Annotated in this window: 54 protein-coding genes, 3 tRNA genes and 3 pseudogenes (1 of these 60 running past the window's edge); 30 read left to right on the top strand and 30 right to left on the bottom strand. The window is 64.5% G+C overall.

The window, feature by feature from the left end:
* From FDW83_RS03160 to asd, 11 genes are all read left to right on the top strand, one after another.
* Positions 1-156, top strand: partial view of a response regulator transcription factor gene (locus tag FDW83_RS03160; protein ID WP_138136165.1) — the end only. The gene continues 543 nt to the left of window position 1, outside the view; only the last 156 of its 699 coding nucleotides appear in the window; its start codon lies off the left edge, out of view; the stop codon is at positions 154-156.
* Positions 157-186: 30 nt separating this feature from the next.
* Positions 187-1,158, top strand: a complete 972-nt coding sequence (gene mshD, locus FDW83_RS03155; RefSeq protein WP_138136164.1) for a mycothiol synthase — start codon at positions 187-189, stop codon at positions 1,156-1,158.
* A gap of 129 nt (positions 1,159-1,287) precedes the next feature.
* Positions 1,288-3,537 (top strand): RNA degradosome polyphosphate kinase, encoded by a 2,250-nt coding sequence (locus FDW83_RS03150; RefSeq protein WP_138136163.1) that lies wholly within the window; start codon positions 1,288-1,290, stop codon positions 3,535-3,537.
* An 11-nt stretch (positions 3,538-3,548) separates the two neighbouring features.
* Positions 3,549-4,517, top strand: coding sequence for an NUDIX hydrolase (locus tag FDW83_RS03145; RefSeq protein ID WP_138136455.1), 969 nt, complete (start codon positions 3,549-3,551; stop codon positions 4,515-4,517).
* A 54-nt stretch (positions 4,518-4,571) separates the two neighbouring features.
* Entirely contained in the window at positions 4,572-5,375 is an 804-nt protein-coding gene (locus FDW83_RS03140) for a thymidylate synthase (protein ID WP_138136162.1), read from the top strand.
* Positions 5,372-5,956, top strand: coding sequence for a dihydrofolate reductase (locus FDW83_RS03135; RefSeq protein ID WP_138136161.1), 585 nt, complete (start codon positions 5,372-5,374; stop codon positions 5,954-5,956). Before FDW83_RS03140 ends, FDW83_RS03135 begins: the two co-directional genes overlap by 4 nt.
* A gap of 3 nt (positions 5,957-5,959) precedes the next feature.
* Entirely contained in the window at positions 5,960-6,178 is a 219-nt protein-coding gene (locus FDW83_RS03130) for an NF038396 family protein (protein WP_138136160.1), read from the top strand.
* 116 nt (positions 6,179-6,294) lie between these two features.
* Positions 6,295-7,263, top strand: coding sequence for a WXG100 family type VII secretion target (locus tag FDW83_RS03125; protein WP_240720832.1), 969 nt, complete (start codon positions 6,295-6,297; stop codon positions 7,261-7,263).
* A 20-nt stretch (positions 7,264-7,283) separates the two neighbouring features.
* Positions 7,284-7,946, top strand: coding sequence for a hypothetical protein (locus FDW83_RS03120; protein WP_138136159.1), 663 nt, complete (start codon positions 7,284-7,286; stop codon positions 7,944-7,946).
* Position 7,947: 1 nt separating this feature from the next.
* Positions 7,948-8,379, top strand: coding sequence for a phage holin family protein (locus tag FDW83_RS03115; protein WP_138136158.1), 432 nt, complete (start codon positions 7,948-7,950; stop codon positions 8,377-8,379).
* A 124-nt stretch (positions 8,380-8,503) separates the two neighbouring features.
* A complete protein-coding gene (asd, locus tag FDW83_RS03110; protein ID WP_138136157.1) occupies positions 8,504-9,634 on the top strand; it encodes an aspartate-semialdehyde dehydrogenase in 1,131 nt (376 codons plus the stop codon).
* A 69-nt stretch (positions 9,635-9,703) separates the two neighbouring features.
* On the opposite strand, the gene FDW83_RS03105 is transcribed toward asd, so the two are convergent.
* From FDW83_RS03105 to FDW83_RS03060, 10 genes are all read right to left on the bottom strand, one after another.
* A complete protein-coding gene (locus FDW83_RS03105) occupies positions 9,704-10,816 on the bottom strand; it encodes a winged helix DNA-binding domain-containing protein (RefSeq protein WP_138136156.1) in 1,113 nt (370 codons plus the stop codon).
* 239 nt (positions 10,817-11,055) lie between these two features.
* Positions 11,056-12,123: a UDP-N-acetylmuramate dehydrogenase gene (locus tag FDW83_RS03100; RefSeq protein WP_138136155.1), complete on the bottom strand. Its 1,068-nt coding sequence runs from the start codon at positions 12,121-12,123 to the stop codon at positions 11,056-11,058.
* A gap of 49 nt (positions 12,124-12,172) precedes the next feature.
* Positions 12,173-13,447, bottom strand: coding sequence for a sugar MFS transporter (locus tag FDW83_RS03095; protein ID WP_138136154.1), 1,275 nt, complete (start codon positions 13,445-13,447; stop codon positions 12,173-12,175).
* A gap of 3 nt (positions 13,448-13,450) precedes the next feature.
* A complete protein-coding gene (locus FDW83_RS03090) occupies positions 13,451-13,888 on the bottom strand; it encodes a MaoC family dehydratase (protein WP_138136153.1) in 438 nt (145 codons plus the stop codon).
* A 2-nt stretch (positions 13,889-13,890) separates the two neighbouring features.
* Positions 13,891-14,352 carry a MaoC family dehydratase N-terminal domain-containing protein gene (locus FDW83_RS03085; RefSeq protein ID WP_138136152.1) on the bottom strand — a complete coding sequence of 154 codons (462 nt, stop codon included), beginning with the start codon at positions 14,350-14,352 and terminating at the stop codon, positions 13,891-13,893.
* Between the two features lie 51 nt (positions 14,353-14,403).
* The gene (locus tag FDW83_RS03080) at positions 14,404-14,628 is read right to left on the bottom strand and encodes a DUF3188 domain-containing protein (RefSeq protein WP_138136151.1); all 225 of its coding nucleotides are present in this window, start codon (positions 14,626-14,628) and stop codon (positions 14,404-14,406) included.
* 19 nt (positions 14,629-14,647) lie between these two features.
* Positions 14,648-15,619 carry a DUF2797 domain-containing protein gene (locus FDW83_RS03075; RefSeq protein ID WP_138136150.1) on the bottom strand — a complete coding sequence of 324 codons (972 nt, stop codon included), beginning with the start codon at positions 15,617-15,619 and terminating at the stop codon, positions 14,648-14,650.
* The gene (locus FDW83_RS03070; protein ID WP_138136149.1) at positions 15,619-16,482 is read right to left on the bottom strand and encodes a CoA ester lyase; all 864 of its coding nucleotides are present in this window, start codon (positions 16,480-16,482) and stop codon (positions 15,619-15,621) included. The genes FDW83_RS03075 and FDW83_RS03070 overlap by 1 nt, the downstream gene beginning before the upstream one ends.
* A gap of 165 nt (positions 16,483-16,647) precedes the next feature.
* Entirely contained in the window at positions 16,648-17,589 is a 942-nt protein-coding gene (locus FDW83_RS03065; protein ID WP_138136148.1) for an aldo/keto reductase family oxidoreductase, read from the bottom strand.
* Positions 17,590-17,620: 31 nt separating this feature from the next.
* On the bottom strand, positions 17,621-19,333 hold the full coding sequence (locus FDW83_RS03060; RefSeq protein ID WP_138136147.1) for a glycoside hydrolase family 13 protein: 1,713 nt from the start codon (positions 19,331-19,333) through the stop codon (positions 17,621-17,623).
* A 96-nt stretch (positions 19,334-19,429) separates the two neighbouring features.
* Between FDW83_RS03060 and FDW83_RS03055 the strand changes: the two genes are divergently transcribed.
* Positions 19,430-20,635 carry an ROK family transcriptional regulator gene (locus FDW83_RS03055; RefSeq protein WP_138136146.1) on the top strand — a complete coding sequence of 402 codons (1,206 nt, stop codon included), beginning with the start codon at positions 19,430-19,432 and terminating at the stop codon, positions 20,633-20,635.
* Here the strand turns inward: FDW83_RS03055 and FDW83_RS03050 are convergent.
* From FDW83_RS03050 to FDW83_RS03025, 6 genes are all read right to left on the bottom strand, one after another.
* Positions 20,625-21,284 carry an SDR family oxidoreductase gene (locus FDW83_RS03050; RefSeq protein ID WP_138136145.1) on the bottom strand — a complete coding sequence of 220 codons (660 nt, stop codon included), beginning with the start codon at positions 21,282-21,284 and terminating at the stop codon, positions 20,625-20,627. The two genes, FDW83_RS03055 and FDW83_RS03050, sit on opposite strands and share 11 nt — an antisense overlap.
* 59 nt (positions 21,285-21,343) lie before the next feature.
* Positions 21,344-22,669, bottom strand: a complete 1,326-nt coding sequence (locus tag FDW83_RS03045) for a YjiH family protein (protein ID WP_138136144.1) — start codon at positions 22,667-22,669, stop codon at positions 21,344-21,346.
* 232 nt (positions 22,670-22,901) lie between these two features.
* A tRNA-Met gene (locus FDW83_RS03040) sits at positions 22,902-22,975 on the bottom strand.
* Between the two features lie 60 nt (positions 22,976-23,035).
* Positions 23,036-23,107: transfer RNA gene (locus FDW83_RS03035), tRNA-Thr, on the bottom strand.
* 343 nt (positions 23,108-23,450) lie between these two features.
* Entirely contained in the window at positions 23,451-25,469 is a 2,019-nt protein-coding gene (locus FDW83_RS03030; RefSeq protein ID WP_138136143.1) for a DEAD/DEAH box helicase, read from the bottom strand.
* A gap of 406 nt (positions 25,470-25,875) precedes the next feature.
* Positions 25,876-26,532 carry an MOSC domain-containing protein gene (locus tag FDW83_RS03025; protein WP_138136142.1) on the bottom strand — a complete coding sequence of 219 codons (657 nt, stop codon included), beginning with the start codon at positions 26,530-26,532 and terminating at the stop codon, positions 25,876-25,878.
* Between the two features lie 159 nt (positions 26,533-26,691).
* On the opposite strand from FDW83_RS03025, the gene FDW83_RS03020 reads away from it, so the two are divergent.
* From FDW83_RS03020 to FDW83_RS02990, 7 genes are all read left to right on the top strand, one after another.
* Entirely contained in the window at positions 26,692-27,345 is a 654-nt protein-coding gene (locus tag FDW83_RS03020) for a DUF1190 domain-containing protein (protein ID WP_240720831.1), read from the top strand.
* Between the two features lie 2 nt (positions 27,346-27,347).
* On the top strand, positions 27,348-28,559 hold the full coding sequence (locus tag FDW83_RS03015) for a glutathionylspermidine synthase family protein (RefSeq protein ID WP_138136141.1): 1,212 nt from the start codon (positions 27,348-27,350) through the stop codon (positions 28,557-28,559).
* Entirely contained in the window at positions 28,556-30,082 is a 1,527-nt protein-coding gene (locus FDW83_RS03010) for an APC family permease (protein WP_138136140.1), read from the top strand. The genes FDW83_RS03015 and FDW83_RS03010 overlap by 4 nt, the downstream gene beginning before the upstream one ends.
* 381 nt (positions 30,083-30,463) lie before the next feature.
* Positions 30,464-31,213, top strand: a complete 750-nt coding sequence (locus tag FDW83_RS03005; RefSeq protein ID WP_138136139.1) for a hypothetical protein — start codon at positions 30,464-30,466, stop codon at positions 31,211-31,213.
* Between the two features lie 747 nt (positions 31,214-31,960).
* On the top strand, positions 31,961-35,878 hold the full coding sequence (locus FDW83_RS03000) for a Pls/PosA family non-ribosomal peptide synthetase (protein WP_138136138.1): 3,918 nt from the start codon (positions 31,961-31,963) through the stop codon (positions 35,876-35,878).
* Positions 35,879-35,960: 82 nt separating this feature from the next.
* Complete coding sequence (locus FDW83_RS02995; protein WP_171027429.1) at positions 35,961-37,256, top strand: heparan-alpha-glucosaminide N-acetyltransferase domain-containing protein; 1,296 nt, start codon at positions 35,961-35,963, stop codon at positions 37,254-37,256.
* Positions 37,253-38,134, top strand: coding sequence for a hypothetical protein (locus FDW83_RS02990; protein ID WP_138136136.1), 882 nt, complete (start codon positions 37,253-37,255; stop codon positions 38,132-38,134). Before FDW83_RS02995 ends, FDW83_RS02990 begins: the two co-directional genes overlap by 4 nt.
* Positions 38,135-38,643: 509 nt before the next feature.
* On the opposite strand, the gene FDW83_RS02985 is transcribed toward FDW83_RS02990, so the two are convergent.
* Positions 38,644-38,967 (bottom strand): hypothetical protein, encoded by a 324-nt coding sequence (locus FDW83_RS02985; RefSeq protein ID WP_138136135.1) that lies wholly within the window; start codon positions 38,965-38,967, stop codon positions 38,644-38,646.
* Positions 38,968-39,397: 430 nt separating this feature from the next.
* Positions 39,398-39,556: pseudogene (locus FDW83_RS19055) on the bottom strand (VOC family protein); the annotation flags it as partial.
* Positions 39,557-39,674: 118 nt separating this feature from the next.
* Between FDW83_RS19055 and FDW83_RS02980 the strand changes: the two are divergent.
* Positions 39,675-39,884 (top strand): hypothetical protein, encoded by a 210-nt coding sequence (locus FDW83_RS02980; RefSeq protein ID WP_205754652.1) that lies wholly within the window; start codon positions 39,675-39,677, stop codon positions 39,882-39,884.
* A gap of 83 nt (positions 39,885-39,967) precedes the next feature.
* On the opposite strand, the gene FDW83_RS02975 is transcribed toward FDW83_RS02980, so the two are convergent.
* The 5 genes and pseudogenes from FDW83_RS02975 to FDW83_RS02955 form a co-directional block, all read right to left on the bottom strand.
* A complete protein-coding gene (locus FDW83_RS02975; protein WP_138136452.1) occupies positions 39,968-40,738 on the bottom strand; it encodes an SDR family oxidoreductase in 771 nt (256 codons plus the stop codon).
* A gap of 111 nt (positions 40,739-40,849) precedes the next feature.
* Positions 40,850-41,235 (bottom strand): annotated as a pseudogene (locus FDW83_RS02970) (hypothetical protein); the annotation flags it as partial.
* Between the two features lie 64 nt (positions 41,236-41,299).
* A complete protein-coding gene (locus FDW83_RS02965; RefSeq protein ID WP_138136134.1) occupies positions 41,300-42,457 on the bottom strand; it encodes a cystathionine gamma-synthase in 1,158 nt (385 codons plus the stop codon).
* A gap of 69 nt (positions 42,458-42,526) precedes the next feature.
* A complete protein-coding gene (locus FDW83_RS02960; protein ID WP_138136133.1) occupies positions 42,527-43,912 on the bottom strand; it encodes a cystathionine beta-synthase in 1,386 nt (461 codons plus the stop codon).
* Positions 43,913-44,004: 92 nt separating this feature from the next.
* On the bottom strand, positions 44,005-44,442 hold the full coding sequence (locus tag FDW83_RS02955; protein ID WP_138136132.1) for a VOC family protein: 438 nt from the start codon (positions 44,440-44,442) through the stop codon (positions 44,005-44,007).
* Positions 44,443-44,596: 154 nt separating this feature from the next.
* Between FDW83_RS02955 and FDW83_RS02950 the strand changes: the two genes are divergently transcribed.
* The 5 genes from FDW83_RS02950 (at position 44,597) to FDW83_RS02935 (ending at position 46,872) form a co-directional block, all read left to right on the top strand.
* Positions 44,597-45,595 carry a DNA-3-methyladenine glycosylase gene (locus FDW83_RS02950; RefSeq protein ID WP_138136131.1) on the top strand — a complete coding sequence of 333 codons (999 nt, stop codon included), beginning with the start codon at positions 44,597-44,599 and terminating at the stop codon, positions 45,593-45,595.
* An 86-nt stretch (positions 45,596-45,681) separates the two neighbouring features.
* Positions 45,682-45,852: a hypothetical protein gene (locus FDW83_RS19050; RefSeq protein WP_171027427.1), complete on the top strand. Its 171-nt coding sequence runs from the start codon at positions 45,682-45,684 to the stop codon at positions 45,850-45,852.
* A 135-nt stretch (positions 45,853-45,987) separates the two neighbouring features.
* Complete coding sequence (locus FDW83_RS02945; RefSeq protein WP_138136130.1) at positions 45,988-46,365, top strand: STAS/SEC14 domain-containing protein; 378 nt, start codon at positions 45,988-45,990, stop codon at positions 46,363-46,365.
* 59 nt (positions 46,366-46,424) lie between these two features.
* Positions 46,425-46,634: a hypothetical protein gene (locus FDW83_RS02940; protein ID WP_240720830.1), complete on the top strand. Its 210-nt coding sequence runs from the start codon at positions 46,425-46,427 to the stop codon at positions 46,632-46,634.
* Positions 46,594-46,872 (top strand): putative quinol monooxygenase, encoded by a 279-nt coding sequence (locus FDW83_RS02935; RefSeq protein WP_138136129.1) that lies wholly within the window; start codon positions 46,594-46,596, stop codon positions 46,870-46,872. The genes FDW83_RS02940 and FDW83_RS02935 overlap by 41 nt, the downstream gene beginning before the upstream one ends.
* A gap of 63 nt (positions 46,873-46,935) precedes the next feature.
* Here the strand turns inward: FDW83_RS02935 and trxA are convergent, their stop codons facing one another.
* Complete coding sequence (gene trxA, locus FDW83_RS02930; RefSeq protein WP_138136128.1) at positions 46,936-47,358, bottom strand: thioredoxin; 423 nt, start codon at positions 47,356-47,358, stop codon at positions 46,936-46,938.
* A 151-nt stretch (positions 47,359-47,509) separates the two neighbouring features.
* The gene (locus FDW83_RS02925; protein WP_138136127.1) at positions 47,510-48,064 is read right to left on the bottom strand and encodes a thioesterase family protein; all 555 of its coding nucleotides are present in this window, start codon (positions 48,062-48,064) and stop codon (positions 47,510-47,512) included.
* 49 nt (positions 48,065-48,113) lie between these two features.
* Here FDW83_RS02925 and FDW83_RS02920 point away from each other — a divergent pair.
* Both FDW83_RS02920 and FDW83_RS02915 read left to right on the top strand, forming a co-directional pair.
* Positions 48,114-48,590, top strand: a pseudogene (locus FDW83_RS02920) (potassium channel family protein); the annotation flags it as partial.
* Between the two features lie 374 nt (positions 48,591-48,964).
* Positions 48,965-49,975, top strand: a complete 1,011-nt coding sequence (locus FDW83_RS02915) for a LysM domain-containing protein (protein WP_138136126.1) — start codon at positions 48,965-48,967, stop codon at positions 49,973-49,975.
* An 82-nt stretch (positions 49,976-50,057) separates the two neighbouring features.
* Here the strand turns inward: FDW83_RS02915 and FDW83_RS02910 are convergent, their stop codons facing one another.
* Complete coding sequence (locus tag FDW83_RS02910; RefSeq protein ID WP_138136125.1) at positions 50,058-50,483, bottom strand: CBS domain-containing protein; 426 nt, start codon at positions 50,481-50,483, stop codon at positions 50,058-50,060.
* A gap of 206 nt (positions 50,484-50,689) precedes the next feature.
* Positions 50,690-53,152 (bottom strand): Ig-like domain-containing protein, encoded by a 2,463-nt coding sequence (locus FDW83_RS02905; RefSeq protein WP_240720828.1) that lies wholly within the window; start codon positions 53,150-53,152, stop codon positions 50,690-50,692.
* Between the two features lie 422 nt (positions 53,153-53,574).
* Here FDW83_RS02905 and FDW83_RS02900 point away from each other — a divergent pair, with 422 nt between their 5' ends.
* Positions 53,575-54,186, top strand: a complete 612-nt coding sequence (locus FDW83_RS02900; RefSeq protein WP_138136124.1) for a hypothetical protein — start codon at positions 53,575-53,577, stop codon at positions 54,184-54,186.
* An 85-nt stretch (positions 54,187-54,271) separates the two neighbouring features.
* Here FDW83_RS02900 and FDW83_RS02895 read toward each other — a convergent pair.
* Together FDW83_RS02895 and FDW83_RS02890 are read right to left on the bottom strand one after the other, a co-directional pair.
* Positions 54,272-54,353: transfer RNA gene (locus FDW83_RS02895), tRNA-Tyr, on the bottom strand.
* Positions 54,354-54,518: 165 nt separating this feature from the next.
* Positions 54,519-54,773: a hypothetical protein gene (locus FDW83_RS02890; protein ID WP_138136123.1), complete on the bottom strand. Its 255-nt coding sequence runs from the start codon at positions 54,771-54,773 to the stop codon at positions 54,519-54,521.
* 183 nt (positions 54,774-54,956) lie between these two features.
* Between FDW83_RS02890 and FDW83_RS02885 the strand changes: the two genes are divergently transcribed.
* Positions 54,957-55,448, top strand: coding sequence for a YajQ family cyclic di-GMP-binding protein (locus tag FDW83_RS02885; protein ID WP_138136122.1), 492 nt, complete (start codon positions 54,957-54,959; stop codon positions 55,446-55,448).
* A 117-nt stretch (positions 55,449-55,565) separates the two neighbouring features.
* Here the strand turns inward: FDW83_RS02885 and htpX are convergent, their stop codons facing one another.
* Complete coding sequence (gene htpX / locus FDW83_RS02880; protein ID WP_138136121.1) at positions 55,566-56,435, bottom strand: zinc metalloprotease HtpX; 870 nt, start codon at positions 56,433-56,435, stop codon at positions 55,566-55,568.
* 198 nt (positions 56,436-56,633) lie between these two features.
* Here htpX and FDW83_RS02875 point away from each other — a divergent pair.
* Positions 56,634-57,098: Fur family transcriptional regulator (locus FDW83_RS02875; RefSeq protein ID WP_138136120.1), on the top strand; the 465-nt coding region annotated here is incomplete at its 3' end.

The following is a 57,098-nucleotide window of genomic DNA, read 5'->3' as shown; positions in this document are numbered from 1 at the left end:
GACTACTACGGCGGCACGCGCACCGTTGACGTCCACGTCCGGCGGCTCCGCGCAAAGCTGGGACCGGACCATGAGAACCTGATCAGCACGGTCCGCAACGTCGGGTACCGCCTGACCCTGGTACGGCAGCAGGAAGACGAGCTCACCGAGGCCTGACCGGGGCCGTGACCCGTATAGCCTTGCCCTATGACTCCAGCGCACCCTGAAAAGTGGCCCGTCCTTGTTGTCCGCGGCGGGGTTGACCCGCAACTCCTCCAGGATTGCCGCGGCCTGCTGGCAGCTGCAGAGGAGGCGGACGGCAACCCCTCGATCTCCGAGCAGACACTGGTGACCATGCGCGCCGGGAACTCCGCTGAGCATTCGTTGCTGACCCTGGCGCTGTATGCCCCTGACGAGGACTCCGATCCCGCCACCGGCCAGGACCTGGCGGGATTCGCCGTCGTGGTTGAAGAGCCGGACGGCACCGGCATCCTGGAAATCGCCGTCCACCCCTCCTACCGCAACCAGGGTGTGGCGGACCGGCTGGTGGGTGCCCTGCTGGAGGCCCGCGGGCTGGACGGCCTGAAGGCCTGGTCGCACGGCAACCATGAGGCCGCGGCCGACCTCGCTGCCCGCTACGGGTATGCACCGGTGCGTGAGTTGTGGAAGATGCGCATGACGACGGCAGGCACCGACCTTCCCGACGCCGGCCTTCCGGACGGTGTGTCGCTGCGCGCCTTTGTTCCGGGCCAGGATGAGGATGCCTGGCTGGCGCTCAACAAAGCGGCCTTTGCGCACCACCCGGAGCAGGGCAGCCTCACCCGGGCGGACCTGGAGGCACGGATGGCGGAGGAATGGTTCGACCCTTCCGGCTTCCTCCTTGCCGAGGATGCCGGCGGCCGTTTGCTCGGCTTCCACTGGACCAAGGTGCATCCGCAGCACGGGTCACACCCGGCGATCGGCGAAGTGTACGTGGTGGGGGTAGCGCCCGAGGCACAGGGCATGGGTCTTGGCAAGGCGCTGACCATCGCCGGGATCCGGTACCTGCAGGATCTGGGCCTGCACGCGGTGATGCTCTACACGGACGCGGACAACACTCCCGCCGTCTCCTTGTACCGGCGGCTGGGATTCACCCGCTGGGACATGGACGTGATGTACGGACCGGTGGCGGCCAGTTAGGCCAGTCGGCTTACTTCACGGCCGGAGGACCTGAATCCAAGGCTTTCCGGATACGGATGCTTGTAAGGTTGAAGCAGAACCGCGCGGGCCGGAAGCGCCAGCATCAAGCGCCCAGGTAAAGGAGATGCCATGAACCCGGAACCTTCCGGAACAGCCACGTCCCAGGATGTTGCAGTGCCCGTGCGCGCCCGCTTCGGCTCATCCGAGGTGCCCGCATCCCGGGCCACCCAGGACCGCATCGACATTCCCGAGTTTGCACCCAACCTGCAGCCCGACGGAGACATCCGCCCGGACCGCTTCCTGGACCGCGAACTGAGCTGGCTCGCCTTCAATTCCCGGGTCCTGGAGCTCGCCGAGGATCCGTCCCTGCATCTGCTGGAACGGGTCAACTTCCTGTCCATCTTCGCGTCCAACCTCGACGAGTTCTTCATGGTCCGCGTTGCCGGGCTGAAGCGCCGCATCGCCACCGGCCTCGCCGTGCCCTCCCCGGCCGGGCTGAGCCCGGTGGAGGTCCTGGAACAGATCAGCGAGGAAGCCCACCGGCTCCAGCAGCGGCACGCGCAGGCGTATGCGGAGCAGATCCGCCCCGCACTGGCCTACGAGCACATCCACCTCATGCAGTGGGATGAACTGGACGATGCCGCCCAGCAGCAGCTCAGCGTTATGTTCGCGGAGAAAGTGTTCCCCATCCTGACGCCCCTGGCAGTGGACCCGGCGCACCCGTTCCCCTACATCTCGGGCCTGTCGCTGAACCTCGCCGTGGTGGTGCGGAACCCCATCAGCGACAAGGAGCTGTTCGCCCGCGTCAAGGTGCCGGACCAGCTGCCCCGCCTGATCTCCATCGACGGTCCCCGCGCGGGCGCCGTGCCAGGCCGGGTGGCCCGCTTCATCGCGTTGGAAGATGTCATCGCCGTACACCTGGACAAGCTGTTCCCGGGCATGGAGGTCCTGGAACACCACACCTTCCGGGTCACCCGCAACGAGGACGTGGAGGTCGAGGAGGACGACGCCGAGAACCTCCTGCAGGCACTCGAGAAGGAACTCCTGCGGCGCCGCTTCGGCCCGCCGGTGCGGCTCGAGGTCACCAATGACATCAACCCCAACATCCGGGCGCTCCTGATCCGCGAACTGGGCGTGGAGGAATCGGAGGTCTACTCGGTGCCGGCCCCGCTGGACCTCCGCGGGCTGTCCGTCATCGCCGGCATTGACCGCGCGGACCTGCACTACCCCAAGCACGTCCCGCACACCTCCCGTTTCCTTAACGAGTCCGAGACGTCCAAGGCCGCCAACGTCTTCGCTGCCATGCGCCGCCGCGACATCCTGCTGCACCACCCCTACGACTCGTTCTCGACCTCCGTCCAGGCCTTCCTGGAGCAGGCCGCGGCCGACCCCAAGGTCCAGGCCATCAAGCAGACCCTCTACCGCACCTCCGGCGACTCACCCATCGTTGACGCCCTGATCGACGCCGCGGAGGCCGGCAAGCAGGTGCTGGCCCTGGTGGAAATCAAGGCCCGCTTCGATGAGCAGGCCAACATCTCCTGGGCCCGCAAGCTTGAGCAGGCCGGCGTGCACGTGGTGTACGGCATCGTGGGGCTGAAGACGCACTGCAAACTGTCCCTGGTGGTGCGGCAGGAAGTGGACGGGCTGCGCCGCTACTGCCACATCGGCACGGGCAATTACCATCCCAGGACAGCCCGCTACTATGAGGACCTGGGCCTGCTGACCGCCAACGACCAGGTGGGCGAGGACCTGTCCAAGCTGTTCAACCAGCTGTCCGGGTACGCGCCGAAGTCGACGTTCAAGCGCCTGCTCGTTGCGCCGCGGTCCGTGCGGTCCGGGCTCATTGACCGGATCGAAACCGAAATCCGCAACGCCAGGGCCGGAGTGCCCGGGCGGGTGCAGATCAAGGTCAACTCCATGGTGGACGAGGCCATCATTGATTCCCTGTACCGGGCCTCGCAGGCCGGGGTGAAGGTGGACGTGGTGGTCCGCGGCATCTGCTCGCTCCGCCCCGGCGTTCCGGGACTAAGTGACAACATCACGGTGCGCTCCATCCTGGGCAGGTTCCTGGAGCACTCCCGCGTGTTTGCCTTCGCCAATGGCGGGGATCCCGTGGTATACGTCGGATCTGCGGACATGATGCACCGCAACCTGGACCGCCGCGTTGAGGCGCTGGTGCAGCTTGGCAGCGCTGACGACATCAACTACGTCCTGGACCTGCTCCGGCGCTACCTCGCTCCTGAAACCGCCAGCTGGCACCTGGACAGCGGGGGCAACTGGACCCGGCACCACCTGACCGAGGACGGGAAACCCCTTGAGGACGTCCAGTCATGGCTGCTGGCGTCGCGTCCCCGGCAGCGCAGCCTGAGCCGGCGGTAAGGGCAACAGTTTTGTCGAGCGATGCACTCGTAGCTGACCAGACAGACCATCCGGGGGAACCAGTAGCAGTCACTGCTGCCGGAGCCATTCCCTGGCGCGTCACCAAAGACAGGCTGGAAGTCCTGCTGATCCACCGTCCCCGCTATGACGACTGGTCGTGGCCCAAGGGCAAGATCGACGACGGCGAGACCATACCTGAATGCGCTGTCCGTGAGGTGCGGGAGGAGATCGGGCTGGACGCGGCACTGGGGATTCCGCTGCCGGCCATCCACTACCACGTGGCGTCGGGCCTCAAAGTGGTCCACTACTGGGCCGTCAAGGCCAACGGAACCGGTCTCGTTCCGGACGGCAAAGAGGTGGACGGTCTCATGTGGTGCACCCCGGAGAAGGCGTCCACGCTGCTGTCCAATCCCACCGACGCCAAACCTTTGCAGTACCTGCGCGAAGCGCACGAACGCGGGGAGTTGGACACCTGGCCGCTCGTGGTCCTCCGCCACGCAAAGGCGAAACCGCGCTCGTCCTGGACCAAGGCGGAAGGCGAGCGGCCCCTCGCCGTAACCGGAACCCGCCAGGCGCAGGCCGTGGGGCGTCTGTTGCAGGCCTGGAAGCCGCCGCGGGTGGTGACGAGCCCATGGCTGAGGTGTGTGGCTACCGTTGCACCGTACGTCAAGGCAGTGGGCGCGAAAGTGAAGATGGCCGAAGCCCTGACCGAACACCGGCACGAGCGAAGTCCAAAAAAGACTGCTGCCGTGATCGAGTCGCTCTTCGACAAACGGCGGCCCGTGGTTGTCTGCACCCACCGCCCCGCGCTGCCCACCGTTCTCGGCCAGCTGGCGAAGCACATGCCGGCCGCGCTGGCAAAACTCCTGCCGTCCGAGGAACCGTACCTCTCGCCCGGCGAACTGGTGGTCTGCCATGTGGCACCTGGTGCGAAAAGCAAGGTGGTCGCCGTCGAACAGTTCCGGCCGTTTGACGACTGAAAACTGCTTCCGGGGTTTCCAGCCACATGTCGGAACCCCGATAGACTGGGATGCGTGAGCATCCCAACGCCCTATGAAGACCTCCTGCGCGACGTCATGGCCAACGGCACGCACAAACCGGACCGGACCGGAACCGGAACCACCAGCGTCTTCGGGCGCCAGATGCGCTTCGACCTGGGCAAGAGCTTCCCGCTGATCACCACCAAGCGGGTGCACTTCAAGTCCGTGGCCGTTGAGCTGCTGTGGTTCCTGCGCGGCGAGACCAACATCAAGTGGATGCAGGACCAGGGCGTGACCATCTGGAACGAATGGGCGGACGAGGACGGCGACCTGGGCCCGGTGTACGGTGTCCAGTGGCGCAGCTGGCCCACACCGGACGGCGGCCACATCGACCAGATCGCCGAGCTGGTGGATAGTCTCAGGACCAACCCGGACTCCCGCCGGCACATCGTCTCCGCCTGGAACGTGTCCGAGCTTCACGACATGGCGCTCCCGCCGTGCCACGCCTTTTTCCAGTTCTACGTAGCGGACGGCAAACTGTCCTGCCAGCTGTACCAGCGCTCGGCGGACATGTTCCTGGGCGTGCCGTTCAACATCGCCTCATACGCCCTGCTTACATGCATGCTGGCCCAGCAGGTGGGCCTCGAGCCGGGAGAGTTCGTCTGGACCGGCGGGGATGTGCACATCTACGAGAACCACATGGACCAGGTCCTCAAGCAGCTGGACCGGGAGCCCTACGAGTATCCGCAGCTGAAGATCAGCCGCAAACCAGAATCCATCTTCGACTACACCCTGGAGGACTTCGAAGTGGTCGGCTACCAGCACCACCCCACGATCAAGGCGCCGATTGCCGTATGAGCACCGGAAACTTCACCGACCCGCAGTCATTCACCGAGGAGCTGGCCGCCTCGACCACCGGCGTCGGCCTGGTGTGGGCGCAGACACCCGACGGCGTCATTGGCAAGGACGGCGACATGCCCTGGCACCTTCCCGAGGACCTCAAGCACTTCACGCGCCTGACCACCGGGCACCCGGTCATCATGGGGCGCAGGACCTGGCTCTCCTTCCCGGACAAGTACCGTCCCCTGCCCGGCCGCACCAATATCGTCATCACCCGGCAGAAAAACTGGGCGGACATGCCCGAGGCGGAGGGCGCCGTCGTGGTTCCTTCCCTGGATGATGCGCTGCTGGAGTCGCAGTTCGTGGACGGCGGCGACACCGTATGGATCCTTGGCGGCGGCGAAATCTTCCGCCAGTCCACGGAACTCGCCAACGTAGCTGTGGTCACCACGATCGACATAAAGGCCGACGGCGACACGTTCGCTCCCGTGCTAGGCACCAGTTGGGAGGCCACCGCCTCAGTCCCGCCGGACGGGTGGCTTACGGGCGCCAACGGCACACGCTACAGATTCACCAAGTGGTCAAGGACAGAGGGCTAGGACATGCTGAAAAAGCCGGAAACCCTTTTTGTCCTCGGATACATGCTGCTGCCGTTGCTGGCGCTGCTGTCCGCGATTGTGGGGCTCACCATGATCCTGGGCGGCAACAAGATCGCCGGCGCCGTGGTGCTCGTGGTGGTCACGCAGGTCTTCGCCTTCGGCGCGTTCTTTGCGCTGCGTGCCCGGAAAGCTGCCGTCGTGGAGGAGACCAAGCGCGGCTAGCCGGGCTGCAGGGGTATGGGGAGTCCAGCCCATCGCGGTCCCTGCCCGTCCTGGCCTAGGTTGGATCCGCAGTGGCAGAGGCTGCTTCATGAAGACAAGTATTGGGGGATGCCGGGGTGGCAGGAACATTGTGGGGCGCCGACGTCGCGCAGCTGCGCACGCTCGCACAGCAGTTCAGCAATACTGCGGACCTGCTGCTGCAGCAGTCGGCGCAACTGAGCGGCCAGATCAACAACAGTCCCGCCTGGAAAGGCCAGGATGCCGCCCGTTTCCGTTCCGACTGGAACAGCAGCCACCGGATGCTGCTGCAAAAGACCGCGTCCCGACTGAAGCAGGAATCCAAGCTGCTCCTCACGCACGCCGATGAACAGGACCGGGCAAGCAACGCCGGAGGGACAGGCGGCCCAGGCGGGTCCGGGCCGGGAGGGACACCAGGGAGCACAGGTCCTGGCGGGAATGCCCCGGGGCGGGCAAGCAACAACCCGTGGGGCCCGGACTGGCTCGCAGACCCGGACTCACCCTTCCGCGACGGCTGGGACATCTACGGCCTCACCAAGGCGTTTCCAAACTTCCGTGCAGGCATCTTCGACATCGCCGCAATGCTGCACAAGTCGCGGATCGGCGACTTCCTGGACCCGGTGGCCTGGCGGGCGTTCCAGAACTCCAACGAGTTCAGCAAGTTCTTTAACCTTTCCAACAACCTTTTCGAAGGCAGGTTCCACGAGGTCCTGGACCTTGCCGAAGGGTCAAGGGCATTCCAGTACAGCGACGTCTTCAGTAAGGGACTGGGCGTTGTCGGCGTGGGCCTGGACAGTCTGGACGCCTTCAACAACTTCCAGGAAGGTGACTACGGGGCGGCAGCGTACTCCACCACCAAGGCCCTGCTGGGCGCCGGCTCGTTCCTGCCGCCTCCCGCCGGGACAGTCTGCATGGTGGCCAGCGGCGCCCTTGCCCTGTATGACAACGTGCCCGTCATCCGGGACTCCGTGAACTACGTCGGCGACAAGATTGCGGACGGGGCGGAGGCCGTTGGCGGGGCCATCAGTGACGGTGCCGACGCTGTCGGCGACTTTTTCGGCTTCTGAGGAAATAAGGGGAACAACCAGTGACTGAAACGACTACAGCCGCCCCGCCGGCAGCCCAAAAGAGCTTTCCTGACGCCATCGGTTTTGGCTTCGCGGAACTACTGGTGCTCCTAAACCTGCGGCGCAACTCCGCTGCCGAAGAGTCGGCCAGGGCACTGCGCCTTGAAAGGGAACTCGACGATGCCTCCTTGCTGTCTGCCGGTGCGTCATCCCTTGTGGCCCGCGGCGCCGCCACGGCAGGCCCGGGCGGCGAACTGTCCGTGGAGGGGCCCGTCGCAGCCGTCACCAGTGCACTGACGGAGGCCACCAAAAGGGTACAGATCAACCTCCTGACAGCGGACTCTACGGACAATGTCCTGTCCGTTGAGTCGCCGGATTACACGATCCTGTTGCAGCCCCGCGCCTACCTCAGCTGGTTCGCAATGGCCCAGCGACCCGATACCACGCCGGCAGAAGCCAACTTCTTCATCGTCCGCAAGCATCTCGAGGACAACCCGGCGGGCGGGGCCACCATACGGCTGCTGCAGGACGGCGCCGGCAAGCAACTCCTCATCAAACGCAACGGAACGGACTGGACAGTAGGGTACGGAGCCCTGGATGCGCCCTCTGAACCCATCCAGGAAATTGCGGGCCTCACCAGCGGGCAGGTGCTGGACCACATCCGATCAATCCGACAGGACTAGCGTGCAGAACGGTTTTCCCGGCAGCAACCCGGGTTCCAATTCCGAGGACCAGATCCGTTTCAACCACGACCAGGCGGTGGCGCGCGGGGAAGAACGTGTCCTTTTCCGTACCGTGGACGGTAGGCTCCACAGCTATGCCAGGGATGAACTGGGAGTGGTCACCGCCAGTTCCCACCCGCAGGTGCGGTCTGCGGGCGGCTTTGTGGTGACGGCGGTCTTCTTCGCGGCCCTGGCGGTCTTTTCCGTCTTCCTGGTGGCAGGACCCACCAGCCGCGGTCAGGATCCTATGTGGGGCGCCCTGCTCCTTACCGTGGCAGGCTTGGGCGGCGTGCTCTACGCGGCGCGGATGGCAGGTGTGGCCGCAAAGGCCAAGCGTCTTCGGGCAGAGCGGGGCATCCCGGAGCCCACTGCCCGCCAGTTCGACAGGCCCTGACTGCTGCGCCTGGAACTGCCACCGCGAGGCGCCTCACCAAGGCGCTTCCCGCCGTCGTAATCTGCCTCTCCGGGAGTGACGTAACCGACTGCGCCCTTCCGGTTGCGACGTCTAAAATGGACGAATGACTACAGCAGCTACCCCTTCCGTCGGCCTGGTCGGATGGCGCGGCATGGTCGGCTCCGTCCTCATGCAGCGCATGCAGGACGAGGGCGACTTCGCCAACATCAACCCGGTGTTCTTCTCCACCTCCAACGCGGGAGGTGCCGCGCCGTCGTTCGCTGACGGCGCCGGCAAGCTCGAAAACGCGTTCGACCTCGAGACCCTGGCCAAGCTGCCCATTATTGTCACCGCCCAGGGCGGTGACTACACCAAGCAGGTCCACGGCGAGCTGCGCAGCCGCGGCTGGGACGGCCTCTGGATCGACGCCGCTTCCACGCTCCGCATGAACGATGACTCGATCATCGTGCTGGACCCGATCAACCGGGACGTCATCGACAAGGGCCTGGTCAATGGCACCAAGGACTTCATCGGCGGCAACTGCACGGTCTCCTGCATGCTGATGGGCCTCGGCGGCCTGTTCAAGAACGGCCTGGTGGAGTGGGGCACCTCCATGACCTACCAGGCTGCCTCGGGCGGCGGAGCCCGGCACATGCGTGAACTGCTCAGCCAGTTCGGCACCCTCAACGCCGAGGTCAGCTTGGAACTGGACGATCCCGCGTCGGCCATCCTGGACATCGACCGCAAGGTCCTGGCACACCAGCGCACCGGCATCGACGCCACCCAGTTCGGCGTCCCCCTGGCCGGCTCCCTGATCCCCTGGATCGACGCCGACCTGGGCAACGGCCAGTCCAAGGAAGAATGGAAGGCCGGTGTCGAGACCAACAAGATCCTGGGCACGTCCGAGGAAAACCGCGTCATCATGGACGGCCTCTGCGTCCGCATCGGCGCCATGCGCTCCCACTCCCAGGCCCTGACCTTGAAGCTTCGCGAGGACCTGTCCGTCGCCGAGATCGAGAAGCTCCTGGACGAGGACAACGAGTGGGCCAAGGTGGTTCCGAACACCAAGGAAGCCTCCATGGCCGGGCTCACCCCCGTAGCCGCCTCCGGCACCCTGGACATCCCCGTGGGCCGCATCCGCAAAATGGAGATGGGCCCGCAATACATCAGCGCGTTCACCGTGGGCGACCAGCTCTTGTGGGGCGCCGCCGAGCCGTTGCGCCGCATGCTCAACATCGCCACCGGCAACCTGTAACTCTTCCAGCTGCCTCACGAGCGGCCCTGGCCCAGACGGGTCGGGGCCACCTCTGCTTCCCGGGCACCGTCAGGTCTCCAGGAACTCCAGGTACCGCCGGGCGGAGCGGTGGAAAGCAGCTCGGGCTGCCGGGCCAAGCGCGCGGGTGCTGTCAAAAAGCTCGGGTACGACGGCGGCAGTCCGGCTGGTGCCTTCCCGTCCCCAGGTGCCAATCACCTCCCCCGCGGCAACCACCGTCTTCCTGAAGACCCCGTTGCCGCCCGGAACAATGTTGTTGGCATGCTCGGGCGGCAGCACCAGGCTGCGGTCCGTGTAGCCCAGCAGGAACTCGTCGAAGCCGGGCAGCAGCAGGACAGAGCGGGAACCCGGAACGCCGGCGTCTAACAATGCCGCAGTCTCAGGGGACATCCAGTAGCCGGTACCGTCCAACACCAACTCAACGAGCTGGCTGCGGATCTCCTCCAACGCAACCCTGACCTCGGTCAGCGGAATCTGCGTCCACCACGCGAAGTCGCGAAGAGTGGCCGGTCCGTGGCTGCGGAGGTAGCGGAGCAGGAACTCTGCGATCGCCTCAGCCCTGTCTATGCAGCGTGACACAGGAATCCATTCATCGAAGGCCACCAGCAGCTGCTGGTTTCCGGCCACTGGTCCCTGTAGCAGCCATCCGTGCCGGCACAGTGTCCCCAGGATGTGGATCCCGCGCTGGCCCTCGGTAGGCTGCCCCGCGGCGTCGAACTCCTTGAACAGGTCTGTCCGGCTGACGGGCCCGCCCGCGCTGATACGGCCGAGGGCGATGTCCCGGCATGCCTCCACGTCCGCCCAGGTAATGCCAAGCGCCCGGTGACGGGCCGCGATGCCCTTCGTCAGCCGTTCTGCGGTGAGGTCCAGCATCCAGCGCAGGTCCTCCGGCGCCACCAGGTGCAGGGTTCCCCGCATCGGCCATGACCGGACCACAGAACCGGAATCGAGGGCTGAGCGAATTGCGCTGAGGCCCGAACCCGGGAGCCGGATGCCCACGGCCCAGAGCGCCGCCTGGAAGTCCTGCGCTTGCATCGCCGTCATCCACCGCACCACGTCCGCTACGGACCCCGGGTGCTCCCCCATGGGCAGCAGCTTCTGGGATACAAGCCTCAGCCGGCCCATCAGCCTGCGGTCCGGACGCTTCCCCACCTCTGCAGCCATGCCCTCATCCTACGATCGTGCCGGAACCCCGGCAGCAGGGCAGTTAGGGTGGCACCAGCCAGCCCGAACCCCTGCGGCTCCTCCCCTCCCTCGTGATGAGCCTGGGTGGCGGTTACGCAGTACTCTTTCCGGCGATCGGGATCAGCCTTGGGGGCGTCCGCATCCACCGTGACTGGCGGCGTCAGCCCTCATGGGAGCAGCCGAGCTGCGGCGCCAGGCCGTGCGGGACGTCCCGAAGGTTACAGCTCCAAGCCGATAAGCAGCGGTTCCGGGTGCAGTTCGATGCCAAAGCGGCGTACGACGCCGGCACGCACCTCGCGTGCCACCGCCACCATATCTGCCGCCCGGGCTGAGCCGCGGTTGGTAATGGCGAGGGTGTGCTTGGTGGACAGCGACGCGCGTCCGGCGGATACGCTGTCCTGGTCCAGGCCGAAGCCCCTGCCGAACCCCGCCTGCTCGATCAGCCATGCGGCGGAGAGCTTAACCAGCCCGTCGGCGCCGGCGGGATACCGTGGTGCCGATTCAGGCAACGCTGATGCTGCCTCCGCCGGGACGATGGGGTTGGTGAAGAAGGATCCGGTGGAGTACGTATCCCTGTCCTTCGAGTCCCACACCATGCCCTTGGAGGCCCGCAACCGCAACACCTCACGGCGCACATCGTTAGCGTATGCCCGCTTGCCCGGCTCCACCCTCAAAGCCTTCGCCAGCTCGGCGTAGCGGATGGGCGCGCTCATCCGGCCCAGGGGCAGCTGGAACTCCACGGTCAGCACCACGTAGCGGGGCGAACCGTTGACGGTGGTCTGCTTGAGGATGGAGTCGCGGTAGCCGAACTTCAACTCTGAATTGGTGAAGGTCTTCACCGCGTTCCGCTCGCGGTCCCAGGTGCGCACCGCGGCAATGGTCTGCGCGACGTCGGCACCGTAGGCACCGACGTTCTGGACCGGCGTCGCGCCTGTTGATCCCGGGATCCCGGACAGCGCTTCAAGCCCTGACCAGGCGTGGCGGACGGCGTGCTCCACCAGCTGGTCCCAGTTGTGGCCGGCCTGCACCACCACGGCCACTCCTCCGCAGGAGTCCTCGGCGTTGACCGTGAAGCCCTCGGAGGCGATCTTGATGACCGTTCCGGGGAACCCGTCGTCGGAAATCAGGAGGTTGGAGCCGCCGCTGATGATCAGGACCTGCTCCCCTGCAGCGTCTGCTGAACGGACAGCCTCGATGATCCCGGCCTCTGTGCGCGCCTCGATGAACTTGTCGGCAGGGCCGCCGACGGCGGACGTAGTCAGGGAGGAAAGCAGGGTGGAATTCACCAAACCACAGTACTTGAAGTTACTCGACGGGCGCAGTGACGCAGGGTACCTACGCGGGCTTCCGGGCCACCGGCGAGAGCAGGAAGCTCACAGCCAGCATGACCATGACGGCAAGCAGGGAGTGCAGGATGCCTATATGTTCGGCCAGCAGGCCAAGCAGGGGCGGTCCGCACAGGAACGCGCCATAGCCGATGGTGGACACCACCGACACCCGGGCTGCCGCCTTGGCCGGATCGTCGGCTGCAGCGGACATCCCCACCGGGAATCCCAGCGAGGCGCCCAGGCCCCAAACGGCGAGACCCACAAATGCCAGCCACGGTGCGGGCGCGAAGACGAACAACCCGAGGCCCACCACGGCCAGCGCAGCGCACCAGCGCATCACCGGCACCCTGCCGAAGCGGTCCAGGACCAGGGTTCCGGCGAACCGTCCAATGGTCATGAACGTGACGAACAGGCCGTAACCGGCGGCACCGGCAGCGTCGGTCTGGCCGTGCCCGTCGGCCAGTGCCAACGCTACCCAGTCCCCCGCCGCACCTTCGGCGAGGGCAAGGCCCAGCACCAGCACACCGAGGAGCAGGGTGCGGCGGTCACGCCACGCCTGGGTGATCTTGCGCTTGTTGTCCAGCGGTTCGTCTGGCCGGGTTCCTGTGTCGATGAGCGGGATCGGACCCGTGGTGGGGTCCTCGAAGGTGTCCGGCGTGTAGCTCCGTTCCCGGGCAACCGGCGTGGCGTCGGCGCGGAACCAGGAGGCCGCCGTCGCCACCGAGCCGGCAACCACCAGGCCAGCTGCGGCAAGGTGCAAGGACACCGGCAGGGATGCCGCTGCTGCTGCGGCTCCCAGCCCGGCCCCTGCAACGGTCCCCAGGCTGAAGGCGCCGTGCAGCCGCGGCATGATGTGTCGGCCAACAGCGCGTTCCACGGCCGCGCCCTCCACGTTGGACGCCGTGTTCCAGCTGCCGGTTCCCAGGCCAATGACGGCCAGGCCCGCGGCCGTGGCCACTGGGCTGCCGAGGACCGAGGTGCCGAGACCGGTGAGCAGGAGGCCTGCGCCCACCATGATGCTGCCGGTGCGGATGGTCCGCTTGGAGCCGAGCCGCAGGACGATCAGCCCGGAGGCGGACACGGAGGCGAAGGAGCCCAGCGTCATGCAGAGCAGGAGTACACCAACGTTTCCCGGAGTGAGGTCCAGCGCGTCCCGGATGGCGGGCAGCCGGGAAACCCATGAGGCGAACGCCAGGCCGCTGGCTGCGTAAGCGACAACGACGGCATTGCGCCAGTTTCGGACTTCTGTAGAGGTAGTCGCGGTTCCCGCGCGTAATTCCAAGAGCTAGGAAAGCTTGACGATGGCCTGGGCCTTCATCAGCACCTTCTGCCCGGCCGAGACCACGGTGAGGTCCACCCGGGCGGTGCCGGCGTCGGCGTCGATCTTTCCAACGGCGCCGCTCACCTCGATGGTGGCGCCGGGCTCGCTGGTCCCGGTGGTGTCGGTGACCACCACCGGCTTGGTGAAGCGGGTCTGGAAGTCAACGACGGCGGCGGGGTCGCCTGCCCAGTCGGTGACCAGCTGGACGGCCGAGCCCATGGTGAACATGCCGTGGGCGATGACGCCGGGCAGTTCAACGCCGGTGGCGAAGGCCTCGTTCCAGTGGATGGGGTTGAAGTCGCCGGAGGCCCCGGCGTACTTCACCAGGTCGGTCCTGGTGACTTCGACGGTGCGGCTGCCGATCTCCTGGCCTGCGCTGAGTTCGCTGATCTTGGGGCTCATGGTTATTGTCCCTCTCCGCGGACCAGGATGGATGACGTGGTGGTGGTGACCTGCTCGCGGGCATCGCCGTCGCCGAGGGCGAAGATTTCGGAGCGCGTGGTGATCATGGCCCCGCCGCCCATGGCGCGCACGCCGTCGACGTGCAGTTCGGCTACCAGGCGGTCACCGGCGAAGATTGGCCGGTGGTGGGTGAAGCGCTGGTCCGCGTGGACAACGCGGGAGAAGTCGATGCCGGCTTCCGGATCCTCGATGAGCTGGGCATCTGCGCGCTGGGCGATGATGATCGCGAAGGTGGGCGGGGCCACCAGGTCGCTGTGGCCCAGGGCCTTGGCTTCCTCGACGTCGAAGTGCGCGGGATGGGTGGCCTTGACGGCGCGGGCAAACTCGCGGATTTTTTCGCGGCCAACGTCGTACACCTCAGCGGCAGGGTAGCTTCGGCCCTGCAGATCCGGATTGATAGTCATGGCCTCCAGCCTATCGCCCGGCCGCTGGCACCCGGATAAGGCGGGCAGGAGCTAGCGGCGGAGGTTCTTGCGGATGGCCTGGCCGCGGACAACGATTCCGGCGACATGCAGGACCAGGCCCAACCCGATCAGCGGCAGGGATGCCATGGCCAGTCCCTGGTTGCCGCTGGTATTGCCCACCAGGTTCAGGATGATGCCGACGGCGATCAGTCCCATCGCGCCGAAAACCAGGACTTTGTAACGGGTTGGCGCAGTGGCCCAGAATTCGTTCAGCACCCCGCCAGTTTACCGGGCTTTAGAAGAGGGCTTCCTGCACGGCCGGCACGTCGGAGGAATAGTCTCCGAGGATGATCGTCCTCGCGGACAGTTGCCCGAGGTTGACCACGAACATGGCGTCCGTATTGTCCAGCCCGGCCAAGGCAATCGGGCCGGTCAGCGCGGCGACGTTGAAGCCGTGCCGGCCGGTGTCCAGCGGATGCGGATAGGCGTGGCGGGCGGCGGGGCCGTGCAGCGATTCCGCCTGGGCGGGGCGCAGCCAGGATTCGTCCACTGCGGCGAAACCGTCGACGGCGGTCCGTTCCAGCAGTGCGCGGACCTCGCCCGCGCGGCGGGCATTGATGGCGTCAAGTTCCGCCGCGGGCAGCGGCCGGAGCAGGGCTTCGGCCTTGGCCGCGGACCGGATCTGCTGGGTCAGTCCGGCCTCCGCCGTGACAAGGTCCTCGAGGATCCGGACCACGCGGCCGTCCCGGGCATGGGCAACGTACCGGGCAGCGGCCGCGCCCTGCTCCGCGAGCCGGTTCCACTTGCGGGGGCCGGAGGCGGTTCCCACCTTGGTGCTGCCGCCGGCGAAGGTGGCCACGTACAGCCAGTGTTCCTGCATCAGGTAGTCCCGCAGCCCGGGGGTGACGCGGCCGCCGCGGTGGAAGTCGTGGATCAGCCGGGACTCGTCCAGCATGAAGCAGCGTTCACACTGCTTCCCCCGGGCGGCAGGAGCACCGGCGGAGCAGAGGACATGGTCCCGCCGGGCCGACGAGTGGACCCGGATATGCCCCAGGCAGGACCGCACGGGATCCGCCACCTGGAAGCCGAGCCGTGCACCCCGGTGGAGGGAAAGCTGCCGGAAGAACCCGTCTGGTGACTGGAGGCGCAAAGCCGGGGCGCCGCCGTCGTACTCTGCTTCGGACGCTGGCTGCCCATCCCAAAAGACCCCGTGGACCAGGTAGCGGGTACCGGTCACGGGGCCTTCGGAAGCGGCGGGGGCGGGCATTAGAGCGCCGGCTGCACCCCGAAAGCCACGGCGAGCTTCATGATCTTTTCAGCGCGGCCCAGGCGGGGCAGGTCCGAGCCGTCGCGGATGACGCGGCCGTTGGCTTCGAAGTCGTTCATGAAGTCCGTGGCCCAGGCGACGTCGGACGGCGTGGGGCTGATGACTTCGTTGATGACGGGGGTCTGGTCGATGGCCAGGCAGAGCTTGCCGGTCATGCCCATCATCACGGTGATGCCGGTCTGCTCGCGCAGGATGGGGTGGTTGGTGCCGACCGTGGGGCCGTCGATGGGGCCGGGCAGGTTGCCCACGCGGCTGGCGACCACCAGCTTGGCGCGGGGGTAGGCCATGGCCTCCGGGGTGGCGGCCATGCCGGTGTCGCGGCGGAAGTCGCCGGAGCCGAAGGCGAGGCGGAAGGCGCCCTGGGCCTTGGCGATGTTGTTGGCTTCTTCGATGCCGACGGCTGATTCCACCAGCGGGATGACGGGGGTCTTGCCGTCCATGCGGTGGAAGCTTTCGGTGACCTGGTCGGACGATTCGGTCTTGGCGAGCATGACGCCCAGGAGGCCGGGAGTGCCGCGCAGGCCGGCGAGGTCATCCGCCCAGAAGGGGCTGGTGGCGTCGTTGATGCGGACCCATGCCTTGCCGCCGGCGGTCAGCCAGTCGATGACGTTGTTGCGCGCGTTGTCTTTCTGCGACGGGTCTACGGCGTCTTCGATATCCAGGATGATGGAGTCCGCCCGGGACACTGCCGACTGGTCGAAAAGCTCGGGTTTCATGGCATTGACCAGCAGCCAGGAGCGGGCGATCTCTGCAGGGATGTTGCGTTCCGGCCTAACAGTTTCGGCGGCGATGGTAGACGTCATGCTTTCTACAGTATCCGTCCCGCAAGCGGCACGGCGACGAAAATGGCCTGCTTGTGAGGATCAATACGAACTAAACCCGATGTGACCGGCGCGTCCTTGAATGCAGGTAGCAGCAAGTGCCGTTTTGGGGTCCATAACGTCACTTGCTGCTACCCGGTTGGGAGGTCAGGGGATGTCGCTGCCGCGCGCCGTGACCCAGAGTCGGTACCAGTCCGCGCGGGACATGTCAGCGGCGACTTTTGCCGCATCTGCACAGGCGCGGATGCGGCCCGGGTTGACCGTGCCGATCACCGGGGCGATGCCCGCCGGGTGCCTCATCAGCCACCCGAGCAGGATGGCCTCCCCGGTGGTGCCGTGCTCCCCCGCCAGTTGCGCCACCAGTTCCGCCGTTGCCGACTCCGCTGACCCGGGGGTCTCCGGCTCGGCGCCGGTGTACATGCCGCGGGCCAGGGACCCGTAAGCCTGCAGGGTGATGTTGTTGCGGGTGCAGTATTCCAGTGTGCCGTGCGGGAAGCTGTACTCCAGGTGCCCTGGGTGGTTCACCAGGACCTGGCTCTCCAGCCAGGCGCGCTTGAGCAGGCTCATCTCCAGCTGGTTGGCCACCACCGGCGTTTCCAGCCGGTCCTGCAGCACCTCGATCTGCGCCCCGGACATGTTGGACACGCCCAGCTGCCGGACCTTGCCTTCCGCCATCAGCTGCCCGACGGCGGCAGCCACCTCCGAGGGATCCGCCAGGGGGTCCGGGCGGTGCAGCAGGAGGATGTCCACATAGTCGGTTCCCAGGCGCTGCAGGCTGCCGTTCACCCGTTCCAGGATGGACTCCCGGCTGAGGTCGTAGTGCGTCTGCAGGCCGCGTTCGTTCAGCCTGATGCCGCACTTGGTCTGCAGCCGGATCCGGTCCCGCAGCCCGGGCGTGGCGGCCAGCACCTCGCCGAAGACGGCTTCGGATTTGCCGTTGCGGTAGATATCGGCGTGGTCGAAGAGCGTGATGCCGGCGTTGAGGGCCGCCTGGACGGCGGCAGCGGCCTCGTCCACATGGTTGCTCGCATGCGGCTGGCCGGACCAGCTGCCGCCAAGGCCCATGCAGCCGTAAATCAGTTCCTGCATGAGCGCTTCCGGGCCTCGCCGGATGCCGGCATCAGCGCAGCCACGCGGTGGTGTTGGCCGGCAGCTTGCCATCTTCCAGCGGGACGCTGCTGACCAGCACCTTCCCGGCGGGAAGATCGACGGCGGAGTCCCCGAAGTTGGTCACTGACTGCCAGCCGTTGGGGCGCTTGAAGTGCAGGATGTCCGGGTTTCCGGTGTCCACCCATTCGAGCTCCTCGCCGGTCTGCAGCTCATGGCGGAGCTTCAGCGCGGTGCGGTACAGCTCCAGGGTGGAGCCTTCCGTCCCGTCCTGGGCCTCGACGGCGTACTTGCTGAACCAGTCCGGCTGCGGCAGGTGCGAGCCGCCCTCACCGAATCCGAAGGAGGTGCCTTCCACCTTCCACGGCAGCGGCACGCGGCAGCCGTCGCGGCCGATTTCCACACCCTTGTTGCGGAAGAAGGAAGGATCCTGGCGCTCTGATTCGGGAATGTCCGCCACCTCCTGCAGGCCGAGCTCCTCGCCCTGGTACAGGTAGGCGGAGCCGGGTACGGCGAGCATCAGCAGGGTGGCTGCGCGGGCGCGGCGTTCACCCAGCCCAACGTCCAGCTGGTCGACGGGACCGCCGGCGAGCAGCCAGTCTTTTCCGTCCTGGCCCTTGGCTCCGGCCTTTTCCTTGGCCACCTGGGGCAGGCCGTAGCGGGTGGCGTGCCGGACGACGTCGTGGTTGGAGAACACCCAGGTGGACGACGCACCGGTGGCGGCCGCCTCGGCGAGGTTCCGGGTAATGATTTCCTTGTATTCGGCGGCGTCGAAGTCGGCCTGCAGCAGGTCGAAGTTGAACGCCTGGCCGAGGCCCGTCGGGCTGGCGTAGCGGGCGCGGCGGGTGGCGTGGACCCAGGCTTCCGCGACGGCGGTCCGCGGCGGGTTGTACTCGTTGAAAACCTCGCGCCACTCTGCATAAATCTCGTGGACCTCGTCGCGGTCCCAGAACGGGTGCGTGCCGTCGTCGAACCCGTCCACGCCGGTGTTGGCCGCGCTCAGTTCCAGCTTGGAGAGCAGCGGTTCGGTGAGGTCTTTGGTGAGCGCGTGCGCCACGTCCACGCGGAAACCGTCCACGCCGCGGTCCGACCAGAAGCGCAGGGTCTTGAGGAAGTCCTCGCGGATCTCGCGGTTGGACCAGTTCAGGTCCGGCTGCTCCTTGGCAAAGATGTGCATGTACCACTGGCCGGGGGTGCCGTCCGGTTCGGTAATGCGCTCCCACGCGGGACCGCCGAACACGGAATCCCAGTCCGACGGCGGGTACTCTCCGTTCGGGCCCTTGCCGTCACGGAAGATGTAGCGGTCGCGGGCCGGGGAACCTTTCGGTGAGGCCAGCGCCTCCTGGAACCACTTGTGCCGGTTTGAGGAGTGGTTGGGGACGATGTCGGCAATCAGCTTGATGCCGGCGTCGTGCAGCGCCTTGGCCATTTCGTCAAAGTCCTCAAGCGTGCCCAGCTTGGGGTCGACGTCGCGGTAGTCGTCCACGTCGTAGCCCCCGTCAGCGAGCGCGGACGGATAGAAGGGGCTCAACCATACGGCGTCAATACCAAGCGCCTTCAGGTACGGAACCTTGGCGGTGATGCCTTTCAGATCACCGATGCCGTCACCGTTGGAGTCGGCGAAGCTGCGCGGATAGATCTGGTAGACAGCGGCCTGGCGCCACCAGTTCGGATCGCCTAAGCGGTCGGAGTCGGACAGGGTTGCCAACGTGGCGGTGGTGGACAAGGGGTGGTCCTTTTCTGCTGGTCGCGTATATTTATTTTGGGTCTAAATTTAGTTCCTCAAGCATTATCCGGCCCTCTCGACGGAAAGGTCAACAGCATGCCCGACTGGATTCCGGCGACCCCCCAGCTGCTCCGCCGTGTGAGCGCCGGGGCGGTGCTCGATTTCATGCGGTCCTCCGGTGCGGTGACCGTCACGGAGGTCATGGAGGCGACCGGCCTGACCCGCGCCACGGGGATTGCGGTGTGCGAGGACCTCAAGGACCGGGGCTGGATCCGGGAGTTGGAGAACCAGCGGTTTGTGGGGGGCTACCAGAAAGGCCGCCCTGCCCGCCGGTTCGAGCTGAACGAGCAGGCCGGCGTGGTCCTCGGCATGGACATCGGGTACTCCAAGGTGACCGTGGTCGTGTCGGACCTCCGCGGCAATACCGTGGGAAAGGCCAGCCGGCCCTTCAATGCTGCCGGGCTCGATGCCGGCGGCCGCATCGCGCATATTGACGACGTTGCGCTGGCCGCGCTCAGCAGCGCAAGGGCCGGGCCGCATTCAGTACTGGCCGTTTGCGCCGGAGTGGCAGCACCCGTTGACCGCCACGGGGACGTCCTGGCAACGCAAAAATTCTGGGGCTTGTTCGACATCGACCTGCGCCAGGCGTTTCAGGAGCGGCGGGGCTGGACGGTGCTGCTGGAGAACGACGCCAACCTGGCCGCCCTAGGTGACCGCTGGATGGGTGCAGCAGAAGGGGTGGACGACGTAGTGGTCATCCTGGCGAGCGAGCGCCTGGGCTCCGGCGTGATCGACGGCGGCCGGCTGGTGCACGGCAGCCGCGGCAGTGCCGGCGAGCTGGCCTACCTGGAGCTGGTTGAGGGCGTGGGCGACACGTTCGGCATCGCGTACCTGGCCAGGACGTGGGCAGCGGAAGCCCTGGCCGGTACCGGACCGTCCGTGCTCCGTTCCATCGCCCCGGCACAGGTGGAAGCGGAGGACGTCTTCGCTGCCGCCGACGAGGGGGATGCGGTGGCGCTCGGGATCCTCGACCGGCTGGCCGAGCGGATGGCCAGGGTGATCGGCACGGTGGGCACCATGTGGAATCCGGAACTCGTGGTGATTGGCGGCGGCGTGGCCAAATCGGCCGGTGTGATGCTAGGACCGATCAGTGAACGCCTGGGCAGCTTCACCGCCACACCGCCCCGGGTGGCTGTCTCCCCGTTGGGCGACAGTGTTGTCACCGTCGGCGCGGTACGCGGAGCACTTGACTACGTGGAAAAGCACTCCCTGGACCTGGAACTCCCCGCAGCTACCGGGTGAGGCCGCCCAGCGCCGCGGCAACGGGCAAAGTGCCGTCACGGAATTCGATGGTCCGGCCCGCTGTCTCCGGCAGATCGAGGACCGCCGCCGCCACGATCGCGGTGTTGGCGCGGGAGGTTTCCGCTCCGCCTTCCCGAGGCGGGTCCACCTCGATCCGGCCGCTTCCCGGTTTGTCCGTGAGGGAGCCCGGTCCCAGGATGGTCCAGGCCAGGCTGGTTTCCCGAAGGTACGCGTCCGCGGCCGCTTTGGCTTCAGCGTAGGGGAAGAAGCTGTGGTCCTGCGGTACGCCGTGGTTCCTGGCGGCCCCGAGGTATGACACCATCACGTAGCGGTCCACGCCGGCCTGGGCTGCCGCATCCATGGAACGGATGGCGGCGTCCCGGTCCACCGCATAGGTGCGTGCCGGGTTTCCGCCGCCCGCGCCGGCAGACCAGACCACGGCATCGTGGCCCTTAAGCGCCTCGGCGAGGGCCGCCGTCGTCGAATTCTCCACGTCCAGGACCGACGGCGCTGCGCCCGTCTGCTCAACGTCGGCGGCGTGCTCCGGGTTGCGGATGAACGAGGTGACGCTGTGGCCCTCGTCGGCGAGGAGGGTGGACAGGCGGAGGGCCACTTTGCCGTGGCCGCCGATGATAGCGATTCGGGTCATGGCCCCATTCTGCCTGCACGGACAGCCCATTGCGTGGCGGATAGAGAACTTTGTTGGTGTCAGGCGGGAAACAGCAGGAATGCCATTGGGGTCACGAGTATGAGCGTCAGGACAACCCTCTGGAACCAGATCACCACCAGTTTCCACACCGGGAGAGGAATGTCCGTGGCCATGATGCACGGCACGAGGGCCGAGAAGAATATGATTCCGGAGACGGAGACCACGCCCACAACAAACTTCACGACCGGAACCGACTCCGCTGCAAGCAGGGCCGGCAGGAACATCTCGGCGACACCTACCGCGCTGGCCTTAGCAACGAGCATCGGTTCGGGTAATTGGAGCGCCCAGGTGAAGGGGTAGAAGATGTAGCCCAGCCAGTCGAAAGCCGGCGTGTACGTCGCCAGCACCAAGCCCAGCAGGCCGATGGACAGGATGGACGGCAGGATTGCCATCGCCATCAGTACCCCGTCCCTGACGTTGATCCACACGTTGACGGGAAGGGAAGGAGCCGCTTCCAGGGTTGCGCGGGCTTCACGCCAGGCCACGGCTAAACGACGGCCGGAAATTTCCTCTTCGGGCTGCGGCACGGCTTCCGGATGGTAGTCATCAGGAATGCTGTTCAAGGGCCAGATACGGACCGTGATGGCGGTGACAATGAAAGTGACCAGGAAGGTGATCCAAAAGTAAGCGGTCCATTGGCCCATCAGGTCCAGCGTCTTGGCAACGATCACCATGAAAGTTGCTGAGACGGTGGAGAAACCGGTGGCGATGATTGCCGATTCGCGCGCTGTGTATTTCCCTTCCTTGTAGACGCGGTTGGTTATCAGCAGTCCCAAGGAATAGCTGCCCACAAAGGAGGCCACGGCGTCGATTGCCGAGCGTCCGGGCGTGCGCCAAAGCGGGCGCATAACGCGCTGGACCATGACGCCGATAAATTCAAGCAGTCCGTAACTGACAAGCAGCGCCAGGAACACCGCACCGATGGGAACGAGCAGGCCCACCGGGATAACCAGCTTCTCGAACAGGAACGGACCCATGCCCGGTTCAAACAGCCATGCCGGCCCAACCCTGAAGACCATCATGAAGCCCACCAGCATACCCGCCACTTTGAACAGCGAGAACACCACTTCAACAGGTGACTTTTTCCATGTGCCCGTGATGAACGGGTAGACGGCCCCTGCAATAATGACCGCCAATGCGTAGTAAGGGAGGACCGGGCCGATACTGCCCTGCAGGAACGAGACGATGTGATCCAGCATGATGGTGTTCTTGCCCCCGATCGTCACCGGTACGAAGAACATGAACGCGCCGATGCCGCTGTAAACAAACAACTTCCACATCTGACGGAGCGGTGCGGTGCGCGGGGCCTCGGAGGTGATGGCCATCGGTCTTTCTCCTGACATATTGCTGGCCCGGCAGGGCCAGCGCTTTCATATACCGAACCATCCCATCGCGGACCGGAGGACGGGACAATGGAATTCGCGACTCAGCAGTCTCGGATATGAGACTTACATCACGGAAGCTGTTGTAAGGGGGAAAGTACCGACGGACAGTCATATGCAAGAAAGCGGGAAACAGGAAAGCCCCCGGGATCCAAGATCCAAGGGGCTTTTCCTGTAGCGGTGGGGAGGCTCGATCTCCCGACCTCACGATTATGAGTCGTGCGCTCTAACCAACTGAGCTACACCGCCACGAATGAGAAAAACCTGTGTCAAGCCGGTCAAACCGCCTTGACACAGGCCCTCATTCAGAGCCCCCCACCGGAATCGATCCGGTGACCTCGTTCTTACCAAGAACGCGCTCTACCACTGAGCTAGGGGGGCAACGAGTAAATACTCTACCGGAAGATTTCCGCACCAACAAATCGGGCTCCGAAGGGGCGCTCCGGCTACGATGCAGTCCCGCTCTGAGCCTGTTTTCCGCGCCAATACTGGGAAGTACTGCCTGCGGGAGGCCGCCCGAACAGAGCCGCGGCCGCGCTTCCGGACCGTCCCGGGGGCGCAACTGTGTCCAGCCCCACACCCCTCAGAGTTTTTGTCCAGATATGCAGGGCTGAAGGGCCCTCAAGCCGGCATACGTGGCCAAAAACTCCCAGGGGTTAAATGACGATGGGCCGGCTCGAAAGCCGGCCCATCGCCGTCGTTATTTGCCTACCCGCGGCAGGGCTTACCACTTGCCCTTGCGGTTGTAGTCGCGGTGTCCGCTGTCGTTGCCGTGGCGGGGCTTGCGGGAGCCGTCACCGTGGCCGCCATACCGGGAGTCGCTTGACTGCCGGTCGCTGAAGGAACGCTCGGAACGCTCGCTGTACGAGCGGCCGCCGCGGTCCGCGGAGGAGCGCTCGCCGTCGTTCTTCCGAAATTCCTTCTTGAACCCGCCGCTGCCCTTGAAGTTGCCTCCGCGGTTGCCCTGGTAGCCGCCACGGTCGCCGGAGGGCTTGCGTCCGGAATCAAGTTCGAGGTGGATCAGCTCGCCGCCGATCCGGGTGCGGGACAGCGCACGCAGCTGCTCCGGGCTCAGGTCCGCCGGCAGCTCCACCAGGGAGTGGTCGGAGCGGATGTCGATGCCGCCGATCTGCGAGGACGAGATGCCGCCCTCGTTGGCGATGGCGCCCACGATTGAGCCGGGCATCACGCGCTGGCGGCGTCCGACGGCGATCCGGTAAGTGGCGTTGCCCTCAGTCAGCGCACGGGTCGGCCCGCGGGAGCCGAAGCCGTCCTTGGAACGCTCGCGCTTCTGGAACTCGGGGGCCGCAGGCAGTTCCTTGACCAGCAGCGGCTGGCCGCCCTGGGCCATCACAGCCAGTGCCGCAGCGATTTCGGCTGCCGGCACGTCGTGCTCTTCCTCGTAGGAAGCGATGAGATCGCGGAAGGCCGCAACATCTTCTGAAGCCAGGGTCTCCGTGATGCGGTCGGCGAACTTGCCGAGGCGAAGCGTGTTGACAGTCTCGGCGGTCGGCAGGTGCATCTGCTCCACCGGCTGGCGGGTTGCCTTTTCGATGGAACGCAGCAAATACTTCTCCCGCGGCGTCATGAACAGGATGGCGTCACCGGAACGGCCTGCACGGCCGGTGCGGCCGATGCGGTGGACGTAGGACTCGGTGTCATGCGGGATGTCGTAGTTGATGACGTGGCTGATCCGCTCCACGTCGAGGCCACGGGCGGCGACGTCGGTGGCCACCAGGATGTCGATGCGGCCTTCCTTCAGCGCGTCAACAGTACGCTCACGCTGCTGCTGCGGAATGTCACCGTTGATCGCTGCGGCCTGGAAACCGCGGGCCTTCAGCTTGTCGGCCAGGTCCTCGGTGGCCATCTTGGTCCGCACGAAGGCGATAACGCCGTCAAACTCTTCAACCTCGAGGATGCGGGTCATGGCGTCGAGTTTGTGCGGGCCCATGACCTGCAGGTAGCGCTGGCGGGTGTTGGCGCCGGTAGTGGTCTTGGACTTGACGGAGATCTCGGCCGGGTTGTTCAGGTACTGCTTGGACATGCGGCGGATCTGGCTCGGCATGGTGGCGGAGAACAGTGCAACCTGGCGCTCCGACGGGGTCTGCTGGAAGATCTGCTCCACGTCTTCGGCGAAGCCCATGCGCAGCATCTCGTCAGCCTCGTCCAGCACCAGGTACTGCAGTTCGGACAGGTCCAGCGAACCCTTGGCGATGTGGTCGATCACGCGGCCGGGAGTACCCACAACCACCTGGGCGCCGCGGCGCAGGCCGGCCAGCTGGGGACCGTAGGCGGAACCGCCGTAGACGGGCAGCACGGTAAAGTCGTCGATGTGCTTGGCGTAGGAGGTGAACGCCTCCGCAACCTGCAGCGCGAGCTCGCGGGTGGGGGCCAGGACGAGGGCCTGGGTTTTGCGGGACGGGCCGTTCAGGTCGTGCAGCTCAGCCAGGCGGGACAGGGCCGGCACTGCGAATGCTGCAGTCTTGCCGGTACCGGTCTGTGCCAGGCCGACGACGTCCCGGCCTTCGAGCAGCAGCGGGATGGTGGCTGCCTGGATAGGGGACGGCTTTTCGTAACCCACATCCTTCAGGGCGGCGAGGACGCGGCCGTCGATGCCGAGGTCGGCGAACTTCACCGTGTTGTCATCGGAGTCCGCCTCGGGGCCCGTTGCGGGGGCTTCGGTCGCTGCAATCGGAGCATCAATCTCGGCGGCGTCGATAATTTCGTTTTGGTTTTCGGGCATAGGGAAAAATTCCTCATCCATAGGGGGCCAGGCGGCACTACCCGAGGTGAGTGGAGCCGCAGTACGTGTGCCGTGGACGCCGGGCATACGTTGACCGGCCGGTCACAGAAGTCCGGCGCTTTCGCAATCCCGTGGCAGGACTTCCCGCTGCATCTCTTGGCTGCTATCCCAGCAGTCTGTACAGCGTTTTCTTCAGCCGGCTCTCCCTATGAAACTGCCCGCATCACAGTTGCGGGCCCCAACACTTGCCAGTCCTGCCTCAAAAATTGGGCAGGAAAAAGGGATTTCCGGAGTGGGGGATGCTTCAAGTGTACGGCACCGGGTGCCGGGAGTCCCAATTCAAGCGTCCGACGGCGGCGGTGAGCTTGGGCACATCCCGCACGTCCGGCGTCGTACTCCCCCCGCGTCAGCCGCGAAGCTGGCGCTGCAGGGCCTCGAACTTTTGGTTGAACTCGGGCTGCTGCAGGCGGATCTCGCCATCGGCATCCGCGTCCTTGAGGGCCTCCATGGACTCAACATCCGGCTCGCTGAACCACTTGCCCACCGTCACGCCGTGCCTGGGGACGTAGAGCTTGTGGAGGTGGTCCCCGGCCCGGATGGTTCCCACCTTGATGACCCGCAGGTACGCGCCCACGCGGCCCTCGTCTGTGAAGCGCTTGACGAACCGGGACTCCCCCATCCGCCGCTGGAACGTTGCGCACGGCGTGCGCGGCGACGTCACCTCGACCTCCACGTCCATGCCGATCTTCCACCGTTCCCCGATAACGGCACCGGTGGCATCAAGGCCGGCAACCCGGAGGTTTTCGCCGAAGAACCCCGGTGGAACCTCCCGCCCGAGTTCGGAAGCCCAGAAGTCGGCGTCTGCCTGCGAGTAGGCGTAGAGGGCCTGGTCCGGCCCGCCGTGGTGGACCCGGTTGGCCTGGATGTCGCCCTGGAGGCCAAGTTTGTGGACCTTAACCGGCCCCTCGGCCGGACGCTTGTCAATCGCCGTCACGCCCACGTTCGAGGCATCCGGAAGGAGTTGGTGGACACGGCAGACAGCGAGCAGGGACGCGGTTTCCATGGCACAAGTGTAGGGTCATGCCCTGGCACCGGGCCTGATCGGCACTTTTCCCCTTCCTCCTGCTCGCAGCGGGGACTGGCAAGGACTACGCTGATTCGAGGATTGCAATTGGGGGTGCAGCGCTGTGCCCAATTCACGTGGACGACTGAGGGGGACGCCGTGGACCCAAATAGGCAGGATCCGGACAAGCAGGATCCAAACGGGGGTCCCGGGCGCCAGGATCCGGCGCAGCAGGACCCCGCGGACGGCACCAGCGGCAGCGCGCCGCCCAGCCCTGGCGGCAACAGCCCGAAACCGCCGCCATGGCAGGTACCCAAGCCGGAGCTCCGCCCCGAACTGCTCAACGAGCCCGTCAAGCCGGTGGATCCCTTCGCCCGGGACCGGGAACGGCAGGCCAACGAGGCAAAAGCCCGGAAGAAGCGCTCCCAGCGGCGCACCGTCGTCGTCGGCCTGGGCGTGACCGCCCTGCTGGCAGGGACCATCACAGCCGTCGTGGCGAGCAACCAGGACGATCCCGAATACGCACAGGTGTGCTTCAACGACGAGACCGGCGAGCGCGTGGAGGACCGCAACTGCGACAGCTCCGCCGGACGAGGCGGCGGTATCTACGCCTGGTACTTCTTCTCCCGCGGCGCCTACGTTCCGCCCATCGGCCAGAACCGGTCGACGGCGCCCAACTACACCCGGACCGTCCCGAGTGGTGCCAAGGCCTCCACCGGCTACAGCACCCAGGGCGGCACTGTCAGCCGCGGCGGCTTCGGCACCAGCGCCAAGAGCGGCACCAGCGGCGGCAGCAAGGTCTCGGGGGGCTGAGGGTGAAGCGTTTGCTGTCTGAACCCCGGCCCGGGTGGAAGCAGAAAATCGAAGAACAGGGACTGGTCTTCTCCACCACCACCATGGAGGACGGCCGGAAGATCGAGTACTGGAACGAGTCCGCCTACTACGAGTTCAGCATGGACGAGGTGGAGACCCTTGAGGAAACCGCCGAGGAGATGCACCGGATGTGCCTGGAGGCGGCCAAGTTCCTGGCCACCGGGGCCATGGGAGGTATCGGGATCGGCCCGCAGGCGCTGGAGCTCGCCGCTGACTCCCTGCAGGCCGGGGACATGGACGTCTACGGCCGGTTCGACTTCGTCTACGACGGCCAGGGCGGGCCCGCCAGGATGCTCGAATACAACGCGGACACCCCCACCGGCCTGATCGAAGCCGCGGTGGCGCAATGGTTCTGGCTGCAGGACGTCTTTCCGGAGAAGGACCAGTGGAACGGCATCCACGAGGCCCTGATCCGGCAGTGGAAGAAGGTGCAGTACCGCACGGGCATGAGCACACTGCACGTTGCCCATTCCGAGGTGGAGGAATCCGGTGAGGACTGGATGACGGCCGCCTACATGCGGGATGTGGCCAGCCAGGCCGGGTGGACCACCATCGGGATCAAAATGTCCGATATCGGCTGGGACCCCAACCTGAACCGCTTTGTGGACCTGGACAACTTCATGATCAGCACCATCTTCAAGCTCTACCCCTGGGAGCTGATGATGAAGGAGCCGTTCGGTCCGCGGCTGCTCGAACGCGCGCACAATCCGCGCTGGGTGGAGCCTGCATGGAAGATGCTGCTTTCCAACAAGGCCCTCCTCGCCGCGCTCTGGCACCTCTACCCGGAACACCCCAACCTGCTGCCGGCTTACCTCAATGAACCCGGCCCCTTGAAGGAATGGGTGGCCAAGCCGCTGCACGGCCGGGAAGGGGACAACATCAGGATCCACGCTGCGGGCATCAACCTGGAACAGCCCGGCGGGTACGGCCGGGAGGGCTGGTGCTACCAGCAGTACCAGCAGTTGCCGGACTTCGACGGGAACCATCCGGTCCTGGGCCTGTGGGTGGTGGACGGTGAATCGGTGGGCTGCGGCATCCGCGAATCCGACGGCCCCGTCACCGACTACTTCTGCCGCTTCGTGCCCAACACCATCGACGCGCCGGCGCCGCTTTCGGCGGAGGCATCCTCCAGCAAGGCAGGTATCACCTTATGAGCACAGACATCACGACGGCGGGAGGTCCGGGCGGTGCCTCCGGCGCCCCGGTCCCGGCCAAGGGACTGCGCGCCGGAATCCTGGACCTTGGCGACTCGGTGATGCTGGGCCTCGCGTCCACGGCTCCGGTCTATTCGCTGGCTGCGACGCTGGGCCTCATCGTGGCGGTCAACGGGAACTACACTCCCCTGATCCTGCTCGTCGGTTTTATCCCGGTCCTGTTTATCGCCTACGCCTTCCGCGAGCTCAACAGCGCCATTCCGGACTGCGGCACCACGTTCACCTGGTCCCGCCGCGCGTTCGGGCCCTGGGCCGGCTGGCTGGGCGGCTGGGGCGTGGCGCTCGCCGGCATCGTGGTACTGGCCAACCTGGCGCAAGTGGCAGGCCAATACCTGTGGTTGCTCATCGGGGACGGGTCCCTGGCCGAAGACAAGCTGCTGGTCACTGCAACCGGTGTGTTGTTCATCGCCGTGATGATTTGGGTCAACTACCGCGGCATCCGGCTGGGCGAACACGTCCAGCGCGTGCTCACATACGTGCAATACATCTCGCTGGGTATCTTCGCTCTGGCCATTGTTGTCCGCATCGTCGGCGGGGCGCCGGAGGGGCAGGCCTTCGACTTTGAGTGGTTCAACCCGGTGGGTGCTTTCGCCGATCCGGGGGCCGTGATGCACGGCGCGCTCCTGGCGCTGTTCATCTACTGGGGCTGGGACACCTGCCTTGCCGTGAACGAGGAGACCGAGAACCCTGCCACCACCCCTGGCAGGGGTGCCGTGATTTCGGCCTTCGTACTGGTGGCCATTTACGTGTCGGTGGCCCTGCTGGTGATGATGTACGCCACCGTCGGCCCCGAGGGCATCGGACTGGGCAATGAAGCCAACCAGGACGACGTGTTCGTGGCGATGAAGGATGTGGTGCTGGGGCCATGGGGCTGGCTGATCGTCGTCGCGGTCCTTGCCTCGGTGCTGTCCTCCACCCAGACCACCATCCTTCCCACCGCCCGCGGGACGCTGTCCATGGGCGTGCATGGGGCGCTGCCGGCAAAGTTCGGCGAAGTCCATCCGCGGAACCAGACTCCGGGCTTTTCCACCCAGGTGATGGGCGCCGCAGCCATCGCCTACTACGTGGCCATGAGTTTCCTGAGCGAGAACCTGCTCGCGGACTCGATCAGCGCCATCAGCTTGTTCATCGCGTTCTACTACGCCCTCACCGGCTTCGCCTGCTTCTGGTACTTTCGCGGCACCCTCCGCGCGTCGGTGCGGAATCTGTGGTTCCGCGGGATCCTGCCGCTGACCGGGGCCCTGCTGCTCACCGCGGCGTTCTTTATTTCCGCCGTGCAGATGTGGGACCCGGCCTACGGCGACACCCAGATCTTCGGCGTCGGGGGTGCCTTCATCAGTGGCGTGGTGCTGCTGGCGCTGGGCGTGGTCCTCGCCGCCGTCTGCCGGTTCGCCCCGGCCACGCGCGGCTACTTCACGGGCCAGCCCCGCACGGCCCACTCCCCGACCCCCTCGCCCAAGTAACCCCTCCTCCGACTGGGTAGCGCTAACTGTCGTTCTGGACCCTTGGCTGGATGCGGTGATTGCACCACCTGATTACTGAGGGGTGTTGATTTCCATGGCTGTGTTCTCAAATCGGCTAATGGCATCGCCAACCGTCGTCGAGCGGACCACGGGATGCCTGATGCTGGTTGTGCCGGCGCTTACGGGTGGCCGGCTCCAGCGGGCGGCAAATTGAGACCGTGAAAATCGGTGGTTTTCGGGATAGGATGCGGTAATTGCCGGCAGCGCCTTGGGTGTAGGGCAGCGATCTCTTTGGACTCATCTACCTCAGGGCACTGAGAGAGACACTTGGGGGTTACGCTCATGACGTCATTACTCTGCATCCGTGCAGGGCGTACCGCAGTGTCGGTACTCCTGGCATGCACCGTCATACTCACCGCTGGCTGCTCGATGGGGGGCGCCGGACTGGAGAAAAAGCCGGTACGGGAGTCGGGAGAGGCTTTCCTCCTTGCGCCTAACCGGAACACCCACGGTACCTACCAGCAGGTCAGGCTCGACCCGGCGGACATTCCTCAAGCGCCTATCGACAATGCTGATTTTGTTCGTCCGGAGGTCCGCGAAAAGTATTCCCCTGAGCAGCTCGCAGAGGTCTACCAGTTGGGCACGAACATGATGGTGGAGGTCGGATTGGACTCACCTCTGAACGGCGACCTGACCATCTTCGACGAGTGGTGGGAGACCATAAAGCACCTGGTTTTGGACGAAGCGGAGTCCGAGTTTTATGAGACTTTCAAGCAGGAAGGCGTGGCATTTACGGCTTGGCAGCCCTGGCATCCGGACTACGACAGCGTCATCGATTACCGGTATGAGCCGGACAAACCACGCTTTTCCGACGTGGTAATTGACTCGCCACGCGTTTGGCTTGCCGAAGACGGAGAGTCAGTCGCCCTGCAGGCCAAAGTGCGCTACGTTGCCCACCTGCAGGATAAAGAGAAGAACGAGCATTTCACCCAGGCACTTCGCAGCGAGTTTACCTACGAATTCGCATTGGTTCACGGCCGATGGCTAATGAACGGTTATGAGGTGAATCCCACGGTCCCTGTCGATGGGAACGGAAACGAGATCCAGATCTCCAAGTTCGCTGCTGGTTAGCCGAAGGCCACCAGCACCGACTAGAGCCGGTACATGTTGCGGCTACATAGTTTCATGTAAACCATGCGAGGACCTTGTTGTCGTCGTGCCATGTATCGCCGCCTGCCTCAGACCGCATCGGCCACAGGATTATAAGCCACCGGTAGAAGTCTTGTTACCTGAGATTCACCCAACGTTAATGGTCATCAGTTCTGCCCATCGGCGGTCACCTAATTTGCCCGCTACGGGTTGTTCTGCAGGACCCTAACATCCCCTAATAGCGCCCCCTAATAGCGCCCCCTAGCAACCCCATAAGTAATAGGGGGAGGAAAAGACAAGTAGCAAATACTGATGGACGGCACCGAGGCGGTCCATAGAGTGCAGAGGGTAAGAGCGATTGCCGCTGCATATGGAGTGTTTCTGCGTTGTGCCTACACCCTGCCATCTGTCCCCCTTTCCCCCCGCCGCCCCTCTTCCTGAATGCAGCGCCCTGGTCCGAAGGCCGAAGGTCGGGCGCACCCTTTTAGCAAGTAAACCTCGGGTTTGTAGGTTCAGGGCGGGGCATGGCGACATGCTGCGCTGCCTCTGGGTGCACCACATGGAACCGTTCGAATTACCCGCTTTAGGAGTGCATAGTTGGATCCTACAAACTCTTCAGGTACGTCACATCGCGGTGTCGTATCAGCGGGAGGCAGCAGCAGCGACACACCCGCTGCCGTGCCACCCACTGATTCCACGACGGCAACCGAGTCGATCAAGGGTCCTGCCGTGTCCAGCGCTCTGCACGGACAGCCGACGAAGTTGTCAGGTGCAGCCTTCTTTCCGGTTACGGAAGCTCCGCAGGCACGGACCCTGGTCCAGATCATCCAGGAAACAATTGCGTTGTACCCTGCTGCGCCGGCTCTTGATGACGGGAACGTGGTGTTGACCTATGAGGCCCTTGGCGAGCGAATTATCCACGTATCCCGGAGGCTGTGGAGCGCGAATATCGGCGCTGGAGACCGTGTTGGTGTTCGTGTTCCGTCAGGTTCCGTAGACCTGTATATCGCAATTTTGGGGGTACTGGCTGCCGGCGCGGCGTATGTTCCTGTTGACGCTGATGAACCGGAGGACCGGGCTGAAACGGTCTGGTCAGAAGCAGCTGTTTGTGCAGTTATCGGTGAGGGCCTTGAACTCACCCTTATCGGGGGGGTGCGCACTCGGGGGCATAGCCCGGAAGCGCACTGTGAGGATGACGCCTGGATCATTTTCACGTCCGGGTCCACCGGCAAGCCAAAAGGTGTTGCCATCACCCACCGCTCGGCGGCTGCCTTGGTTGACGCCGAAACGGAACTTTACTGTGTCAACAACCCGCTCGGGCCGGGCGACCGGGTGCTGGCCGGATTATCTGTCGCGTTCGACGCCTCCTGTGAGGAGATGTGGTTGGCCTGGCGGAACGGGGCATGCCTTGTTCCTGCTCCCCGGGACGTGGTTCGTTCCGGCGCTGATCTCGGTCCGTGGCTGGCGCAACGACACATAACAGTCGTGTCCACAGTGCCCACCCTTGCAGCGCTATGGCCGGGCGAGTCACTGGCCAAAGTCCGGCTGCTCATCTTTGGCGGCGAGGCATGTCCTGCGGACCTTGTGGCCAAGCTGGCCAGCCCAACACGCGAAGTTTGGAACACATACGGCCCCACGGAAGCAACAGTCATCGCCTGCGGAGCATTGGTGGATGGCCAGTCCCCTGTGAGGATTGGGCTTCCGCTGCACGGGTACGCCCTTGCCGTCGTCAACGCGGATGGCGAACCGGTTAACTGGGGGGAGGAGGGCGAGCTGGTTATCGGCGGAGTAGGGCTCGGCCGATACTTGGACACGGCGAAGGACGCGGAAAAGTACGCCCCAATCCCTGCTCTAGGGTGGCCGCGGGCCTACCGCAGCGGTGACCTCGTACTGGCGGATCCGGCCGGTCTGGTATTCGTCGGCAGAGCCGACGAGCAGGTCAAGCTGGCGGGCCGACGTGTCGAGATGGGTGAAGTTGACCAAGCTCTCGCCGGACTGCCGGGAGTGGCCGCAGCTGCCGGGGCCATCCAGACGAGCCCCAGTGGCAATAAGGTGCTCGCGGGATATTTAGTGCCGGCAAAGGATTCGATTATCGATCTTGGCGAATGCCGGGCGCTTCTTGCAAAAAAGCTTCCCGCGCAACTCGTTCCCACCCTTGGCATCATCGAGGAACTTCCCATTAAGACCTCGGGCAAGGTGGACAGGAAAGCCCTCCCCTGGCCGCTCGGCACTCATAGTCAGGATTCTCCCAAGGAACTTACAGGCGAATTATCTTGGCTGGCTCAACAATGGAGGGACCTGCTTGGTCCCGTGCCACTCACCGAGAAGAGCAATTTTTTTGCCGCCGGCGGAGCTAGCCTGGCGGCCGCGCAGCTGGTGTCATCCTTGCGGGCTCGCTACCCGGATATTTCGATCGCCGACATTTACGCGTTCCCGACCCTCGGCGAACTGGCAACGCATCTGGCGGGCAGTGCGAGTTCGGTCACCACGACGCGGCACACGGCCCCTACTCCCGCATCCACCGGTTGGCTCCAGGCAGCAGTGATCTTCGCGCTGTACTCCATCACGGGCCTGCGCTACATCACCGGCATCATGATCGTCTGCATCATCCTCTTCCACACTGGTAACTACTTGTGGGTTCCGAATCCGCCGCTGTTGCCCACAATGATGGCGTGGGTTGTCCTCTACAGTCTTCCTTTCCGGTTTCTTCTCGTAGTGGCATGCGCCCGTCTCCTGCTTGCGGGGATCAGACCCGGAGTTTACCCTCGGGGAGGCCCAACCCACCTGAGGTTGTGGACTGTTGAACGGGTGGCCACCTACTGCAAACTCGAGCCGCTTATGGGCACGCCCATGGCAGCCTGGTATGCCCGCGCGCTGGGATGTGAGGTCGGCAAGGACGTCCACCTCGATGCCATGCCTCCCGTCACTGGGCTTGCGACCTTCGGGGCCGGCGCATCAATCGAGCGTGAAGCGGACCTGGCCGGGCACTGGCTCGACGGTGACGTCCTGCACATCGGCCGCGTCAGAGTCGATGACAACGCGCGCGTTGGGACGCGTTCCACGCTATTGAATGACAGCCATGTAGGGGCTCACGCGGAAATTGCACCGGGTACATCCGTGACAGGGAAGGTACCGGCGGGTCAGCTTTGGGCTGGATCGCAAATGGAGCATGTAGGAGAAGCGGGCACCGATTGGCCCTCCACTCCCTGCCACGGCCGCCCGTCACCGATGATCTCGCTCCTTTATCCCGTCTCGCTCTTCGGTTTGACCCTTATACCTCTGGTGTCTGTGATTCCGGGGGGACTCCTGGCGCTGCACGCCATTGAAGGCAGCGTCTCGCTGCAAAACGCCCTCTGGAGTTTGGCGGCCTGGAGTCCGGTGTTCCTAATAGCTACGCTCGTTGTCTATCTGACCCTGACGGTAGCGTTGGTGCGCGCTCTGAGCATTCTCCTAAAGCCGGGGTTTCATCCGGCGAATGGCGCAGTCGCGTGGGCGGCTTGGTTGACTGAAGCCTTGCTTACGAAATCGCTGATCTCCACCTACCCCATCTACGCCAGCTTGTTCACGCCGGTATGGATGCGGATGATAGGCGCCCACGTTGGCAAACACGTTGAAATCTCGACAGTAGAGACCCTGCCGCACCTCACGCGGTTCGCGGACCGATCATTCCTGGCAGATCACTCCATGGTTTCCTCGAAACGTGTCCGCAACGGCTGGCTCCATCTAGGCGTTTCCAGCGTGGGAAAAAGATCCTTTGTCGGCAATTCCGCGATTGTAGGACCGGACTGCACGGTTCCCGATAACTCACTGCTCGCTGTCCTGTCCTCTGCACCAAAAGACATGCCAATAAACTCGTCGTGGTTTGGACGTCCTCCCGTGGAACTTCCCCGCCCGGTGGACAACGGTGACTCCACCCTTACGTACAACCCTCCACGTCATCTCCTGATTGCACGCGCAGCAGTCGAAGCGTGCAGACTTCTTCCGGCGGTCATCACGTCATGGCTCGCCTTGATCACTGTAGGGGTTTTGACCGAAATCTACCTTGGAGCCGGTTTCGTCGTCACAGTCCTGTGGTCCGGGCCGGTGCTGTTGGGCAGCGGCGTCGTGGCTTCTCTCATGGCGCTAGCTGCGAAATGGGTTCTGGTGGGGCGCTTTGAAGTTACGCAATACCCGCTTTGGACTTCCTTCGTTTGGCGCAACGAGCTCGTCGACGTGTTTGCCGAGTCACTCGCGGTCCCCGGTCTTATCCGGCTGAGCCTGGGGACACCCATCTTAAACTGGTGGATGCGGTTAATGGGCACCAAGGTGGGCAGCGGCGTCTGGTGTGAGACTTGGTGGCTGCCGGAGTTCGACCTGATCACCTTGGGCAGCGGCGTCAGCGTGAACCGCGGGACAGTGCTGCAGACACACCTCTTTCACGATCGCATCATGCGGATGGACGAAATACGGCTTGATACCGATTCCACGTTAGGCCCGAACAGCATTGTGCTGCCGGGCAGCACGGTCATGGAAGGTGCCACGGTTGGTGCGGCATCCCTCGTGATGCGTTCGGAGACTGTTCCCGCGGGCACCCGTTGGGCCGGAAACCCAATCCGCCAATGGTCGCCAGGTGCGGTCCCACTTCGCCCGCGCACGAGGAGGCATTAATGCCCAAGAACCAAGGTAGTCGTAGGGCAAACAACCGAGAGGTGGCCGTATGGGGCGCAATCATCATGAGCAAGGAACAAGTATGAAAACGACGAAAAAGCAGCGCCTTGTTGGAGTCGACGCCGCCAGGGGAATCGCATTGATCGGGATGATCGCCATCCACGTCCTGCCCGGGTTTGACGAAAACTTTCAACCAACGCTCGTTTGGACCGTTCTTTCTGGCACGTCGGCAGGTCTGTTTGCTCTCCTTGCCGGGGTTTCGCTGACCTTCTCTTCCGGCGGGATGCATCCGCTCGCAGGGCCCGCACTGACGGCCGCCAAGGCGTCCCTGGCAGTACGAGCACTTGTCATCCTCGCCATCGGCCTACTCATCGCCTACCTAAACCCTCCCGCAGCAATCATCTTGGCTTACTACGGGGTCCTGTTCCTGATGGCGGTTCCCCTGTTGGGGTTCGGCCCTCGCGTACTTGCAGTCGCCGCCCTGGGCTTTGCCGTACTCGGCCCCATTTTTATGCAAGCGGTCCGCGACGACCTGCCGGACCTTGGCGGTTTCGATCCAACGTTCGCCTCACTTATCATCGAGCCAGCTGCAACCATCTCGGTACTATTGGTTGACGGGAGCTTTCCCGCCATCCCATGGATGGCCTATATCGCGGCGGGTCTTGCTCTGGGCCGGCTTGACCTGCGTTCGCATCGGATGCAACTCAAAATGGTTTGCGGCGGGCTCGGAGTGGCAACAGGCGCGTGGCTGGCATCGGAAATTCTGCTAGGTCCCCTCGGAGGCAGGGCGCGACTGCTGGAGGCCACCCCTTGGCTGGACAGCGAGGGAATAAGTGACCTGTTGATCTGGGGTCCCGACCCGACCTTACCGACTTCATCATGGTGGTGGCTTGCGGTCCTGTCGCCGTATTCATCCACGCCCCTGGAACTCCTGAACACGATTGGAATCGCTGTGGCCGTTCTGGGCGCGATGCTGATCCTGGGTAATAAGGCAGCATCAGCACTCATGCCACTGGCCGTAATGGGCGGAATGACGCTGACGCTGTACGCGGGTCATCTCATACTCCTCTCCACAGGCTTCCTCCTCGACCGGCCGGGCGTATGTCTGGCAATCCATCTGGTCGTCGCGGCCGTTTTGGCAATAATCTGGAGAAACGTGACAGGCGGCAAGCAAGGGCCGCTGGAACGGCTGGTGACCGGCCTTGCTGAGCATGCACGTCAGCGGGTGCTCGGCAAAGCATTATCTGCTGAAAACACGCCGTTGGGCCCCTCTGCAGCCTCCGGTAGCAGGACCGAGGCTGGGCCACAGAGTCGCAGGGCAGACGGGAAGCCAGCCTCTACCAGCACTGAATTTCATCGAGGTGCGCAACAGCAATGATGAATCAGCTGTTGGCAGCACCTTTGGCTCTATCAGCAGTGTTGGGTCTTCCGCCAATCCCAAGCCCAGCCGCACCTCTCGAGGGGATCGTGACCAACGCGTGTGAACGATTAACTGCAGGCGAAGTGCTCTATCCCACCTACGGCGCGAAACGGGTGACGTTCGCCACCGCAAAATCCTATGGTGCTACCGAAGTCCTCATTACTGGTTGCGCCAAGAAAGGGGAAGAGTACGTCCAGGAGTGGCAGAGCAGAGGGTTTGCCGGAAGGTCCGGTTTCGCCCCGCCGGGCGAGATGTGGCAAGACACTCTCTACTCGCCGTCGGGGTCGTTTTCCTTTACCGAGGCACTGGGCAGGAAAAACCCAGGAACGAGGCTTAAATACCACACGATCAACCGCCTCTCGCGGTGGGGCGGTGAACCAGGCCCCACATACAACCAGTACTTCGAAGGTAAAGACGGCGGCGCCGACGAAGACCTCTGGTTTTATCTTCGGCAGGGCGATTACGAGCAGGCGGCGGTCATCAATTGGAACCGTGAACCGGACATGCCTACCGTTCAGGGCGCTTCCTTCGCCATCTTCCTGCATGCCGGCAATTCAGTCACTGCCGGATGTATTTCGACAGACCTCGAAACTGTGACCCGCCTCCTGGTAAGCGCCACGCCTGGAGACCGGATTGTCATGGGAGTGGAGCCAGCCGTTTACGCCGCCGGTACGAAAACCACCCCCGGTCCCAAAGCAGACGGCACGAGAAATGCCACCGCCCCCCAGCCCGCCATGCCGCACGCGATGGCACGCGTCGTGGCCGGTGTCGCGGGGGCCGCAGCCATCCTGACGGGCGTCGTCGTCATCGCACGAAAGCGCCAGCGCCTTCACTAGGCTGACGGACTGGGCCACCTAGCGTTCCCTAGCCTGAGGAACCCCCTGGTTAAGCCTTGGAGTAAAGCTCCGGGAGGAAAGCTCAGCCACACTGATGCAACGACGCGGAGCGCTACTGTGGGGGTCAAACTTACTCGTGTGACACTGCTGCCCTCCTGCACTGTGGCAACAGGCATAAAATCGTCAAAGAGGCCCGTAGGGCCGATTCCGGCAGCACAACTCTGTGCACAAGAAGAAGGTCAGTTACTGATGAAGGAGCATCCCGCCAGGGAAAGGACGTGCGCGTGGTTTCCGCTTCGACCATGAGCCCAGGTTCCTTTGATGGCTGATCTTGCAGACGCGGGGAAGGCATTGTACGAGGAACGACTCAAATTGTTGCCGGGCCTTTGGATGCCGTCCGCCCCCGCGTGGGAGGATCTGCCCGAGGAGGTAAAGGAAAGATGGCGGTCTTATGCGGAGGGTAGCGACGCCGGCGACTCCCACTAATAACTTGCACCCGCGCCGGTCTTTTACCGTGGTTTTAGTGCATTTACTTGCTGGTTCATAAACAGCGGAATTTCCACCACCTTCCCGTGGCGGTGTCCGGATGCAGCAACTGATATTCGAAGATTTGCTGAATTGTCATTCCATAAGACTGGACCGACGGATTTGGCCAGCAATGAAACCAACAGCCGCGGGTCGGAACACCAGCGATGATGCGCTTCATGCTGGAAGACGAAGATGACCAGGCCAATGTCTGTATCAACCGAAGGGATAACCGGGACAAGGAACTTCCCGGCAGGTCCCACACCGGAGTGCTGGCCAACTTTCCTATTCCCCGCCGAAATGCTCATAAATTCGTCCTCCTGATTGTTGCTACCTTCGAGCCCGCTGTGTGACAGACAGGATCGAAAATGTCGGCATTGCAGCATGGGGCTATCGGCAATTATGCGAGTCCCCATTCAAGGTGCGCCTGAGGCGCAGCGCGTGTGAATCTTTTCAACCCTCGCTGAAACTGGAAGTGGCACAGGATGCAGGAATTATTCCACTTTGAATGGGAATTGTTAGTGGGATTACGTGGTATCCGGCCGCTTTATTCCTACCCTTCGCACTCTACGGATAGTTTCGGTGCAGTCCATCAGTAGTCGCTACTTGTTTTTTCTCCCGGGACTACTTATCCACGGGGGATGGTGGAGAGACATCGAGACCTTCTGAAAGCCCAGCGGGCACCGCTGGGAAATATGAGGTATTCCTCAGCCCTTCGGAGCGTGCCCGCAGCCCCGGTTAGTCGGGACGGACAACCGTGAGGCAGAGGGGGTGGTCGGCCGGGTCCAGCAGCATGCGCCACTGACCGGAAGCGGTCTGGTGCGCGGCCACGGTGACGCCCACAGCGATGGCAGCGTCCGCGGTGCTGTCCAGTTCCTCCACGGCTATGTCCAGGTGAAGCTGCTGGCACTGCGGCCATCAGGCCAGTGGGCGGGGACGCAGCTGTCCACCCGCAGAAGGTTCAGCATGGGGCCGGCCCGGGCAGCGACGGCAAAAGCACACGCGAAACCACCCGATGCCTCAACTAGCCATCGCCCGCGAGGTCTGCCGGACCCTGAGCAACCCGCTCACAATCGCACTGATCGAGGACCTGCGCCCCAAACGGCTCACCCACAAACTCACCCTGCAAGCCGCCGCCCACCTCGGAGTCCAACCAGCCCGGATCTCAGAACTCGAACGCGGAAAACTCCACGACACAGCCCTCACCAACGCCTACCGCCAATAGCTCAACGCCGCTTGACGAGACATAGGAGCATCAGTTAGCACTACCAAGTTGAGTGGGGGGCGGGTAAAACGGGGGCCGGGCACTCAGGCCGAGAAGCCGCCGTCGGACTTGATCAGCTGCCCGGACACCCAGCGGCCGGCCGGGGACAGCAGGAACGCCACCGTCCCCGCGACGTCAGCCGGGGTTCCGAGCCGGCCCCTCGGCTGGCGCTCAACGAGGGCGTCCCTGACGTCAGGCGTCATCCAGCCGGTGTCAACAGGACCAGGGTTGAGGACGTTCGCGGAAATGTTCCGTGACCCCAGTTCCCGGGCGGCGGCGATCACGATCCTGTCGAGCGCACCCTTCGAGGCGCCGTACGGAAGGTTGAAGGCAGTGTGGTCACTGGTCAGCGCAACGATAGCGCCGCCGTCGTCCGTTGCCTGCCGGGCGAACGCGGCAATCAGCTGCCAGCTTGCCCTGGTGTTCACGGCGAAGTGCCGTTCGAAGGACTCAAGGCTGGTGTCCAGCAGTCCCGAGTCGACGGACTCGGCGTGGCTCAGCACCAGTCCCTGCAGCGGGCCGGCCAGCTGCACGGCCTCGGCCACCAGGCGGTCCGGGATTCCCGGATCCTGCAGGTCGGCTGACAGGACGTGGACGGCGGCGCCGATGGCCTCGAGCTCGGCGGTCAGGCGCACCACATCCTCGGGCTCACTCCCCCACGGCATCCGCTCGTCGTACTCCTGCCAGTAGGACAGGACCAGGTCCCACCCGTCGGCTGCGAGCTGGCGGGCGATGCCGGCGCCGATACCTGCCAGCCGTCCGGCGCCCGTGATCAGGGCAACGTTGCGGGCGGCGGTTTGCGAAGGGGTCTCCATGGGACCAGCGTAACGGCCCGTGCTTAGGGTGCAGGAACCGGCTGCGCTTCCCTGCTGCCCGAGCTCCGGCGGATGGTGCCGCTGATGACGGCGGCGATGGTGCGCACGGCGCCAGCCGGATGCGATGGTTCCCACGATGTCAAAGATTCCGACGACGGCGAGCAGCCCGGCGGCAGCGGTTTCCAGCATGCCGTGGTCATGGGCGGAGGGGATGAAGTGGGTGACGATCAGCCCGTCAGTAGCCAGCCCGGGTCCTGCGCGATCATGGCGATGAACGGAAGGAACACCAGCTGGCCGCCCGCGCTGCCGGCCGTGAGGATACCGATCACCAGCCCCCGGCTCGTGACGAACCAGGTGTTGGCGATGGTGGCGGCGAAAACCAGGGCCATCGATCCGGTGGCTGCGAAGGGAGCCATCAGGTCAAACAGGACCAGGTTGATGCTCACTGCCGCGGAGAGCACAATGGTGGACCAGCCGAACTCCTGCTGCAGCGGCACGCGAGATGGCAGTCATCGGCAATGTTTGCGGCCCGGACTGCCGGTAACTGCCATCTCGTGGAACTCACGGGATCGAGCTGAAGGCCTGCTCCAGGTCTGCGATCAGGTCCTCCACGTCCTCGATGCCGCAGGAGAGTCGCAGCAGATTGACTGGAACTGCCAGTTCGGTGCCCTTGACCGAGGCGTGGGTCATCTCGGACGGGTAGTTCATGAGTGACTCGATGCCGCCGAGGGACTCCGCCAGCATAAACACCTTGGTTGATTCGGCCACCTTCCGGGCCGCCGCCTCGCCGCCCTTGAACTGCACGGACACCATGCCGCCGAACTGCCGCATTTGCTTCCTGGCCAGCTCATGGCCGGGGTGGCCGGGCAGGCCCGGGTACAGGACCGCCTCCACCTCGGGACGGTCCAGTAGCCACTCGGCCACGGCCTGGCCGTTAAGGCTGTGCCGGTCCATACGGACGCCCAGGGTCTTCAGGCCACGGGTGGTGAGGAAGGCATCCATCGGGCCGGAAACGGCGCCGACGGCGAACTGGACGAAGCCGATCTTCTCCGCCAGTTCCGCGTCCTTAACCACGACGGCGCCGCCCACCACGTCGGAATGCCCGCCGATGTATTTGGTGGTGGAGTGGATGACGACGTCGGCACCCAGGGCGAGCGGGGTCTGCAGGTAGGGGGACGCAAAGGTGTTGTCGACGACGAGGAGGGCGCCGGCGTCGTGCGCAATCTCGGCGAGCGCCGCGATGTCCGTGATCTTCATCAGCGGGTTGGAAGGCGTCTCCACCCACAGGAGGCGGGTTTTGTTCGCCCCGACGGCCTGCCGGACGGTGTCCAGGTTGGCCATGTCCACGGGGGTGTTGCCGATTCCCCACGGGCCGAGTACCCGGCTGATGAGCCGGTAGGTTCCGCCGTAGGCGTCGTTGCCGAGCACGATGTGGTCGCCCGGCTGTGCCAGCCCGCGGATGAGGGCGTCTTCGGCGGCGAGGCCGGAGCCGAAGCTGTACGCGTGGGTACCAAGCTCCAGGGCTGCCAACTGCTCCTGCAGGGCATCGCGGGTGGGGTTCCCGCCGCGGCTGTATTCATACCCGTCGCGGAGCCCGCCGATCCCGTCCTGCGCATAGGTGGTGGCAAAGTGCACGGGCGGGACCACGGCGCCGGTACGGGGCTCGAAATCCTGCCCTGCGTGTACGGCACGGGTATTGAAGCCTTGGTTCGCGGACATGATGCTCCTTCGTATGCGGGGGTTTCGACAGGCTCAGCCACCGGAGGTGGCAGGCTCGATCGCCGGGATTTAGTTGCTGAGGTAGGCCAGCAGGTCGTGCCGGGTGAGGATGCCGACGGGGGCGCCGACGAACGTGACCATCACGGTGTCCACGTCCGAAAGCAGCTCACGGGCGGCCGAGATGGTTTCCAGCGAGCCGATGACGGGCAGCTTGGGGCCCATGTGCTCGGAAATCTTGTCCGTCAGCTTTGCCTCGCCGCGGAAAAGCTTGGCGGTCAGCGTCCGCTCGTCCACCGCGCCCAGGACTTCGCCCATCACCACCGGCGGCTCCTGCGACAGCACCGGGATATGGCTGACGCCGAACTCATTCATGATGTTGATGACGTCGCGGACGGATTCGTTCGGGTGTATGTGCACCAGGTCCGGCAGCTCGCCGGTCTTGGACTTGATGACCTCGCCCACGGACGTTTCCTCGCCGCCGGACAGGAAGCCGTAGGAGCGCATCCACTGGTCGTTGAAAATTTTGCCCAGGTATCCGCGGCCGGAGTCGGGCAGGATCACCACGACGACGGCGCTTTCCGGAAGGTCCTTCGCCGCCTCCAGCGCGGCCACCACAGCCATGCCGGACGAGCCGCCCACCAGCAGTCCCTCTTCCCGGGCGAGCCGGCGGGTCATGGCGAAGGAATCGGCGTCGCTGACGGCGATCACCTGGTCCGGGACCGTCTTGTCGTAGTTCGCCGGCCACATGTCCTCCCCCACTCCCTCTACAAAGTAGGGGCGCCCCGTGCCGCCGGAGTAGACCGAACCTTCCGGGTCCGCTCCGATGATCCGGACCACGCCGCCGTCGGACTCCGGCCTGTCCGCCGAAACCTCCTTGAGGTAGCGGCCGGTGCCGGTGATGGTGCCGCCGGTGCCGGCGCCGATAACGACGTGGGTGACCTTGCCGTCCGTATCGCGCCAGATCTCGGGCCCGGTGGTCTTGTAATGGCTCCCGGGCGCCGCCGGATTGGAGAACTGGTCCGGCTTGTACGCGCCGGGCGTCTCGCGGACCAGCCGGTCCGAGACGCCGTAGTAGCTCTGCGGGCTGTCCGGCGGGACGGCGGTGGGCGTGACCACCACCTCCGCGCCGTAGGCCTCCAGCACAGCCCGCTTGTCCTCGCCCACCTTGTCCGGCACCACGAAGACGCACTTGTAGCCCTTCTGCTGAGCCACCAGCGCCAGCCCGACGCCGGTGTTGCCGGACGTGGGCTCCACGATGGTGCCGCCGGGCTGCAGCTTGCCCTCGCGTTCAGCGTCCTCGACCATCTGCGCAGCGATGCGGTCCTTGATGGAGCCGCCAGGGTTCAGGTACTCCAGTTTCACCAGGACAGTGGCCTTGATGTCCTCTGTCACATGGTTGAGTTTGATGAGCGGGGTGTTGCCGATGAGATCCAGGATGGACTGGGCGTACTTCATAGGTACAAAGCTACCGCTTCCTGCCCGGCATGCTCAGGCGGCGAACATCAGCCGGAGAATCACGGCGGGGAAGAATGACTGCACCCGAACGCTTATATGGAGAAGCTGTCCGCCGCTGAATCAGTGCCCGCGTCCTGCCCCGCCTGCCCCGAGGGAAGGTTCTCCCACAAACCCATTACGTTGCCTTCGGTGTCCCGGAAGTACGCGAATGCGCCCATGCCGGGGATGGTTTCCCTGGGCTTGACCACGGCACCGCCCAGGGACTCCACGGTCTGGAGGGTGGCGTTGATGTCCGGCACGTCCACCGTGATCACCGGTGTCTTCAGGTCCGCCTCGCGGGCAAACATGCCGCCGTTGATCGCCCCGGGTTCGGTGGGTTGGCCGGTGGACTCATCCATGGGCGTGGTGACCACCATGTTGTAGTCCATTCCGGGGACGGGATCGATCCGCCAGCCAAGGACGTCCTGGTAGAACTTCCTTGCCCGCTCCTGGTCGTCCGCGGGAATTTCGAAATGCACTACTCCGCCCATTGCTTCCTCCTGGTTTCCGGGCCGTTCGGCGCCTTTGCCGGCTCCTACAGGGTGGAGTCTAGTCCCGGTATCCGCGCTGGTTAAGCGCATTTTTCCCTGCCCGCGGGCCATCCTGCGGAAGCCCGATGTCACAGGAGCGTGGGACGATGGAAACATGACCATTGCAGAGGCACCTTCCCGGCTGGCTGCCGCGGCTGACGTGTCCCTGCGCTGGTATCCCGGTGCCCCGTACAGCCTGGGCCGGACCCTTGGGCCCCTGCTGCGCGGCAACAGCGACCCCTCCTTCAGTGTCCAGGGCGGCGTTATCTGGAATGCCTTTACGACGCCGGACGGCCCCGCCACGCTCCGGCTCAGCCCGGCGGGCGGCGGCACAGGTCCGCAAGCCTTGCCGGAGCGATTCGTGGACATCCAGGCTTGGGGTCCGGGCGCCGCCGCCGCGGTGGAAGCAGCGCCCCGGCTGCTGGGTAGCGACGACGACTGGCGCGGCTTCGACGAGCCGGCCTTCCACGCCACGCTTCCCCACATGGTGCGGGAAGCACGACGCCGGAGCCTGGCACTGCGGCTTCCGGCCAGCGGGCGCATGGTGGACCAACTGGTGCCCATCATCCTGGAGCAGAAGGTCACGGTGATTGAGGCGCGGCGGGCCTACCGGTACCTGGTGCACCGGTTTGGATCACCGGCACCGCGGGCAGGGTCCTCCACGCCTCCCGGCCTGGTGGTGCCGCCCACTGCTGCACAGTGGCTGCAGGTCCCCAGCTGGGAGTGGCACAAGGCGGGCGTGGGGCCGCAGCGTTCGGCGACCGTTATGCGGGCGCTGCATTCCGCCGCCGCGCTTGAGCGCCTGGCTGCTTTGCCGGCCGGCGAGGCGGGAGCGAAGCTGCAGACCATCCCCGGCATCGGCATCTGGACGGCGGCGGAGGTTGTGCAGCGGACGCACGGTTGCCCGGACTCCATCTCCGTGGGCGACTACCACCTCGCCGGGTATGTGGGTGCCGCTCTTACCGGCCGGCGGACGGATGACGCCGGAATGCTCCGGCTGCTGGAGCCGTGGCAGGGCCACCGCCAGCGCGTGGTGCGGATAATCCAGAGCACCGGCTTTCGCAAACCCACGTTCGGTCCGCGGATGACGATTCAGGACCACCGGCGGCACTAGCCGGAAGCCCCTGCCCAAGCCGGGCAGAAGGGGCGTGGACGGGCGCGCCCGGCGGTGACGTCGTGAGGACGGAGTGATCGGCCGAGTTGTTTCTGCAGCTGGCAGACATCACCGCATATGCCGGCTACCAACACCTGCTGCGGCATGAAGGCAAAGAATTTTCCTGGCCCCTAGGTGTGCAGTCCTCACGCACCCTTGAAGCTGCCGTCAACAACGCATGGAACAAGGTCGTGGTGCTGGTCGCCGCTGCAAAGTAGACATAGAGAACGAAAGGCTCCGTCGGGAAACCTGCGGACCCTTTCGTGTTTAGGGGGTGGCCAGCGGAGAACGGACTTGTAATGTGGGGACGGTACAACGACAGGCCGGTGAAGGCTCAGCTGGGGAGCGAATTTATGGAACCGCTTAAGGTTGACGGCGGCAAAGGTGTAGTGAGTCTGGAACCACCGGGGTTGATTCACCTTGTGTGGGATACACAAGTCCGTATCGAGGAAGCGGATGCCAAGGCGGCGATGGCTGCAGTCAACGAAATAGCTGGCGGTGCTGAATACCCGCTGCTTGTCGACATGGCCAGCACAGCATCGGTGACCCGGCAGGCGCGGGCGGTGTTTTCTATCCCCTGCGCGGCCTCCCGGATCGCGCTTCTGGGTGCCAGCCCGGTTGACCGCATCCTGGCCAATTTTTTCCTCGGCGTCCACATTCCCCCGTGTCCGACCCGGTTTTTTACCTCCCGCGCTGAAGCCCTCAGTTGGGCGATGAGCGGCACGCCCTGAGCAGACTTTGAGACGGTACGTCCAGACGTGAAATCTGCTCTGGCCGCCAAAATCAACGTATGTCCCCCGGCGAGCTCGTGGCATTTCTGGGCCTTGCCGAGCGTGAGCTTTTTGCCGGAACCATCGGTAAGCATTCACTGTGGGGACTCGTGGCAGCAGCGGTGACTGCCGCCGTCGGACTTGTAGTGGGTGTCCGGACCATCAGCCGGGGCCGGTATGGTGAAATGCATGAGTGCACCCATCGACCTGCAGGCAACGTTCATCCCTAATGACGGCGAGTTCTTCCGCGTGAAGCTCGCCTTGGAAATCGCCATCGACGAGGTGGTGAACGAGCCGGGCTGCATCCGCTACGAACTTACCGAAGCCACCGAGGAGAAGCTGGTGCTCACAGAGCAGTGGGCCTCCGAGGAGGACCTGGACAAGCACTCCAGGGGCATCGCCGTGCAGGACCTGAACGAGTCCCTCAGCGCGCTGCTGGCAGAGCCCGTCAAGGTGGAGCGCATCTAAAGAAGACTTAAACGCCGCACGGGACCTTCCAGCTGAAAGGTCCCGTGCGGCGTTTAAAGAGCCTTAGAGGTCCGGAATCTGCGTGCCGTCCTGCGGGCCGGCCTGTTTGCTGGCGGCGGCGGCTTCTTCCCGCTGGCGCGCCACGTGCGCATGGACTTCCTCCATGTCCAGGCCCTTCACCGCGTCCACCACCTGTTCGAGCTGCTGGGCGTTCAGCGCCCCGGGCTGGGAGAAGACCAAAACCTTCTCGCGGAAGGCCATCAGCGTGGGGATGGAGGAAATGCCCGCTTCAGCGGCGAGCTGCTGTTCGGCGTCCGTATCCACCTTGGCGAAGAGGACATCCGGGTGCTTCTCGGAAACAGCCGAGTAGGTGGGGGCAAACTGCTTGCAGGGCCCGCACCAGTCAGCCCAGAAATCGACCAGGACAATGTCGTTGCCCTCGATGGTTGATGCGAACTGTTCACCTGTGATGTCAAGGGTAGCCATGGGTCCACGCTACGCGGGTTGGCGCCCTTTGTCGTGGCCGGGGTGCCCATGTTCGCTTCCCGCGTCATTGGGAATAACCCGGGACGGGCCCTACAAAGCACCCCGGAGTGCGCTGCCGCCGCGCTTGAACGGCGCGACGACGGCGTTTGAATCAGGCGCCCGCGTCCCACAGGTGCGGGGCAGGTGTGCGGCTGCCGGGCAGGGCACTTGAGGCGCGCCATTCGTGCAGCCACGCTGGCAGCACCAGGTCCGCAGGCGGAGCGCCGAACTCGCGGAAGATGTCCTCCAGGCCGACCGGCCCAGCCTTGGTGACCAGGCGGGTGGCGATGTAGGCACGTGCGTAAATCTCGCCGTCGGCCACCATCCGCTGCTCGAAGTAGATGGCCTTCGCATCCAGCCCGATGATCCGGGTCTCGATGGTGTACTGCTGCCAAAGCTGCAGCGACTTCCGGAACGAGATGGTTTCCGCGGCAACCACGGGGCTCCAGCCGCGGCGCCGCATCCGTTTCCACACCCCGCTGCGCACCATCAGATCGAACCGGCCCAGGTCCATCAGGGACAGGTACATGCCGTTGTTGACGTGCATGGCGATGTCGATATCCGTCGGCAGGACGCGAAGCGGCAGCGAGGCACTGTCCCACACCCGAAGCGGCGGCCGGCGGGATGACGCGAACAGCAGGATGAAGGTTCTCAGGAGCAGGTGCATTCCCTCATGCTACCCGCGGGTAACATCGGTGTGGCGGGCCCTGGGCTGGCCCCTGCGCCTGCTGCGGCTGGTCACCCTGCTGTCCGTCCTGCACCGGACGGTGGGCGAAACCCTTCGGGGCCGGGTGGTCACCTACGTGGCCGGATCGGCGGCCATGCTCATCTTCGTGGGCGCCCTGGCAGTGCTGGATGTGGAGCAGGCGGCACCCGATGCAAAGATCGTCACCTTCGGCGATGCTCTGTGGTGGGCCATCACCACCATCACCACCGTGGGCTACGGCGACCTCTTTCCAGTGACGCCCATCGGCCGGCTGGTGGCCGCCGCCCTGATGATGAGCGGCATCGCAGTCCTTGGTGTGGTGACGGCATCCATCGCGTCATGGCTGGTACAGCGGGTGGAGGACACTGCAGAGACCGTCGCCGAAGCCGTCGAGGAACCGGTGAGGACCGAGGTGGCGGAACTCGTGGCCGAGATTGCCTCCTTGCGCCGCGAAATCGCGGAGCTTAAGGAAGAGCGCACGCCGTAGCAGCTTTCCGCCTGGCCGGGCCAAGGGTCGGGCAAGTAGCCGGTGTTTTGTGTTTGCGTAGCAGGTCCGGCAGCCATCAAGTAGCCGTCCCCGAAATTCGGGTAATTCCTACTGGTGCTACCGCCTCCGGCTGCTCCCTAGACTCGGGATTCCTAGGACCAAACGCGCACTGCGGGTCACCCGGGCCGGCCTTCCGGGTGCCCGCTTCCACGCGGAGCCTCCGCATTTTCTGGGTATGCGGGCGCCTCCATCGTGCGCCGTTTGGCGGCTCCGGCATTGGCCGGTGCCGCCGCGGTGCTGCATCCCGATCCGCCCCGCTGCCCGCTACAACGACTGTGGCTCCGCCAGCCGGGACCGACCCCGATGGGCCACCCATGAACCAGCCTTTCACCACCACCGGCGAAACCGAGAGCAGAAGTTTCGCCACCGATGAACCCCGCAACGGTCTCACAACCGGCCGCCCCGCCATCAGCAACAAGTTATGGGCAGGCATGGCCACCGCCGCCGTCGTGGCAGCGGTAGGCGTTGGGGCGCTCGCGCCCCTGCCGGATTCCCTTCAGCAAAGCGCGACGCCGGCCGGCCAGGTTGCCGGCGCGGCACCTGCAGAGGTAGCGGCAGCCGCGGAACAGGCGGACGCCGCTCCCGAGGCTCCGGTACCTGCACCGGCCGCGCCGGCAGCCGAAGTTCCACCCGCCGAAGCACCTGCCGCGGCGGAGCCAGTGCCCCCGGCACCTGCTCCGCCTGCTCCCGAGCCGCCTGATCCTGATCCGGCGGCCGCGCCGGCAGCCGACTCGAATCTCTACACCGTGGTGTCCGGTGACACGGTGGGCGAAATCGCCGCACGGCACGGCGTGGACATGAATGCCATGCTGGCCGCCAATGGACTGGGCCCGTACAGCATCATCGTCCCGGGCGAGGCACTTCTCCTTACCGGTCCTCCGGTAGCGGCCCCTGCACCGGCTGCGCCTGTTGCCGCCGCGGAGCCTGTTGCAGCGCCGGCTGCTGCGCCCGCTGCAGCACCGGCCCCTGCTCCCGCACCGGTTCCGGCTGCCCCGGCAGTCAGGACCATTTATGTTGCCGGCGCAGGCGGCCAATCGCTGCTGGACGCCTGTATCGGGCCCATCCACTACACGCCGAACGACGGTTATTCGCTGTTCATCACGGAACACGACTACTGCGGCGGCTGGGCACGGTTCTCAGGGATCGGCGTTGGTGAAACGGTGACGATCGCCGGCTACGGAACCTACACCGTGACGGCCAGGGGCCAGGTCCCTAATCCAGGCACCACCAACGATGTCCTCAATGTGTTCGGCGGCTTCCCCCGCGCGATCCTTCAGACCTGCATTCCCGGCACCAGCCAGATGCTGCTGATCGCGCTGAATTGATTCCGCCCATCAAAAGCTTGTCCGCGGATCCTGACCCTCAAGGTCGGAATCCGCGGACACGGCCATGCCGTTCGTAGTGACGCTAGACGTGGTGGCGTTCGGAAATATGTTCCACCAATTCGCCCACGCGCTGCTCGGAGTAATTCCGGGCAATGTCACCCTGGCTGATGATGCCCACCATCCTGTGGTCGGAGATCACGGGCAGGCGGCGGACCTGGTGCTTTTCCATCATGTCGATGGCCTCGTCCACATTCGCATCCGCGTCAATCCAGTAGGGCGTGCCATTTGCAAGCTCCCGCGCCATGGTCTCGGCCGGGTTCCGGCCGGCGGCGACGCACTTGAGCACAATGTCGCGGTCGGTGATCATGCCTTTCAACCTGCCGTCGTCACCGCAAATCGGCAACGATCCGCAGTCAAGGTCCATCATCATCCTGGCTGCATCCACCAGGGTCTGGTTTTCGGTGATACACCGTGCATCCGTGGTCATGAACTCACGTACAGCACTCATTGAATCCTCCTTCATCGATGGATATATCGACGCAGGGCATCGGAGCACATGCGCCGATACCGCCAGCCTACGCCGCCCCCGGGGCACTGTCGACGGCGCGATCGGAACGGATCCCGCATACGAAAAAGCCTCCGGAACCTGTGGTTCCGGAGGCTTTCCCTGTTACGAAGCGCTGCCCATTCTGGGGTAACACGGTCCTTTTCGGTTTACCTGTACGTGAGCACCAGTTTCGGAGCGTATGCCCCGCTACTCGCCTCCTTCGAGTTGAGGTCCAGTCCGTCGCTGCTGTTGGCGTCCATACCGAGAGAGAGCATTTGGCCTAGTTCACCGGCGAGACTGCTGGCCGTCAGCGTAATGCTGTAGTTGGTATTGGTTGTTGTCGGGCCAAAGGTTCCGACGCTTGAGCCGAGCGTTGGACGCAGGTTGTAGGTGATCCCGCCTTCGGTCCAGCTGTCATCTGCAACCAATTTGACGTTCTGGGTGCCCGTTGACCCGCTTCCGGCGCTGCGCAGCTGCAGCGTGGCACTTTCCAGCGTCTTCCCGGCAAGTTGCGTCAGGTCGAACTTCAGGTACGTGACCTCCACGGGGCTGTTGTCGACGGACAACACACTGCTCGTGCCATAGTTCGTCGTACCCGATCCGCTGGAGACATAGCTGTCAGCGGTGGCCGTGAGCGTGACAGTATGCGATGTGCTGCTGGCCGCGGCGGTGGTGAAGGTCCAGGTCTTGTCTGTCGCCAAGGGGTTGCCGGCCAGATCCTTCACCCCGCCGGCGCCGCCCTTGATAGTCGCCGTATACGTCGTCCCTGCCGCCAGGTCAGCGCCCGGGTCCAACGTGGCCACCTTGTTGGTGCTGTCATACGTCACAGCCGCTGACACCGGTGTCGTCGTTGTCCCCGCCGTCAACGTGAACGTGCTCGACGTCATCGTGGCCGCGTCCATTGCCTCCGAGAACGTCCCCGTCACGTTCGACCCCACGGCGATACCAGTGGCTCCGGCAGCTGGAGAGGTTGCGGTCACCGTGGGAGGGGTCGTATCCGTAGTGCTGGCGGAGGCTGTGGTGAAGGTCCAAACCTGGTCCGACGCGAGCGGGTTGCCGGCAAGATCTTTCACTCCGGTTGAGCCGCCCTTAATGGTCGCCGTATAAGTCGTACCCGCTGCCAAGTCCGCACTCGGATTCAACGTGGCCACCCGGCTTGTGCTGTCGTAAGTTACGGCGGCTGACAGGGGCGTGGTCGCTCCCGGAGCCATCAAGGTGAAGGTGCTCGTCGTGATTGTGGTCGCGTTCATCGCTTCGGAGAACGTGCCGGTCACGTTGGTCCCCGCCGCCACACCCGTAGTGCTGCCAGCCGGAGACGTACCTGTTACCGTCGGAGCAGTGGTATCCGTGGTCCCGCCGCCGCTTTCGTAATGGTGCCAGTACCGGCTGGTCGCGTTCACGTCGGCGAGCAGCAGCAATCCACTGTTTGATGTGCCCCATCCCGGGCTGTTGAGGTTCTGCTTGGTAGAGGTGACGTTGTGGACGTACTGGTCCGCATCCACGATGCGGGCCGTCTTGGTGGTGGTGAAACTGATGCTGCCCAGCGATGTGGACTTCTCATAGATCGCTCCGCCCGAGCTGGTGCACACCCCTGCGTTCGTTGTCCCGCTCGGCTTTGGATAGGTAGCGAACGTCCGCAGCTTCTGCGCGGCCTCGTCAATCATCACAATCACACGGTTCGGGCACTCGGCCACGGTCGCGATGGTGTGTGCCGTCCACGCCGAGGTCGACGTGTCCAATGCCAGCAGCTGGATCAGCGGCTGCGACGAGGACGTGTACGAGGTCTTGATGGCGGCGAAGACCTTGTCAGACGAAGCGTCCAGCCACTTCAGGTTCATGTGGTCGTCACCGCTGCGCTGGCCCTTCACCGCCGCTACGGGAGTGGTCCAAGAAGTGTTCGACGCTCCATCGTTGTGCACGCTCCAGTACATCCCGTCCGTGCTGTCACCAACCTGCCGGCTCCACATCACACCGATCTTGTTCCCGCCGAACGCAATCACAGCAGAGTTGTCATCCACCGACACGTTGCTCAACGACGCAGGATGCGCGAATGGCGTGCCCCAGGTCTTGCCGTCCGTGGCGGTGACGTTCAGGTAGATGCGGTTCCCCTGCTGCCATGTGGCCCACACCCGGCCGGTGGAGTCCTTGTCGATGGACAGCGCCTCGACGCGGTAGTTGTTGATCTGGGATGAACCAAGGAGTGTGTAAGATTTCGTGCTCGAGTTGTAGCTGTACCGCCGCATAGTGGTCGGAAAGTTCACTTCAGCAGGCAGGCCATCATTGACGAACCGGTAGCTCGCCACATACAGGGTGGTGCCATCCCACAGGACGTCGTGATGAGTGCTTGCCCGCGTGTCCGTGGTCACACCCGTGCTTGCCCACGTGCTCGTCGAGGCATTGAACCGGAAAATTTCGAAATCCGAACTGGCTGTGTCCCAGAGATTTCCCCACCAGATCCCGTCATTGAACCACAGCGCGTTTGTCTGCCGTTTAGTCCCTGTCGGCGTTCCCGTCCCTGAGTGCGAGGGACCCTCGACGCCAACGTCACCCGTAGCGGCTGATGCCGTGGCCGGCACCACCAGGGCAGCCACTGCAACCACCAGTGCTGTGAACAGGGAACCGAGGGTCAATTTCCCGGATCGATGCAGACGAATGCCTGCCGGGGGATCACCCCGCCCTATACCGGACGAGGAATTCCTGCGGCCTCTGCCGCGGTTGCCAAAGAGAAAGGGGGGATCGTACCGCATTGTTGCTCCCTGGAATAGAACATGAACCCTCAAGTTCGTCCAGTCTCAGGTGCCAAAAAATCAAAAGCAATCCCTAACTGCGGCTACGTAACCCCCCTATTTTCCGGCGGCGGCAAGCCCCTAGCAGAAGGCCTCGAGCAAGTATCACCGCCTGGCGATTTGAGTACATACAGATCCCTTCCCACTTCCGCAGTGTGTGCCCCTCCGATAGTCTTGCTGCAAAGTTTTGCGAGGGAATCATGAAGCCTTTGAGCATACTGCCCGTCATGGTCCTGGCTCTTGCAGGTTGCACAGATCCTGCAGCCGTGCAGGATCTTCCAGCCTCTGGGATAGCAACCTCTTCTGCCACGCCGCCGTCGCCCGCATCACCAACACCGGTAGTGGATTCACCAACGTCCGTACAGGAACGGACCTACAAGCTCACCACGGCATCGGGTGCGGAGATCAGCTTTCTGCTGCCGGCATCTGCCACCGACCCGGCTGTGGAAGCAATCGAGGCTTACAGGGTCAAGGCCGGAGCGGAACCTGTGTCCTACCTTGTAGCCGATGTGGACAACCGCAGGGGGAACGCGCCCGTCGACATGTACATGGTGAACGTGTTCGATGACCAGGGACGCCAGCTCAGTTTTTCCAGGGTCACCGACGTCATCCAGAGCTGGGGCCCTACCTACAGCTACGACTTTAAGTGGACGATGGGTGATGGCAACCCCGTGGACGAGGGTGTGGGTGCAGGGCTGAAGCGCGAGGCGACAGCCCTTCAAAACTCGAACCTGGATGACGCGGCTCCTGGCGAGCAAACCAGGATCGTCCTGGCGTCCGCCGACGCCGACCTACCTTTAAAGGTCGCACGGGTGACTGTCCAGCCCTCGGGCATGGGCACTGAAGAGGAAGCCCGGCCTGCTTCCTGGGGTGACTGAACGGGGCAACAAGAGCGCTTCGCGCAATAACCTCAAAAAGGAAAAACCCGTCCGGATCTCGCACGAGATCCGGACGGGTCCGCTGTGGCAGATGAGGGATTCGAACCCCCGTAGGCAGTGCCAGCTGATTTACAGTCAGCCCCCTTTGGCCGCTCGGGTAATCTGCCGAACTTCAAAAGAAGACCCCGGCTGCAGTCTTCAGAACGGCAGTTTCCGTGCCGTTCCGCTTCCAGTAACCGCGGGCAAGACAACTTTACAGAACTTCCGCCGAAGAATCGAATCGGGGCCGGCAGCGAACCAAAAAGCCCGTAATCGCGGGGAATTCAGGATCCTCACACCTCGTTGAGGATCCTTCCGGCCAGCTTCGCCTCAAACCTGGCTGCCTGCTCCTCGGTGATCTGGTTTAGCTGCACGGCCCGCTGGAGGTCGGCATGGACGCCCTCCATCCGGGACGATGCATCCACTGCGGGGCTGAAGATGACGGAGGCGGCTACCGCAGCCGCCGCCACGGAGGTTGCGGCGGTCGCCACTGCCCCTGCCGCAGCTGACGTGGTTCTCGTGACGCATGTGGAGGCTTTGCGGTGCATGGTGTTCCCTTCGGGCAGCTGTCTAACGGGTCCAACTCTTCCCGCCACTCCTTCGTTCCCTCCGTGAGTCCGCTGAGAGGGAACTCTGAATCCTTCAGCCCGGCCGGCGGCGCATCCGTATTAGGCTGGAAGGCAGAGATTCAGCCCTGCCGGCGCGCAGGGCCCACCCGCAAAAGGAGAGTCATGGCAGGCGAGTCAACGTTCGACGTCGTAAGCAAGGTGGACAAGCAGGAAGTCGCCAACGCGCTTAACCAGTCCCAGAAGGAAATTGCCCAGCGTTACGACTTCAAGGGCGTTGGTGCCGAGATCGACTTCAGCGGCGAGAAGATCCTCATGAAGGCCAACTCGGAAGAACGCGTCAAGGCTGTCCTCGACGTCTTCCAGTCCAAGCTGATCAAGCGCGGCATCTCCCTCAAGTCCCTGGACAGCGGCGAGCCCTACGCTTCGGGCAAGGAGTACCGCCTGGAGGCCTCCATTAAGGAGGGCATCGCCCAGGACCTTGCGAAAAAAATCAACAAGCTGATCCGCGACGAGGGCCCGAAGTCTGTCAAGTCCCAGATCCAGGGCGACGAACTGCGCGTATCGTCCAAGTCCCGGGACGACCTGCAGGCCACCATGGCACTGCTGAAGGACTTTGAGGAAGCGGACCTGCAGTTCGTCAACTTCCGCAGCTAAGCATCCGAGTGCGTCGATAGCAGACGCGCAAAAATACTGTTGCTGCAAGACAAGGCCGGCGAACCCGAACGGGGTGCGCCGGCCTTGTACGTGCCCGGGGGCTACCGCTGCGGCCGCTTATCGGAGTAGCCGCCCGGCCATCCGCTCCAGCCTGGCGATCCGGTCATGCATCGGCGGGTGCGTGGCGAACAGCTTGTTGATTGCGCCGCCGCGGAACGGGTTGGCGATCATCAGGTGCGACGCGTTGACCAGCCGCTGGTCCTGCGGCAGCGGCGCAATGCCGACGCCGCGCTCTATCTTGGCCAGGGCCGAGGCGAGTGCCAGCGGATCGCCCGTCAGCTGCGAACCGTCCTCGTCGGCGTCGTACTCCCTGGTGCGGGATATGGCCATCTGGATCAGGGACGCCGCGAAAGGTGCCAGCAGCGCCAGCGCGATCATTGCCAGCGGGTTGGCATTGCGCCGGTCGCCGCCGCCGAAGAACAGCAACATCTGGCCCACCGAGGTGATAACGCCCGCGACGGCGGCGGCCACGGACGAAGTGAGGATGTCCCGGTTGTAGACGTGCATGAGTTCGTGGCCCAGGACACCACGGAGTTCACGCGCGTCCAGGAGTTGCAGGATTCCTTCGGTGCAGCAGACGGCGGCGTTCCGGGGGTTGCGGCCAGTGGCGAAGGCGTTCGGATTCATCGTGGGCGAGATGTAGATACGCGGCATCGGCTGGTTAGCGCGGGCCGAAAGCTCCCGGACCATCCGGTAGAGCTGGGGCGCCTGCGCCTCCGTGACGGGGTAGGCCTGCATGGAGCGGATAGCGATCTTGTCGCTGTTCCAGTATCCGTAGGCTGTGGTGCCAACGCCTACCAGCGCCATGATCCAAATGGGCGCCGAACTGCGCGTCCCGGCACCGACCAGGGCCCCAAGTCCCAACAGCACGGCCCACAGCACGCCAAACAGGGCCACAGTCTTCAGTCCATTGTGGTGCTTGTGCACGTCCGTTCCCCTTTGCCTGTCTGCTGTTACAGCTTAAGAAACTGGGCAGCGTGCGGTGTAGTTCCGTCCAGCCGCTGCAGCCCGGCATGCTCCCGGCGCCGCCGTCGTCGTGCGGGCTTTCCGCTCTTTTTGCCTTCCCGCCCCGAGGTTAGCCAAACCTTATTGTGAGATATTCATAATAAGTGCTTCAATGGAGCCATGACGGAGCACACTGACGGCCACGAAGACTGGTCTGTAGCCCTGCGCGCCCACGGACGCCGGGTGACGAAGCAGCGGCTCGCCGTACTCGCCGCCGTCGAACGCCACCCGCATTCCCCGGCCGAAAGCATCCTGGCGGCGGCCCGCGCGGAACTCCCCGAGCTGACTGCACAGTCCGTGTACGTAGTCCTCGGAGACCTGACCGACCTGCATATGCTGCGCCGGTTCGAGCCCCCGCACTCCCCCGCGCTGTACGAGACGCGGGTTGGCGACAACCACCACCACGCCATCTGCATCAGCTGCGGCCGCGTGGAAGACGTGGACTGCGCAGTGGGGCACGCCCCCTGCCTCACGCCCCGCTGGGATGAAAACTCCAAGCCGATGACGATCCAGATCGCAGATGTCATGTACCAGGGCATCTGCCAGGACTGCCAGCAGTCCCAACAACTTCCTTCCAATCGTCCC

The sequence above is a fragment of the Pseudarthrobacter sp. NamE2 genome (assembly GCF_005796205.1).
Lineage (GTDB): Bacteria > Actinomycetota > Actinomycetes > Actinomycetales > Micrococcaceae > Arthrobacter.
Note: the sequence above shows the minus strand (reverse complement) of the source record. Positions and strands in the feature narration are given on the sequence as shown.

Excerpts from the sequence above, each read along its gene's own strand:
- mshD (WP_138136164.1), top strand. The coding sequence starts at position 187 with ATGACTCCAGCGCACCCTGAAAAGTGGCCCGTCCTTGTTGTCCGCGGC.
- FDW83_RS03150 (WP_138136163.1), top strand. The coding sequence starts at position 1,288 with ATGAACCCGGAACCTTCCGGAACAGCCACGTCCCAGGATGTTGCAGTG.
- FDW83_RS03135 (WP_138136161.1), top strand. The coding sequence starts at position 5,372 with ATGAGCACCGGAAACTTCACCGACCCGCAGTCATTCACCGAGGAGCTG.
- FDW83_RS03130 (WP_138136160.1), top strand. The coding sequence starts at position 5,960 with ATGCTGAAAAAGCCGGAAACCCTTTTTGTCCTCGGATACATGCTGCTG.
- asd (WP_138136157.1), top strand. The coding sequence starts at position 8,504 with ATGACTACAGCAGCTACCCCTTCCGTCGGCCTGGTCGGATGGCGCGGC.
- FDW83_RS03105 (WP_138136156.1), bottom strand. The coding sequence starts at position 10,816 with ATGGCTGCAGAGGTGGGGAAGCGTCCGGACCGCAGGCTGATGGGCCGG.
- FDW83_RS03090 (WP_138136153.1), bottom strand. The coding sequence starts at position 13,888 with ATGAGCCCCAAGATCAGCGAACTCAGCGCAGGCCAGGAGATCGGCAGC.
- FDW83_RS03085 (WP_138136152.1), bottom strand. The coding sequence starts at position 14,352 with ATGACTATCAATCCGGATCTGCAGGGCCGAAGCTACCCTGCCGCTGAG.
- FDW83_RS03075 (WP_138136150.1), bottom strand. The coding sequence starts at position 15,619 with ATGCCCGCCCCCGCCGCTTCCGAAGGCCCCGTGACCGGTACCCGCTAC.
- FDW83_RS03070 (WP_138136149.1), bottom strand. The coding sequence starts at position 16,482 with ATGACGTCTACCATCGCCGCCGAAACTGTTAGGCCGGAACGCAACATC.
- FDW83_RS03065 (WP_138136148.1), bottom strand. The coding sequence starts at position 17,589 with ATGCAGGAACTGATTTACGGCTGCATGGGCCTTGGCGGCAGCTGGTCC.
- FDW83_RS03055 (WP_138136146.1), top strand. The coding sequence starts at position 19,430 with ATGCCCGACTGGATTCCGGCGACCCCCCAGCTGCTCCGCCGTGTGAGC.
- FDW83_RS03050 (WP_138136145.1), bottom strand. The coding sequence starts at position 21,284 with ATGACCCGAATCGCTATCATCGGCGGCCACGGCAAAGTGGCCCTCCGC.
- FDW83_RS03045 (WP_138136144.1), bottom strand. The coding sequence starts at position 22,669 with ATGGCCATCACCTCCGAGGCCCCGCGCACCGCACCGCTCCGTCAGATG.
- FDW83_RS03030 (WP_138136143.1), bottom strand. The coding sequence starts at position 25,469 with ATGCCCGAAAACCAAAACGAAATTATCGACGCCGCCGAGATTGATGCT.
- FDW83_RS03025 (WP_138136142.1), bottom strand. The coding sequence starts at position 26,532 with ATGGAAACCGCGTCCCTGCTCGCTGTCTGCCGTGTCCACCAACTCCTT.
- FDW83_RS03010 (WP_138136140.1), top strand. The coding sequence starts at position 28,556 with ATGAGCACAGACATCACGACGGCGGGAGGTCCGGGCGGTGCCTCCGGC.
- FDW83_RS02995 (WP_171027429.1), top strand. The coding sequence starts at position 35,961 with ATGAAAACGACGAAAAAGCAGCGCCTTGTTGGAGTCGACGCCGCCAGG.
- FDW83_RS02990 (WP_138136136.1), top strand. The coding sequence starts at position 37,253 with ATGATGAATCAGCTGTTGGCAGCACCTTTGGCTCTATCAGCAGTGTTG.
- FDW83_RS02985 (WP_138136135.1), bottom strand. The coding sequence starts at position 38,967 with ATGAGCATTTCGGCGGGGAATAGGAAAGTTGGCCAGCACTCCGGTGTG.
- FDW83_RS02980 (WP_205754652.1), top strand. The coding sequence starts at position 39,675 with ATGCCTCAACTAGCCATCGCCCGCGAGGTCTGCCGGACCCTGAGCAAC.
- FDW83_RS02975 (WP_138136452.1), bottom strand. The coding sequence starts at position 40,738 with ATGGAGACCCCTTCGCAAACCGCCGCCCGCAACGTTGCCCTGATCACG.
- FDW83_RS02965 (WP_138136134.1), bottom strand. The coding sequence starts at position 42,457 with ATGTCCGCGAACCAAGGCTTCAATACCCGTGCCGTACACGCAGGGCAG.
- FDW83_RS02960 (WP_138136133.1), bottom strand. The coding sequence starts at position 43,912 with ATGAAGTACGCCCAGTCCATCCTGGATCTCATCGGCAACACCCCGCTC.
- FDW83_RS02955 (WP_138136132.1), bottom strand. The coding sequence starts at position 44,442 with ATGGGCGGAGTAGTGCATTTCGAAATTCCCGCGGACGACCAGGAGCGG.
- FDW83_RS02950 (WP_138136131.1), top strand. The coding sequence starts at position 44,597 with ATGACCATTGCAGAGGCACCTTCCCGGCTGGCTGCCGCGGCTGACGTG.
- FDW83_RS02945 (WP_138136130.1), top strand. The coding sequence starts at position 45,988 with ATGGAACCGCTTAAGGTTGACGGCGGCAAAGGTGTAGTGAGTCTGGAA.
- FDW83_RS02940 (WP_240720830.1), top strand. The coding sequence starts at position 46,425 with ATGTCCCCCGGCGAGCTCGTGGCATTTCTGGGCCTTGCCGAGCGTGAG.
- FDW83_RS02935 (WP_138136129.1), top strand. The coding sequence starts at position 46,594 with ATGAGTGCACCCATCGACCTGCAGGCAACGTTCATCCCTAATGACGGC.
- trxA (WP_138136128.1), bottom strand. The coding sequence starts at position 47,358 with ATGGCTACCCTTGACATCACAGGTGAACAGTTCGCATCAACCATCGAG.
- FDW83_RS02925 (WP_138136127.1), bottom strand. The coding sequence starts at position 48,064 with ATGCACCTGCTCCTGAGAACCTTCATCCTGCTGTTCGCGTCATCCCGC.
- FDW83_RS02915 (WP_138136126.1), top strand. The coding sequence starts at position 48,965 with ATGAACCAGCCTTTCACCACCACCGGCGAAACCGAGAGCAGAAGTTTC.
- FDW83_RS02910 (WP_138136125.1), bottom strand. The coding sequence starts at position 50,483 with ATGAGTGCTGTACGTGAGTTCATGACCACGGATGCACGGTGTATCACC.
- FDW83_RS02890 (WP_138136123.1), bottom strand. The coding sequence starts at position 54,773 with ATGCACCGCAAAGCCTCCACATGCGTCACGAGAACCACGTCAGCTGCG.
- FDW83_RS02885 (WP_138136122.1), top strand. The coding sequence starts at position 54,957 with ATGGCAGGCGAGTCAACGTTCGACGTCGTAAGCAAGGTGGACAAGCAG.